Origin of the sequence: Microbacterium sp. MMO-113 (assembly GCF_037148555.1) — a bacterium.
Taxonomy (GTDB): domain Bacteria; phylum Actinomycetota; class Actinomycetes; order Actinomycetales; family Microbacteriaceae; genus Microbacterium.
Genome location: NZ_JBBCTD010000002.1, coordinates 281,768 through 337,008 on the forward strand (window position 1 = coordinate 281,768; position 55,241 = coordinate 337,008).

52 protein-coding genes (2 of these 52 running past the window's edge) are annotated in these 55,241 nt (G+C 71.0%); 31 read left to right on the forward strand and 21 right to left on the reverse strand.

Annotated features, from left to right (window positions below; all coding sequences use genetic code 11):
• The 3 genes in view from WFJ36_RS08235 to WFJ36_RS08245 are tightly spaced (at most 24 nt apart) and all read left to right on the forward strand, a layout consistent with a single transcriptional unit that may run on beyond the window.
• Positions 1–7, forward strand: the 3' portion of a protein-coding gene (locus tag WFJ36_RS08235; protein WP_336643103.1) for an ABC transporter ATP-binding protein. Its footprint begins 833 nt before the window's first position; 7 of the gene's 840 nt are visible here — the last part of the coding sequence; the start codon falls outside the window, past its left edge; it ends in the stop codon at positions 5–7.
• Between the two features lie 24 nt (positions 8–31).
• The gene (locus WFJ36_RS08240; RefSeq protein WP_336643104.1) at positions 32–1,063 is read left to right on the forward strand and encodes an iron-siderophore ABC transporter substrate-binding protein; all 1,032 of its coding nucleotides are present in this window, start codon (positions 32–34) and stop codon (positions 1,061–1,063) included.
• Positions 1,060–3,138: an iron ABC transporter permease gene (locus tag WFJ36_RS08245; protein WP_336643105.1), complete on the forward strand. Its 2,079-nt coding sequence runs from the start codon at positions 1,060–1,062 to the stop codon at positions 3,136–3,138. The genes WFJ36_RS08240 and WFJ36_RS08245 overlap by 4 nt, the downstream gene beginning before the upstream one ends.
• A gap of 69 nt (positions 3,139–3,207) precedes the next feature.
• Here WFJ36_RS08245 and WFJ36_RS08250 read toward each other — a convergent pair whose 3' ends face one another.
• Positions 3,208–4,050 (reverse strand): alpha/beta fold hydrolase, encoded by an 843-nt coding sequence (locus WFJ36_RS08250; RefSeq protein WP_292790322.1) that lies wholly within the window; start codon positions 4,048–4,050, stop codon positions 3,208–3,210.
• A 95-nt stretch (positions 4,051–4,145) separates the two neighbouring features.
• On the opposite strand from WFJ36_RS08250, the gene WFJ36_RS08255 reads away from it, so the two are divergent.
• Positions 4,146–4,712, forward strand: a complete 567-nt coding sequence (locus WFJ36_RS08255) for a TetR/AcrR family transcriptional regulator (protein ID WP_336643106.1) — start codon at positions 4,146–4,148, stop codon at positions 4,710–4,712.
• 87 nt (positions 4,713–4,799) lie between these two features.
• Complete coding sequence (locus WFJ36_RS08260; protein WP_336643107.1) at positions 4,800–5,615, forward strand: tryptophan-rich sensory protein; 816 nt, start codon at positions 4,800–4,802, stop codon at positions 5,613–5,615.
• Here the strand turns inward: WFJ36_RS08260 and WFJ36_RS08265 are convergent.
• Genes WFJ36_RS08265 through WFJ36_RS08290 form a run of 6 tightly spaced genes read right to left on the reverse strand, consistent with a single transcriptional unit; the run spans position 5,612 to position 13,397 of the window.
• Positions 5,612–6,283 carry a response regulator gene (locus tag WFJ36_RS08265; RefSeq protein WP_071327843.1) on the reverse strand — a complete coding sequence of 224 codons (672 nt, stop codon included), beginning with the start codon at positions 6,281–6,283 and terminating at the stop codon, positions 5,612–5,614. The genes WFJ36_RS08260 and WFJ36_RS08265 overlap by 4 nt on opposite strands.
• On the reverse strand, positions 6,280–8,838 hold the full coding sequence (locus WFJ36_RS08270; RefSeq protein WP_071327842.1) for an ATP-binding protein: 2,559 nt from the start codon (positions 8,836–8,838) through the stop codon (positions 6,280–6,282). The genes WFJ36_RS08265 and WFJ36_RS08270 overlap by 4 nt, the downstream gene beginning before the upstream one ends.
• A complete protein-coding gene (kdpC, locus tag WFJ36_RS08275) occupies positions 8,835–9,440 on the reverse strand; it encodes a potassium-transporting ATPase subunit KdpC (RefSeq protein ID WP_336643108.1) in 606 nt (201 codons plus the stop codon). The genes WFJ36_RS08270 and kdpC overlap by 4 nt, the downstream gene beginning before the upstream one ends.
• 20 nt (positions 9,441–9,460) lie before the next feature.
• The gene (gene kdpB, locus WFJ36_RS08280) at positions 9,461–11,629 is read right to left on the reverse strand and encodes a potassium-transporting ATPase subunit KdpB (RefSeq protein WP_292790332.1); all 2,169 of its coding nucleotides are present in this window, start codon (positions 11,627–11,629) and stop codon (positions 9,461–9,463) included.
• Between the two features lie 2 nt (positions 11,630–11,631).
• On the reverse strand, positions 11,632–13,308 hold the full coding sequence (kdpA, locus tag WFJ36_RS08285) for a potassium-transporting ATPase subunit KdpA (RefSeq protein ID WP_336643109.1): 1,677 nt from the start codon (positions 13,306–13,308) through the stop codon (positions 11,632–11,634).
• The gene (locus WFJ36_RS08290; protein ID WP_036292752.1) at positions 13,308–13,397 is read right to left on the reverse strand and encodes a potassium-transporting ATPase subunit F; all 90 of its coding nucleotides are present in this window, start codon (positions 13,395–13,397) and stop codon (positions 13,308–13,310) included. The genes kdpA and WFJ36_RS08290 overlap by 1 nt, the downstream gene beginning before the upstream one ends.
• A 281-nt stretch (positions 13,398–13,678) precedes the next feature.
• Between WFJ36_RS08290 and WFJ36_RS08295 the strand changes: the two genes are divergently transcribed.
• Positions 13,679–14,827, forward strand: coding sequence for an SLC13 family permease (locus tag WFJ36_RS08295; protein WP_071327838.1), 1,149 nt, complete (start codon positions 13,679–13,681; stop codon positions 14,825–14,827).
• A gap of 71 nt (positions 14,828–14,898) precedes the next feature.
• Here WFJ36_RS08295 and WFJ36_RS08300 read toward each other — a convergent pair whose 3' ends face one another.
• Positions 14,899–15,324 carry an FMN-binding negative transcriptional regulator gene (locus WFJ36_RS08300; RefSeq protein WP_292790337.1) on the reverse strand — a complete coding sequence of 142 codons (426 nt, stop codon included), beginning with the start codon at positions 15,322–15,324 and terminating at the stop codon, positions 14,899–14,901.
• Positions 15,297–16,271 carry a DMT family transporter gene (locus WFJ36_RS08305; protein WP_292790339.1) on the reverse strand — a complete coding sequence of 325 codons (975 nt, stop codon included), beginning with the start codon at positions 16,269–16,271 and terminating at the stop codon, positions 15,297–15,299. Before WFJ36_RS08305 ends, WFJ36_RS08300 begins: the two co-directional genes overlap by 28 nt.
• On the opposite strand from WFJ36_RS08305, the gene WFJ36_RS08310 reads away from it, so the two are divergent.
• Positions 16,270–17,676, forward strand: coding sequence for an aminotransferase-like domain-containing protein (locus WFJ36_RS08310; RefSeq protein WP_292790342.1), 1,407 nt, complete (start codon positions 16,270–16,272; stop codon positions 17,674–17,676). The two genes, WFJ36_RS08305 and WFJ36_RS08310, sit on opposite strands and share 2 nt — an antisense overlap.
• 9 nt (positions 17,677–17,685) lie before the next feature.
• Here the strand turns inward: WFJ36_RS08310 and WFJ36_RS08315 are convergent, their stop codons facing one another.
• Entirely contained in the window at positions 17,686–19,635 is a 1,950-nt protein-coding gene (locus tag WFJ36_RS08315) for an APC family permease (RefSeq protein ID WP_396654736.1), read from the reverse strand.
• Between the two features lie 224 nt (positions 19,636–19,859).
• On the opposite strand from WFJ36_RS08315, the gene WFJ36_RS08320 reads away from it, so the two are divergent.
• The 4 genes from WFJ36_RS08320 to WFJ36_RS08335 are packed head-to-tail and all read left to right on the forward strand — an operon-like array spanning position 19,860 to position 22,234.
• On the forward strand, positions 19,860–20,921 hold the full coding sequence (locus WFJ36_RS08320; RefSeq protein WP_292790345.1) for a VanZ family protein: 1,062 nt from the start codon (positions 19,860–19,862) through the stop codon (positions 20,919–20,921).
• Positions 20,922–20,955: 34 nt separating this feature from the next.
• A complete protein-coding gene (locus WFJ36_RS08325; RefSeq protein ID WP_071327833.1) occupies positions 20,956–21,216 on the forward strand; it encodes a type II toxin-antitoxin system prevent-host-death family antitoxin in 261 nt (86 codons plus the stop codon).
• Entirely contained in the window at positions 21,213–21,476 is a 264-nt protein-coding gene (locus tag WFJ36_RS08330; protein WP_071327832.1) for a type II toxin-antitoxin system RelE family toxin, read from the forward strand. The genes WFJ36_RS08325 and WFJ36_RS08330 overlap by 4 nt, the downstream gene beginning before the upstream one ends.
• A 53-nt stretch (positions 21,477–21,529) precedes the next feature.
• Positions 21,530–22,234 (forward strand): GTP pyrophosphokinase, encoded by a 705-nt coding sequence (locus WFJ36_RS08335; protein WP_025104005.1) that lies wholly within the window; start codon positions 21,530–21,532, stop codon positions 22,232–22,234.
• Positions 22,235–22,249: 15 nt separating this feature from the next.
• Here the strand turns inward: WFJ36_RS08335 and WFJ36_RS08340 are convergent, their stop codons facing one another.
• Positions 22,250–23,464: an amidohydrolase gene (locus tag WFJ36_RS08340; protein ID WP_071327831.1), complete on the reverse strand. Its 1,215-nt coding sequence runs from the start codon at positions 23,462–23,464 to the stop codon at positions 22,250–22,252.
• Positions 23,465–23,573: 109 nt separating this feature from the next.
• Complete coding sequence (locus tag WFJ36_RS08345) at positions 23,574–24,215, reverse strand: TetR/AcrR family transcriptional regulator (protein WP_292790354.1); 642 nt, start codon at positions 24,213–24,215, stop codon at positions 23,574–23,576.
• Positions 24,216–24,368: 153 nt separating this feature from the next.
• Here WFJ36_RS08345 and WFJ36_RS08350 point away from each other — a divergent pair, with 153 nt between their 5' ends.
• From WFJ36_RS08350 to WFJ36_RS08395, 10 genes are all read left to right on the forward strand, one after another.
• Complete coding sequence (locus tag WFJ36_RS08350) at positions 24,369–26,036, forward strand: ABC transporter substrate-binding protein (protein ID WP_336643110.1); 1,668 nt, start codon at positions 24,369–24,371, stop codon at positions 26,034–26,036.
• Positions 26,037–26,107: 71 nt separating this feature from the next.
• Positions 26,108–26,932, forward strand: coding sequence for an ABC transporter ATP-binding protein (locus WFJ36_RS08355; protein ID WP_292790356.1), 825 nt, complete (start codon positions 26,108–26,110; stop codon positions 26,930–26,932).
• Positions 26,929–27,735 carry an ABC transporter ATP-binding protein gene (locus tag WFJ36_RS08360; RefSeq protein ID WP_071327827.1) on the forward strand — a complete coding sequence of 269 codons (807 nt, stop codon included), beginning with the start codon at positions 26,929–26,931 and terminating at the stop codon, positions 27,733–27,735. The genes WFJ36_RS08355 and WFJ36_RS08360 overlap by 4 nt, the downstream gene beginning before the upstream one ends.
• Positions 27,732–28,820 carry an ABC transporter permease gene (locus tag WFJ36_RS08365; protein ID WP_071327826.1) on the forward strand — a complete coding sequence of 363 codons (1,089 nt, stop codon included), beginning with the start codon at positions 27,732–27,734 and terminating at the stop codon, positions 28,818–28,820. Before WFJ36_RS08360 ends, WFJ36_RS08365 begins: the two co-directional genes overlap by 4 nt.
• A gap of 1 nt (position 28,821) precedes the next feature.
• On the forward strand, positions 28,822–29,970 hold the full coding sequence (locus WFJ36_RS08370; RefSeq protein ID WP_071327825.1) for an ABC transporter permease: 1,149 nt from the start codon (positions 28,822–28,824) through the stop codon (positions 29,968–29,970).
• Entirely contained in the window at positions 29,970–32,222 is a 2,253-nt protein-coding gene (locus tag WFJ36_RS08375) for a glycoside hydrolase family 3 N-terminal domain-containing protein (protein ID WP_336643111.1), read from the forward strand. The genes WFJ36_RS08370 and WFJ36_RS08375 overlap by 1 nt, the downstream gene beginning before the upstream one ends.
• Before the next feature lie 169 nt (positions 32,223–32,391).
• A complete protein-coding gene (gene fdxA / locus WFJ36_RS08380) occupies positions 32,392–32,718 on the forward strand; it encodes a ferredoxin (RefSeq protein WP_025103996.1) in 327 nt (108 codons plus the stop codon).
• Positions 32,715–34,064, forward strand: a complete 1,350-nt coding sequence (locus WFJ36_RS08385) for an FAD-dependent oxidoreductase (RefSeq protein WP_336643112.1) — start codon at positions 32,715–32,717, stop codon at positions 34,062–34,064. Before fdxA ends, WFJ36_RS08385 begins: the two co-directional genes overlap by 4 nt.
• Entirely contained in the window at positions 34,061–34,597 is a 537-nt protein-coding gene (locus WFJ36_RS08390) for a flavin reductase family protein (protein WP_174521465.1), read from the forward strand. Before WFJ36_RS08385 ends, WFJ36_RS08390 begins: the two co-directional genes overlap by 4 nt.
• Positions 34,598–34,619: 22 nt before the next feature.
• Entirely contained in the window at positions 34,620–35,246 is a 627-nt protein-coding gene (locus WFJ36_RS08395) for a superoxide dismutase (RefSeq protein ID WP_071327822.1), read from the forward strand.
• Positions 35,247–35,359: 113 nt separating this feature from the next.
• Here WFJ36_RS08395 and WFJ36_RS08400 read toward each other — a convergent pair whose 3' ends face one another.
• Positions 35,360–35,626 (reverse strand): metal-sensitive transcriptional regulator, encoded by a 267-nt coding sequence (locus WFJ36_RS08400; RefSeq protein ID WP_025103992.1) that lies wholly within the window; start codon positions 35,624–35,626, stop codon positions 35,360–35,362.
• Between the two features lie 254 nt (positions 35,627–35,880).
• Here WFJ36_RS08400 and WFJ36_RS08405 point away from each other — a divergent pair, with 254 nt between their 5' ends.
• Positions 35,881–37,512, forward strand: coding sequence for an FAD-dependent oxidoreductase (locus WFJ36_RS08405; RefSeq protein WP_336643113.1), 1,632 nt, complete (start codon positions 35,881–35,883; stop codon positions 37,510–37,512).
• Between the two features lie 12 nt (positions 37,513–37,524).
• Here the strand turns inward: WFJ36_RS08405 and WFJ36_RS08410 are convergent, their stop codons facing one another.
• The 3 genes from WFJ36_RS08410 to WFJ36_RS08420 all read right to left on the reverse strand — a co-directional run bounded on the left by WFJ36_RS08410 (position 37,525) and on the right by WFJ36_RS08420 (position 41,339).
• On the reverse strand, positions 37,525–38,532 hold the full coding sequence (locus WFJ36_RS08410; RefSeq protein ID WP_292787941.1) for a LacI family DNA-binding transcriptional regulator: 1,008 nt from the start codon (positions 38,530–38,532) through the stop codon (positions 37,525–37,527).
• 68 nt (positions 38,533–38,600) lie between these two features.
• Positions 38,601–40,262 (reverse strand): glycoside hydrolase family 13 protein, encoded by a 1,662-nt coding sequence (locus tag WFJ36_RS08415; protein ID WP_071327819.1) that lies wholly within the window; start codon positions 40,260–40,262, stop codon positions 38,601–38,603.
• Between the two features lie 180 nt (positions 40,263–40,442).
• Complete coding sequence (locus WFJ36_RS08420; RefSeq protein ID WP_060923499.1) at positions 40,443–41,339, reverse strand: SDR family oxidoreductase; 897 nt, start codon at positions 41,337–41,339, stop codon at positions 40,443–40,445.
• Between the two features lie 214 nt (positions 41,340–41,553).
• Between WFJ36_RS08420 and WFJ36_RS08425 the strand changes: the two genes are divergently transcribed.
• Positions 41,554–42,810 (forward strand): hypothetical protein, encoded by a 1,257-nt coding sequence (locus tag WFJ36_RS08425; RefSeq protein WP_071327818.1) that lies wholly within the window; start codon positions 41,554–41,556, stop codon positions 42,808–42,810.
• Positions 42,811–42,907: 97 nt separating this feature from the next.
• Here WFJ36_RS08425 and purQ read toward each other — a convergent pair whose 3' ends face one another.
• The 3 genes from purQ to WFJ36_RS08440 form a co-directional block, all read right to left on the reverse strand.
• Positions 42,908–43,615 carry a phosphoribosylformylglycinamidine synthase subunit PurQ gene (gene purQ / locus WFJ36_RS08430; RefSeq protein ID WP_071327817.1) on the reverse strand — a complete coding sequence of 236 codons (708 nt, stop codon included), beginning with the start codon at positions 43,613–43,615 and terminating at the stop codon, positions 42,908–42,910.
• Positions 43,612–43,860, reverse strand: coding sequence for a phosphoribosylformylglycinamidine synthase subunit PurS (gene purS, locus WFJ36_RS08435; protein ID WP_025103985.1), 249 nt, complete (start codon positions 43,858–43,860; stop codon positions 43,612–43,614). Before purS ends, purQ begins: the two co-directional genes overlap by 4 nt.
• Before the next feature lie 142 nt (positions 43,861–44,002).
• Complete coding sequence (locus WFJ36_RS08440) at positions 44,003–44,533, reverse strand: adenine phosphoribosyltransferase (RefSeq protein WP_292787932.1); 531 nt, start codon at positions 44,531–44,533, stop codon at positions 44,003–44,005.
• A 154-nt stretch (positions 44,534–44,687) separates the two neighbouring features.
• Between WFJ36_RS08440 and WFJ36_RS08445 the strand changes: the two genes are divergently transcribed.
• The 5 genes from WFJ36_RS08445 to WFJ36_RS08465 all read left to right on the forward strand — a co-directional run bounded on the left by WFJ36_RS08445 (position 44,688) and on the right by WFJ36_RS08465 (position 50,568).
• Positions 44,688–46,004, forward strand: a complete 1,317-nt coding sequence (locus tag WFJ36_RS08445; RefSeq protein WP_060922864.1) for an ABC transporter substrate-binding protein — start codon at positions 44,688–44,690, stop codon at positions 46,002–46,004.
• A 76-nt stretch (positions 46,005–46,080) separates the two neighbouring features.
• Entirely contained in the window at positions 46,081–47,121 is a 1,041-nt protein-coding gene (locus WFJ36_RS08450; protein WP_336643114.1) for a carbohydrate ABC transporter permease, read from the forward strand.
• Positions 47,118–48,008 carry a carbohydrate ABC transporter permease gene (locus WFJ36_RS08455; protein ID WP_071327813.1) on the forward strand — a complete coding sequence of 297 codons (891 nt, stop codon included), beginning with the start codon at positions 47,118–47,120 and terminating at the stop codon, positions 48,006–48,008. Before WFJ36_RS08450 ends, WFJ36_RS08455 begins: the two co-directional genes overlap by 4 nt.
• A 5-nt stretch (positions 48,009–48,013) precedes the next feature.
• Positions 48,014–49,444, forward strand: coding sequence for a GH1 family beta-glucosidase (locus WFJ36_RS08460; protein WP_336643115.1), 1,431 nt, complete (start codon positions 48,014–48,016; stop codon positions 49,442–49,444).
• Between the two features lie 128 nt (positions 49,445–49,572).
• Positions 49,573–50,568, forward strand: a complete 996-nt coding sequence (locus WFJ36_RS08465; RefSeq protein ID WP_071327811.1) for a LacI family DNA-binding transcriptional regulator — start codon at positions 49,573–49,575, stop codon at positions 50,566–50,568.
• Between the two features lie 82 nt (positions 50,569–50,650).
• On the opposite strand, the gene WFJ36_RS08470 is transcribed toward WFJ36_RS08465, so the two are convergent.
• On the reverse strand, positions 50,651–51,460 hold the full coding sequence (locus WFJ36_RS08470; protein ID WP_071327810.1) for a M57 family metalloprotease: 810 nt from the start codon (positions 51,458–51,460) through the stop codon (positions 50,651–50,653).
• 475 nt (positions 51,461–51,935) lie between these two features.
• Here WFJ36_RS08470 and WFJ36_RS08475 point away from each other — a divergent pair, with 475 nt between their 5' ends.
• Entirely contained in the window at positions 51,936–52,604 is a 669-nt protein-coding gene (locus WFJ36_RS08475) for a TetR/AcrR family transcriptional regulator (RefSeq protein WP_292787924.1), read from the forward strand.
• A 10-nt stretch (positions 52,605–52,614) separates the two neighbouring features.
• On the opposite strand, the gene WFJ36_RS08480 is transcribed toward WFJ36_RS08475, so the two are convergent.
• Positions 52,615–53,271, reverse strand: coding sequence for a GntR family transcriptional regulator (locus tag WFJ36_RS08480; protein WP_071328070.1), 657 nt, complete (start codon positions 53,269–53,271; stop codon positions 52,615–52,617).
• A 160-nt stretch (positions 53,272–53,431) separates the two neighbouring features.
• Between WFJ36_RS08480 and WFJ36_RS08485 the strand changes: the two genes are divergently transcribed.
• Together WFJ36_RS08485 and WFJ36_RS08490 are read left to right on the forward strand one after the other, a co-directional pair.
• A complete protein-coding gene (locus WFJ36_RS08485; protein WP_071327808.1) occupies positions 53,432–54,709 on the forward strand; it encodes an NRAMP family divalent metal transporter in 1,278 nt (425 codons plus the stop codon).
• 1 nt (position 54,710) lies between these two features.
• Positions 54,711–55,241 carry the 5' portion of a LamB/YcsF family protein gene (locus WFJ36_RS08490; RefSeq protein WP_071327807.1) on the forward strand. 234 nt of this gene lie beyond the right edge of the window, so the window shows 531 of its 765 coding nt (coding positions 1–531); the start codon lies at positions 54,711–54,713; its stop codon lies off the right edge, out of view.

Sequence of the window (55,241 nt, forward strand, 5' to 3'; positions counted from 1 at the left end):
CTCCTGATCCCGACCCCTGAAGGACACACCGATGAAGAAGACCCCCCTCGCCGTGCTCGCCCTCGGCGGCGCCCTCACCCTCGCGCTCGCCGGGTGCGGCACCACGCAGACGCCGTCCGCCGAGGGGTCCGACGCCCCGACCTCGACGAGCGCGGGCTGCACGGACGACGCCACGAGCACCTCGACCGGGGCGGTCTCCGTCACCGACGACCTCGGCCGCACGGTCGAGCTCGACAAGCCGGCGGAGCGCATCGCGGTGCTCGAGTGGCAGCAGATCGAGGACGCGCTGTCGCTGTGCGTGACGCCGGTCGCGGTGGCCGACGCCGAGGGCTACAGCACCTGGGTCACCGCGGAGGAGCTGCCGGAGGGCGTCGTGGACGTGGGCACTCGTCAGGAGCCGAACCTGGAGACGCTGTTCGGCACCGACCCGGACCTCGTGATCGTCGAGGTGAGGGCCGCGGACGACCCCATCGTCGCGCAGCTGGAGGCCTACGACGTGCCCGTGCTCGCGACGATCGGCGCCGATGCGAAGGACCCGATCGCCAAGATGCTGAACACCTTCGACCTCATCGCGCAGGTCACCGGTCGCGAGGAGCGCGCCGAGGTCGTCACCGAGGAGTTCCAGGAGCACCTCGACACCGCGAAGGCCGAGCTCGCCGACCGCGACCTCGCCACGACCGACTTCGTGTTCTTCGACGGCTGGGTCGACGGCGGCAACGTGGCGCTGCGTCCGTTCGGCCAGGGCTCGCTCGTCGGCGAGGTGGGCGAGGAGCTCGGGCTGACGAACGCCTGGACCGGCGAGGTCGACCCCGTGTACGGCCTCGGGCAGACCGATGTCGAGGGCATGACCACGGTCGGCGACGCGAACCTCTTCTACACCGGCACCGCGGATCCGGATTCGGAGAGCTTCGTCGACGCCCTCGCGGACAACCCCGCCTGGACCTCGCTCCCCGCGGTGGCGGAGGACCGCCTGACCGCGTTCCCGGCCGGTATCTGGACCTTCGGCGGCCCGCGCTCGACCGCGCAGATCGTCGACGGCTACCTGGAGGTGCTCTCGAAGTGACGGAGGCCCTCCGCCTCGACGACACGGCGGCGACCGCGGAGCCCGACGCCCCGGCGTCCGCCGTCCGCGTGAGGGCGGAGGGTCGGAAACCGGCGGTGTGGACGGGCGTCGGCGTGCTCGTCGCGCTCGCCGTCGTGCTGGTCGCGGTCGCCTGCTGGCACCTCACCCAGGGCACGAGCGGCGCGGTGTTCGCCGACGCCGACGTCCTCTGGGGGTCGCGGGTGCCGCGGCTCGCTGCCGGTGTCGCGGTGGGCATCGCCCTCGGGGTCGCCGGCATCCTGCTGCAGTCCCTCGCCCGCAACGCCCTCGCGTCGCCGGACACGCTCGGCGTGACCGCCGGGGCCTATCTCGCCGTCACGGCGCTCGCCGCGTTCGGGATCGCTGTGCCGGTGTGGGCCTCCGGGGCGGTGGCGTTCGCGGGCGGCATCGTCGCCGCGGGCATCGTGCTCGGACTCGCCGGAGGAGCGGGGTCGTCCACGACCCGCCTCATCCTCGCTGGCACCGCGCTCGCGCTCGCCTTCCAGGCCGCGACCTCGACACTCCTCATCCTGTTCGACGAGGAGACCAAGGGACTGCTCGCCTGGGGAAGCGGGAGCCTGTCGCAGCTCGGACTCACCGCGTTCCTCCAGGCGGCTCCGGTCGTCGTGGTCGTCACGGTGCTGGCCATCGTGCTCGCGCGGCGCCTCGACATCCTGTCCCTGGGGGACGACACCGCCTCGTCGCTCGGCGTGCCGATCCGGTCGACCAGGACCATCGGGATCCTCCTCGCGGTCACCCTCACGGCGGTCGCGGTGACGCTCGCCGGGCCGATGGGCTTCGTCGGCCTGTGCGCGCCGGTGCTCGCGCGGCTGCTGACGCGGGTGGTGCCGAGCCTGAACCGCCATGTGCTCCTGATCCCCGCGTCGGGGCTCCTCGGCGCCCTCGTCGTCATCCTCTCCGACGCCCTCCTGCGCGCGCTGATCGGCGCGGAGGCCGCGATCCTCATCCCGACGGGCGTCGCGACGACGCTGCTCGGCGCGATCGTGCTCGTGCTCATGGCCCGACGCCTCCGCGACGCCGGACCCACGCGCGAGCCTCCGCGAGTGCGCTTCGGGGTGCGCAGCCGCCTGCGCTTCCGGATCACCCTCGCCCTCGTCGCCCTCGGCGTGGTCGGGGTGCTGCTGCTCGGGCTGCTCGCCGGGCACACCTGGCTGCTGACCGGCGACATCGCGCTGTGGCTGCAGGGGCAGGCTCCCGCGCCCATCGCCTTCGCCCTCGACGAGCGGGCGCCGCGGATCGTGGCCGCCGTGGTCGCCGGCGCCGCGCTCGCCCTCTCCGGCGCCGTGATCCAGGGGGTGAGCCGCAACCCGCTCGCCGATCCGGGCATCCTCGGCGTCACCGGTGGCGGCGGTCTCGGCGCGGTGCTGGTGATCACGAGCATCACGTCGTCGGCAGGCGGGATGATCGTGGGGGCCGTCACGGGCTCGCTGCTCGCCTTCGCCCTCGTCTACCTGCTGTCGTGGCGGGGCGGCCTGAACGCGGACCGGTTCCTGCTGATCGGCATCGGGGTCTCGTACTTCACGGTCTCCCTTACGACCTTCCTCCTGCTGCGGTCGAACCCGTGGGACACCCCGAAGATCTACACCTGGCTCTCCGGGACGACTTACGGCCGGGTGTGGGAACAGGTCATCCCGCTGGCCATCGTCCTCGTGATCGCGGTGCCGTTCGTGGTGATGAGCCGTCGGGAGCTCGACGTGCTGTCGCTCGACGAGGACACGCCGCGACTGGTCGGCATCCGGCTGGAACCCGTCCGGTTGACGCTGCTGCTGGTGGCGGCCGTCCTCGCGGCGCTGAGCGTGACGGCGATCGGGGTCATCGGCTTCGTGGGGCTGGTGGCGCCGCACGCCGCGCGGGCGCTGGTGGGCGCACGGCACTCGCGGGTGATCCCGACGGCGGTGCTCCTCGGCGGGCTGCTCGTCGGCATCGCGGACACGATCGGCCGGACGGTGATCGCCCCCGCGCAGCTTCCGGCGGGTCTCGTGGTCGCGCTGATCGGCGCCCCGTACTTCGTCTGGCTGCTCTGGCGCTCCCGCTGACCTGCTTCGAATCGCCCGATTGGCCCCATCTCCGGGGGAAATGGGGCCATTCAGGCGATTCGAACGGGGTTACCGGGCCAGGAACTGCGTCAGCGCGGCGTTGACCTCGTCGGCGTGGGTCCAGAGGAGGCCGTGCGGGGCGCCCTCGACCTCGACGTACTCGGCCTCGGGGACGGCCTGACGGAAGCGGCGGGCGGTCGCGTCGATCGGCAGGATGTTGTCCTTCGTGCCGTGCAGGATCAGGGTGGGCTTGGCGGCGGCGGCCACGGCCTTCACGTCGTCGCGGAAGTCCTCGATCCAGGTCGGGACCACGGCGTACGCGGCGACCGGCGCGCTGGTGACCGAGAGGTTCCAGTTCGCGTCGACGACCTGCTGGCTGATGCGCGTGCCGAGGTTCTCGTCGAGGTTGTAGAAGTCCTTGTAGAACTGGGTGAACCAGGCGTAGCGGTCGTCCTTGGCTGCAGCTTCGATCCCGTCGAAGACCTCCTGCGGCACACCCTCGGGGTTGTCGTCGCGCTGCACGAGGAAGGGCTCGAGCGACGCGAGGAAGGCGAGCTTCGCGACGCGCTCGTGGCCGTAGCGGCCGACGTAGCGGGCGAGCTCGCCGGTGCCCATGGAGAAGCCGACGAGCACGACGTCGCGGAGGTCGAGGGTCTCGAGCACCGTGTTCAGGTCGGCGGCGAACGTGTCGTAGTCGTAGCCGGAGCCGACCTTGGAGGACTGCCCGAAGCCGCGGCGGTCGTAGGTGATGACGCGGTACCCCTGGGCGAGGAGTTCGCGGGTCTGGCGCTCCCAGCTGTGCCCGTTGAGCGGATAGCCGTGGATCAGGACGACGGGCTGGCCGCTGCCCTGGTCTTCGTAGTAGAGCTCGATCGGGGTGGTGTTCTCGGTGCCGACGGTGATGTAACCCATGATGTGTTCCTTTCGGTGCCGGTGAGAACGATCGTTCTCGCCTGATGTGATCAATCTAGAGAACGTTCGTTCTCGTGTCAAGTAGACTTCTGGACATGACCGAAGACGAGGCCCGCGAACGCATCCTCTCCGCCGCGGAGGAGCTCTACTACCGCAAGGGCTACGCGGCGGTCGGCATGGACGAGCTCCGGTCCGCCGCCGGCGTGTCGCTGCGGCGCGTGTACTCGCTGTTCCCGGCGAAGACCGACATCGTCGCGGCGGTGCTGGCCCGGAAGCACGCCGAGTGGGAGCAGGGGCTCACGGCGGCGGTGGCACAGAGCGGCGACGACCCGCGGGCCCGCCTTCTCGCGGTCTACGGCTACCTGGAGGACTGGTTCTGCAGCGACGGGTTCCGGGGCTGCGCCTTCATCAACGCGTTCGGCGAGCTCGGGGGGACGAGCCCCGAGGTTGCCGCGATCGTCCGCGCGCACAAGGCCTCGTTCCAGCAGTACATGGCGGAGCTCGTCGCGGCCACCGGTGCCCCGGCGGGGCTGGCCGCCCAGCTCTCTCTCCTCGCGGAGGGCGCGCAGAGCACGGCGGCGATCGGGGCTGATCCGGAGGCCGCCGTGCACGCACGCCGCGCCGCCGAGGTCCTGATCGACGCCGCCCTCACTGCGGCCTGACAGGCCCTTTCGCTAACCTGGTTAGCGAAACGGTGGGACCCTGTCAAGGCCACTGCCTTCCGAGCTCACCCCGCGTAGGGTGCGGGCATGGAGACCTCGACGAAGGGCATCGCCCGCCAGAGCCTTGTGATCGCCGCCGCCGTGTTCATGCTGATCGCCGCGGCCATCGGCGCGGGCGCGTTCGGGGGTGACTCCGTCGACGAGTTGCAGAACGGTGCGCTCTCGGCCCAGGGGTCGTACCTCGCCCCCGCGGGACCGGCGTTCTCGATCTGGTCGCTCATCTACCTCGGACTCCTCGCCTACACCGTGTGGCAGGCTCTCCCCGCGCAGCGACAGGACGAGCGTCAGCAGGCGGTCGGCGGCTGGATCGCCCTCTCGATGGTCCTCAACGGCCTCTGGCTGGTGACGGCGCGGTACCTGACGCTGTGGCTCACCGTGCTCGTGATCGGGCTGCTGCTCGCGACGCTCGCGCGCATCATCGTGCTCCTCGGCCGGTTCCCCACGGGCACCCTCGCCGACCGCCTCCTCACCGACGGGGCGAATGGCCTGCACTTCGGCTGGGTCACGATCGCGACGGTCGCCAACACCGCCGCCTGGCTCACGCAGACCGTCCCGGAGATCGGCGCGGGCGCTCCCGACGCCTGGGCCGTCGCCGTGCTCGTGGTCGTGCTGGTGATCGGTGCCGCGTCGGCCTGGTTCACCGGCCGCCTCGCTCCCGCGCTCGCGACCGCCTGGGGCCTGAGCTGGCTCGCGGTCGGGCGGCTCACCGGTGAGCCGGAGAGCACGCCCACCGCCGTCACCGCGATCTTCGTCGCGGTCGTGCTCGTCGTCGTCGGCGTCGTGGCGGTCCTCCGGCGGCGTCGCCGCGCCGGCACGCGCGACCGCGCCCCACTCGGTCGCTAGAGGACCAGACGGTACCCCATGCCCGACTCGGTGAGCAGGTGCACGGGCGTCGAGGGCTCCTGCTCCAGCTTCTTGCGGAGCTGCGACATGTACAGCCGGAGGTAGCCGGAGTCGGACACCTGCGCGCTGCCCCAGATCTCCTTGAGGAGATCCTGCCGGGTCACCAGCGCGCCCGGGTGCCGCGCGAGGTGCTCCAGCATCCGCCACTCGGTCGGCGTGAGGTGCACGCGGGTGCCGGCACGGGTCACGGTCTTCGTCGCGAGGTCGACGACGACGTCCCCGAACGCGACCACGGACTCCCCGTTCGCGGCGATCGCGCGGCGGGAGAGCGCCCGCAGCCGGGCCAGGAGCTCGTCGACCTGGAAGGGCTTCGTGACGAAGTCGTCCGCCCCGGCGTCCAGCGCCTCCACCTTGTCGGCCGAGCCCGTCCGCCCCGATACGACGATGATGGGCACGTTCGTCCAGCCGCGGAGGGCCTGGATCACCTCGATGCCGTCGAGCCGGGGCATGCCGAGGTCGAGCATGATGAGGTCGGGATGGGTCTGCGCCGCGGCGGCGATCGCGGCGGCGCCGTCGGCGGCCACGACGACCTCGTAGCCGTGCGCCGCGAGGGTGATCCGCAGCGCCCGCACCATCTGGGGGTCGTCGTCGGCGATGAGGAGCTTCACTCCGTGCCCTCCGTGTCGGCGGTCCCTGCGAGCGGCAGGGAGATGACCATGGTGAGTCCGCCCCCGGGGGTGTCCTCCGGTGTCAGGCTACCGCCCATGCCCTCGGTGAATCCGCGCGACAGGGCGAGCCCGAGCCCCAGACCCGTCGTGTTGTCGGTGTCGCCGAAGCGCTGGAACGGCTGGAAGATCGCATCCCGTCGTTCGGGCGCGATGCCCTCGCCGCGGTCGACGATCCGGAGCTCTGCCCGATCGCCCAGCCGACTGCTCGACACGAGCACACGGCTGCCCTCGGGGGCGTGCCGGTGGGCGTTGGCGAGCACGTTCACGAGCACCCGCTGCAGCAGCACCGGGTCGGCGTGGAGCGGCGGGAGGTCGGGGTCGAGCGTGAGCTCGACGTCGGCGGGGCCGAGGCCGAGCTCGTCCACGGCGGCGAGCACGGGGCCGGCCGCGTCGATCCGCTGAGCCGAGACCGCGAGCACCCCCGCCTCCACGCGGCTCACGTCGAGGAGGTCGGTGACGAGGGTGGAGAGGGTCGCGAGACTCTCGTCCGCGGTCTCCAGCAGCTCCGCGCGGTCCTCGGCGGACAGGCCGTGCGCGCCCCGGAGCCCGCCGATCGCCGCGACCGCCGAGGCGAGCGGCCGCCGCAGATCGTGACTGACGGCGGAGAGCAGGGCGCTGCGCACCTGATCGGTCTCGGCGAGGGCCTCCGCCTCCCGCGCCGTGGCTCGCAGGTCGGTGTGCTCGATGGCGGCGGCGAGCTGGGCGACGATCGCGTCGAGCAGGCGGCGCTCCGGACCGGCGATCGGCTCGCCGTTGAGCTCCAGCACGGCCCGCGGGCCCCCACCGGACGCGACCCCGACCGGGATGGTCGTGGCGCGGCCGTCCGGCACCGGCTCGCCGTCGCTCGCCAGCACGTCCCCGGACGGGGTGAGCAGCCGCACCCCGCTCAGCCCGAACGCCTCCCGGGTGCGGCTGACGAGGGCGAGCACGGCGTTGTCGCCGCGGAGCACGTTCCCGGCCACGGCCGCGAGAAGCTCCGCCTCGGCGGTCGCCCGTTGCGCGGTCCGCGCTCGGCGGGCGGCCTGGTCGACGATGAGGCTCACGAGGATCGCGATGATGACGTAGAGGGTGAGGGCGAGCACGTGCAGCGGGTGCGCGATCGTGATCGTGAACAGCGGGGCGACGAAGAGGAAGTCGAGGGTGATGCCGGAGAGCACGGCGGCGAAGACGGCGGGGCGGATGCCGCCGATGAGGGCGACGACCACGACGAGCAGCTGGTAGGCGAGCACCTCGGCCGTGATCGACTCCGGGCTGCGGAACGTGAACATCAGCCACGACAGCAGCGGGCCGAACACGAGGGCCACACCGAAGCCGAGGGCCTGACGCCGCCAGCCGAGCGCACCGCCGGTGATGCGGGGAAGGGCGAGACGGCCGCCCGCCGCGGCGTGGGTCACGATGTGCACGTCGATGTCGCCCGAGCGGCGGATGACCTCGGCACCGATCCCCGGTCCGGTGAGTGCGGCGGCGAGGCGGCCGCGGCGGCTCACGCCGATCACGAGCTGCGTGGCGTCGGCGCCCTGGGCGAACTCCACCAGCGTCGCCGGGATGTCGTCGCCGACCACCTGATGGTAGGTACCGCCGAGCGACTCGACGAGGGAGCGCTGCGCGGCGAGGGCGCCGGGGGTCTCGTCACGCAGCCCGTCCTGGGCGGTCACGTGCACGGCCAGCAGCTCCCCGCCGGCGGAACGGGCGGCGATGCGGGCGCCGCGGCGCAGCAGCGTCTCGCCCTCCGGGCCGCCGGTGAGGGCGACGACCACGCGTTCGCGTGCCTGCCACGCTCCGGCGATGCCCTGTTCGGCGCGATAGGTGCGGAGCGCGCTGTCGACCTCGTCGGCGAGCCACAGCAGGGCGAGCTCCCGCAGCGCGGTGAGGTTGCCGAGCCGGAAGTAGTGCGAGAGCGCGGCGTCGATGCGCTCCGCGGGGTAGACGAGGCCGGCGGCGAGGCGGTCGCGGAGCGTCTGCGGTGCGAGGTCGACGACCTCGATCTCGTCGGCGGCGCGGACGACCGCGTCCGGGATGGTCTCGCGCTGGGCGATGCCGGTGATCTTCTCCACGACCGCGTTCAGCGACTCGATGTGCTGCACGTTCACGGTGGTGACGACGTCGATCCCCGCGTCCAGCAGCTCCTCGACGTCCTGCCAGCGCTTCGGGTTCCGCGAGCCGGGGGCGTTCGTGTGCGCGAACTCGTCCACCAGCGCGATCTCCGGGCTGAGAGCGAGCACCGCGTCGAGGTCGAGTTCGGAGAGGACGACCCCGCGGTGGGCGTCCTCCCGGCGCGGCACCTCGGGCAGTCCGGAGGTCAGGGCGGCCGTGGCCGCACGACCATGGGTCTCGACGATCGCGATGACGACGTCGCGGCCCTCGTCGCGGAGCCTCCGGCCCTCGGCGAGCATCTCGAACGTCTTCCCGACCCCCGGCGCGGCACCGAGGAGGACGCGCAGTCGCCCGCGGCGGTTCCGGTCCGTCGCGGGGCGCGGCGGCCGCTCTGCGCTCATGCACCCTCCCGGTCGTCGAGTGCGAGATTCAGCTCCGCGACGTTGATGCGCTCCTCGCCGAGGAACCCCAGGTCCCGCCCTTGAATCCTAGACTCCACCAGCGCCCGGACCTCGTCCTCCGGCAGGTCGCGGGCGGCGGCCACCCGCGGCACCTGGAGCAGGGCGTACGCGACGCTGATGTGCGGGTCGAGACCGGAACCGGATGCAGTCACGGCGTCCGCGGGCACCGCGGACGGATCGACCCCCTCCCTCGCGGCGATCTCGGCCTTCCGTTCGGCGATCGCGGCGACGAGGTCGGGATTCTCCGGCCCGAGGTTGCTGCCGCCCGACGACGCCCCGTCGTACCCGTCGCCGGCTGCCGAGGGGCGGGACTGGAAGTACTCCGGCAGGGCCTCGCCCTCGGCATCCGTGAAGGACTGCCCGATGAGAGCGCTGCCCCGGTCGCCGGCGAGCATCGAGCCGTTCGCCTGGGCGGGGAGGAGGAGCTGGCCGATGCCGGTGACGAGCAGCGTGTACCCGACGCCGAGGACGAGGGTGAGGACGAGCATCGCGCGGACGGCGACACCGGCGGTGCGCATCGTGGTGCGGGTGGTGGACGACATGGCGTTCCTTTCGAGCCCGGTCAGAAGCCGGGGAGGAGGCTGACGAGGAGGTCGATGAGCTTGATGCCCACGAACGGGGCGATGACGCCGCCGAGGCCGTAGACGAGCAGGTTCCGCTGCAGGATCTGCGAGGCGCTCGCCGGCCGGTAGGTCACGCCGCGGAGCGCGAGCGGGATGAGGAACACGATCACGATGGCGTTGAAGATGATCGCGCTCGTGACCGCCGAGGCCGGCGAGTGCAGCTGCATGATGTTCAGTGCCGCGAGTCCGGGGAACACGCCCATGAACATCGCCGGGATGATGGCGAAGTACTTCGCGATGTCGTTCGCGAGCGAGAACGTCGTCAGCGCGCCGCGGGTGATGAGCAGCTGCTTGCCGATGCGGACGATGTCGATGAGCTTGGTCGGGTCGGAGTCGAGGTCGACCATGTTGCCCGCCTCCTTGGCCGCCGAGGTGCCCGTGTTCATCGCGACGCCGACGTCGGCCTGGGCGAGTGCGGGGGCGTCGTTCGTGCCGTCCCCGGTCATCGCGACGAGGCGCCCGCCCTCCTGTTCGCGGCGGATGAGGTCGAGCTTGTCCTCCGGCGTGGCCTCGGCGAGGTAGTCGTCGACGCCGGCCTCGGCCGCGATGGCCTTCGCGGTGAGGGGGTTGTCTCCGGTGATCATGACCGTGCGGATGCCCATGCTGCGCAGCTCGTCGAACCGTTCGCGCAGGCCGTCCTTGACGATGTCCTTGAGGTGCACGACCCCGAGGATCCTCGCTTCCACAGGATGGGTCCCTGAGCCTGTCGAAGGGCCTGAGCTTGTCGAAGGGCCCTGCACCGCGACGACGAGGGGCGTGCCGCCGCCCGAGGCGACGTCGTCGGTGAGGGTCGTGAGCTCGTCATCGGGGGTCTGCCCCAGCCAGGCCGCCACGGCCGAGGCGGCACCCTTCCGGATCTGCGTGCCGTCGGCGAGGTCGAGACCGCTCATGCGCGTCTGCGCCGTGAACGGGACGACGACGGCGTCCGCCGGGGCCTCGACCCGGATCCCGCGGGCGGCGGCGAGCTCGACGATCGACGCGCCCTCCGGCGTCGGATCGGCGAGGGAGGAGAGGGCGGCGGTGCGCAGCAGCTCGGCGGCGTCCACTCCGGTGAGCGGCAGCACGGTGTGGGCGCGGCGGTTGCCGTGGGTGATGGTGCCGGTCTTGTCCAGCAGCAGTGTGGTGACGTCGCCCGCGGCCTCCACCGCCCGCCCCGACATCGCCAGCACGTTGCGCTGCACGAGTCGGTCCATGCCCGCGATGCCGATCGCGGAGAGGAGCGCGCCGATCGTGGTCGGGATGAGGCAGACCAGCAGGGCGATGAGGACGGGGATGCTCACCGGCGACGCCGCGTACGACGCGATCGGGTTCAGCGCGAGGACCACCACGACGAACACGATCGACAGGCTCGCGAGGAGGATGTTCAGGGCGATCTCGTTCGGGGTGCGCTGCCGGCTCGCCCCTTCGACGAGGGCGATCATGCGGTCGACGAACGTCTCGCCGGGCTTCGACGTGATGCGCACGACGATCCGGTCGGACAGCACCCGGGTGCCGCCGGTGACGGCGCTGCGGTCGCCGCCGGATTCGCGGACGACGGGGGCGCTCTCGCCGGTGATGGCCGACTCGTCCACGGTGGCGATGCCCGCGACGATGTCGCCGTCGCCCGGGATCAGCTCGCCTGCGGTGACGATCACGAGGTCGTCGCGCTGCAGCTCCGCCGACGACACCGTCTCCGTCTCGGGCTCCTGGGTCTCTGAGCCTGTCGAAGGGCCCACCACCCGCCGCGCCATCGTCTGGGTGCGGGTGTTCCGCAGGCTCGCGGCCTGCGCCTTGCCGCGCCCCTCGGCGACCGACTCCGCGACGTTCGCGAAGAACACGGTCAGCCAGAGCCAGATCGCGATGCCCCAGGTGAACGCCGCCGGGACGGGAGTGCCGCCGGAGGGGGCGGGTCCGCCGAGGAAGGGCTCCGCGATCGCGAGGACGGTCGTGAACGCGGCGCCGACCCAGACGAGGAGCATCACGGGGTTGCGCACGAGCGTCGCGGGGTTCAATTTCCGGAGCGCGCCGGGGAGCGCCTGCGCGAGCTGGGCGCCGCTGAAGGAGCGCGGCGGGCGGGCCGGGACGGCGGGGGCGTCTTGCTGTTCGGGAGGGGTGGTCAGGAGGGTCATGGTCAGAGTCCTTCGGCGAGCGGTCCCAGTGCGAGCACGGGGAAGTAGGTGAGGGCCGTCACGACGACGGTCACGGTGAGGAGCAGGCCGACGAACTGCGGCCGGTGGGTGGGGAGCGTGCCGGTCGTGGCCGGCACCCGCTCCTGCGCGGCGAACGACCCGGCGAGGGCCAGCACGAGCACGATCGGCAGGAAGCGCCCGAGCAGCATCGCGACGCCCAGGGCGGTGTTGAACCACGGGGTGTTCGCAGTGAGTCCGGCGAACGCGGAGCCGTTGTTGTTCGCGGCGGAGGTGAACGCGTAGAGCACCTCGCTCATGCCGTGCACACCGGGGTTGAGGATGCTCGTGGACTCCACGTCCTCGCGGATCCCGGGGATCGCGAAGCTCAGGGCCGTGCCGCCGAGGACGAGCGCCGGCACCACGAGGATGTAGAGGCTCGCGAGGGTCATCTCCCGCGGGCCGATGCGCTTCCCGAGCCACTCCGGAGTGCGGCCGACGAGCAGCCCGCCGACGAAGACCGCGACGATCGCGAGCACGAGCATCCCGTACAGACCGGAGCCGACGCCGCCCGGAGCGACCTCGCCGAGCATCATGTTCAGCATCGGCATCATGCCGCCGAGCGCGGTGTACGAGTCGTGCATCGAGTTCACGGCCCCGGTCGAGGTGAGGGTGCTCGCGCTGCCGAACAGGGTCGAGCCGAGGATGCCGAAGCGCTGCTCCTTGCCTTCCATCGCCGCCCCGGCGAGTTCAGGCGCGGCGCCGCGTCCCGCCAGCTCCAGGGCCGAGAGTGCGGCGAGCGAGGCGAGGAACAGGGTGCCCATGACCGCGACGATCGCGTACCCCTGGCGGTGGTCGCCGACCAGTCGGCCGAACGTGCGGGGGAGGGCGAACGGGATCACCAGGATCAGCAGCACCTCGAGGAGGTTGGTCCACCCGGTCGGGTTCTCGAAGGGGTGGGCGGAGTTGGCGTTGAAGAAGCCGCCGCCGTTGGTGCCGAGCAGCTTGATGGCCTCCTGCGACGCGACCGGACCGCCGGGGATCGTCTGCGTGCCGCCGGAGACCGTGGCGACGTCGGTGAAGCCGTTCACGTTCTGGATCACGCCGCCCGCGAGCAGGGCCACCGCGCCGATCAGGGCGAGCGGGAGGAGCAGCCGCCCCAGGCCGCGGGTGAGGTCGACCCAGAAGTTGCCGATCGTCGCGGAGCCGCGGCGCGCGAGCCCGCGGATGAGGGCGATGGCGATGGTGAGGCCGACGGCGGCGGAGACGAAGTTCTGCACCGTGAGGCCCGCGAGCTGCACCGTGTAGCCCATGGTCTGCTCGGGCGAGTACGACTGCCAGTTGGTGTTCGCGACGAAGGAGGCGGCGGTGTTGAACGCGAGTCCCTCGGGCACGGCGGGCAGGCCGAGCGCGGCGGGGAGGAAGGCCTGGAGCCGCTGCAGCCCGTAGACGAGCAGGAGGCCGACGAGCGAGAACAGCAGCACGCTGCGGGCGTAGGCGCGCCAGGTCTGCTCGGAGCGGGGGTCGACGCCGATCACCCGGTAGAGCCCGCGCTCGACGCGCAGGTCGCGGCCGGAGGTGTAGACGTGCGCGATGTAGTCGCCGAGGGGACGGTAGAGGAGCACGAGCACGACCACGACGGCCGTGATCTGGAGGACGCCGTACAGGAGGGCCGCGTCCATCAGAAGCGCTCCGGGGCGACGAGCGCCACGACCAGATAGACGACCGCGGCGACGGCGAGGACGGCGGCGAGGATCTCGAAGACGATCATGCGCGGTCCACCGCCTTGGCGATGAGGGACACGAGGGCGAACAGCGCCAGGGTCAGCGCGAGGTAGATGATGTCGAGCACGTCCTCGATCCAACTGCGCCGTCCCGCCGCATCCGCCGATCCTCACGGTTCCCCTACGCCCACCCCCCCGGATGCATGCGGGTTGCTCACGGAGACGGCCTTCGAATCGCGCACCTGGTCCCCAACCCGCCGCCGATGCAGCCAGGTGCGCGATTCGAAAGGGGGTGCCGGCCCTATGCTCACGAGGTGGGAATCAGACGGATGCGGATCGGGACGGGGACGGGGATCGTCGCCGGGCTCGTGGTGGTCGCGCTCGGGTGCGTGCTCACCGGGTTCCTGCCGCGGACGGACGCCGGTGCGCTCGGGGAACGGATCGCGCCCGTGCTGGGGTTCGTCGTCGCGATCACGATCGTCGCCGAGCTCGCCCGCGATGCAGCGGTGTTCGACGTCGTCTCCCAGCGCCTCGCGCGCTGGGGTCGAGGCCGCGTGGTGGTGCTGTGGGCGCTGGTGGTCGTGCTCGCGGTGGTGAGCACCGTGTTCCTCTCGCTCGACACGACCGCCGTGATCGTCACCCCGGTGGTGGTCGTGCTGGCGCAGAGCATCGGCGTCTCCCCGCTGCCGTTCGCCCTGGCCACCGTCTGGCTCGCCAACACCGCGTCCCTCGCGCTGCCGGTCTCGAACCTCACGAACCTGCTTGCCGCGCCCGCGATGGGGGAAGGCCCAGGGGCGTTCATCGCGCTGAGCTGGGCGCCCACGCTCGTGGGGATTCTGGTGCCCGTCGCGATCCTCACCGTCCTGCATCGACGCACGGTCTTCGGCGCATACGAGACGCCCGAGCCCCGACGCCCCGCCGACCCGACGCTGTTCTGGAGCGCCACCGGCGTCCTCGTCGTGCTGATGCCGCTGCTCGCGCTGACCCCCGACGTGTGGATCCCGGCGACGGTCGCAGCACTCGCGTTGATCGTGCTGTTCGCCGTCCGTCGCCGCCACGCCCTGCGGCTCTCGCTCGTCCCGTGGCAGGCGCTCGCGCTCGCCGCGTCGCTGTTCGTGCTGGTCGAGACCGCGCACGCGCAGGGGCTGCTCGACTTCCTGACGTCCCCGACCGCGAACGGCGACTCTCTCGGCGACCTGTTCCGGCTCGCGGCGCTCGGGGCCGTGAGCGCGAACGCGATCAACAACCTCCCGGCCTACCTCGTGCTCGAACCCGCGGCAGGGGACCCGGTCGCCCTGATGGCCCTGCTGATCGGCGTGAACCTCGGTCCGCTCATCACACCGTGGGCCTCGCTCGCGACACTCCTCTGGCACCATCGCGTGACGGCGCTCGGGGTCGAGATCCGCTGGGGTCGCTTCGCGCTCTGGGGGGCCGTCGCCGCGGTGCCCACCGTCGTCCTCGCCACGCTCGTCCTCTGACCCCGTTTCGAATCGCTTACTTTGCGGCAAATCCGGCCGCGATGGAGCAAAGTGGGCGATTCGAACGGGGGTCAGACGCGACGCATCTCGGCGGCCAGGGCGGGGTGGACGGCGTCGAACCGGGCGACCCGAAGCCGCAGGCCCACCGTGCCCTTCGCCGCCCGCCGGGTGCCGGGCTCGTCCTCCGCGAGGCTCCGCCCGTGCGGCCGCACACCCTCGAAGTGGTCGGTGAGCCGGGTCAGCATGGCGTCGTTCTCCTCCGCGGTGACGATCTCGGGGGTGCCGGAGAGGGGCGCGCTGACGTGGTTCCACGTCGGCACGAGGTCCCCCTGGCTCACGAGCACGATGTCGTCCTCGTCCTCGTCGAGCAGCGCCGGGTAGTGCGAGGCAACGAGGCCGGCGGAGACCGGTGAGACGAACGCCGCCCGCGGGTGGGCGCGGATGAGGCGCTTCACCTCGTCGGGGTCGGTCATGAGGTAGCGGGGGGTGTGACGCACGGCGCCTCCTGTCGGGTGGGGGTGGGGGTGGGACGAGAGCTGCGGGTGCGGACGGCGAGCCCGGCGCACACGACGACGGCGAGGCCCCCGAGCACCGTGGCGATGCCGACGTCCTCATGGAAGAGGAAGGAGGCCCAGGTGATGCCCATGACGGGCTGCACGAGCTGGATCTGACTCACCTGCGCCATCGGGCCGATGGCGAGGCCGCGGTACCAGGCGAAGAATCCGAGGAACATGCTGACCGCGGCCAGGTAGGCGAACGCGAGCCACGCGGTGGGGCTGGCGACGGGCGGGGCGGCGACCCCGGCGACCACGGCCACCGCGAGCATCACGGGGGCAGCGAGGACCAGTGCCCACGAGATCGTCTGCCAGGCGCCGAGTTCGCGGGCGAGCAGGCCACCCTCCGCGTAGCCGACGGCCGCGGCGATCACGGCGCCGAACAGCTGGAGGTCGGCGGGGCGGAGGGCGCCGGGCGTGCCGTTCTGCACCGTCGCGAAGACGAGGGCCGCCGCGGACCCGAGAAGCGCGAACACCCAGAACGAGGCGGACGGGCGCTCGCGGGTGCGCAGCACGACGGCCACGGCGGTCGCGGCGGGGAGGAGACCGATCACGACCGCCCCGTGACTCGCCGGCGTCGTGGTCATCGCGAACGAGGTCAGCAGCGGGAAGCCCGCGACCACACCGAGCGCGACGATCGCGAGTCGTGCCCACTGGACCGGGCTCGGCGGCTGTTGACGCGTGACGAGGAGGACGACCGCGGCGAGCACGGCGGCGACGACCGCACGGGCGGAGCCGATGAACAGCGGCGAGAGTCCGCCGCCGAGCGCGATCCGCGTGAACGGGAGCGTGAACGAGAAGGCGACGACGCCCAGCAGTCCCCACCCGGGACCGGCAGCGCGGGATAGCAGTGTTCCGTTCGGACGGATAACGCTACTGTGTTCTTTCATGAGTCAGGATAGCACCGCGCGCATCGTGGCCGGCCTCCGAGCCTGGATCGCCACCGCCGCACCCGGCGCCCGCCTCCCCTCCAACCGGGCGCTCACGGCCGAGTACGCCGCGAGCCCCGTGACCGTGCAGAAGGCCGTGCAGCAGCTCGTCCGCCTCGGGCTCGTGGACGCGCGACCCGGCGTCGGCACCTTCGTCCGCGCCGCGCGCACCGTCCTACCGGCGGACTACGGCTGGCAGTCCGGAGCGCTGGGGGCAGCCGCCGTACGCCTGGACGGCCTCTCCTCGGCGCAGCGCCCGACCTCGCCGGACGCGATCGGGCTGCACTCCGGCTATCCGGCTCCGGATCTCCTCCCCGAGCGGCTGGTGCGCCAGGCCCTCGTGCGCGCCTCCCGGACCGCGTCCGCCCTCACCCGCTCGCCCGCAGCCGGCGAGCCCGGGCTGCAGGAGTGGTTCGCGGCGGAGCTGGCCGCGGCGGCCCCGGCGGGGATCACGGTGCCGACCGCCCGCGACGCCGTCGTCATCTCCGGGAGCCAGAGCGGGCTGAGCTCGATCTTCCGGGCGGTCGTCGGCGTCGGCCGGCCGCTGCTCATCGAGTCGCCGACCTACTGGGGGGCGCTGCTGGCGGCAGAGCAGGCGGGGGTCGTGCTCGTTCCCGTCCCTTCGGGGCCGCATGGACCGGACCCGGATGCGGTCGACAGGGCGCTCGCCGAGACCGGGGCCCGGGCGTTCTACGCGCAGCCCACGTTCGCGAACCCCACCGGCGCGCAGTGGCCGGCGGCGACCGGGGAGGCCGTGCTCGACGCGGTGCGTCGCCACGGCGCCTTCCTCATCGAGGACGACTGGGCGCACGACCTCGGCATCGACGCCGACCCCCGCCCCGTGGCCGCCTCCGACCACGACGGCCATGTGGTGTACCTGCGCTCACTGACGAAGAGCGTGTCGCCGTCCCTGCGGGTGGCGGCGGTGATCGCGCGCGGCCCCGCCAGGGATCGCATCCTCGCCGATCGTGCGGCGGAGTCGATGTACGTCAGCGGCCTCCTCCAGGCCGCGGCCCTCGACGTGGTGACGCAGCCGGCGTGGCGCACACACCTCCGCGGCTTCCGGGAGCAGTTGCGCTCGCGGCGCGACCTGCTGCTGTCGTGCCTGGCCGCGCAGGCGCCCACCGCGCTGGTGGAGGCCGTGCCGGTCGGCGGGCTGAACCTCTGGCTGCGTCTGCCCGACGGCACCGACGCCGCAGCCGTCGTCCGGGAGTGCGCGGCCCGCGGCCTCGTCATCGCGCCGGGGAGCGAGTGGTTCCCCGCGGAGCCGTCCGGTTCCTACGTGCGGCTCAACTACGCGAGCGCCGACCCGTCCCGTTTCCCCGAGGCCGCGACGATCCTCGGTGCGGTCCTCTCCGGAAGCTGAGCGCCGCCGTCAGGACTCGGACGGCGGCCCGGCGGGGCGGTGCGCCCGGCGCCCGGCCACCACGACGGGCCGTCCCGCCCGCTCCTGACCGGGCAGCGGACGCGAGCGCCGGCCGTAGATGAGCTCGGACGAATCGAGCAGCCACGGCACCAGGGTGATCGACACCCCGTGCACGAGCATGAGCTGGTTCGCGAGGCGGCGGGCGCGCCGGTTGTGCAGGAAGTTCTCCCACCAGTGCCCCACGATGTACTGCGGCAGGTAGACCGTGACGACGGAGGAGCCGTGCTTCTCGCGGTACTGCCGGATGAACTGCGTCACGGGCTGCGCGAACGAGCGGTACGGCGACTCGACGATCACGAGCGGCACCGGCACGAGGTGGTCCGCCCACTCCTGCTGCAGGCGGGCGGCATCGTCCTGCGACACGGCCACGTGCACGGCGAGGGTCTTGTCGTGCTTGGCGGCGATGGCATAGTCGATGGCCTTCATGACCGGCTTCTGCAGATGGTTCACGAGGACGATGGCGACGTCGCCGGAGGCGCCGAAGCGGGTGGTGTCGTCGATGGCGATCTCGTGCTCGACGTCCCGGTAGTACCGCTTGACGCCGATCATGAGGAACGCGAGCACCGGGATGGCGAAGAACACGAGGTAGGCGCCGTGCGTGAACTTCGTGATCGTCACGATGACCAGCACGAGCACGGTCAGCGTCGCCCCGGCGGAGTTGATGAGCAGCCCCACGCGCGCGGAACGCCGGTCCGCGGCGCCGTCGCCGTCCGGTGGAACGGGCGCGCGCAGCGCCCGCCGCCAGTGCCGCACCATGCCGATCTGGCCGAGGGAGAAGGAGACGAAGACGCCGATGATGTAGAGCTGGATCAGCGTCGTCAGCCGGGCCTGGAACACCACGAGCACGGCGATCGCGGCGATCCCGAGGAGGATCATGCCGTTGGAGAACACGAGCCGGTCGCCGCGGGTGTTCAGCGACTTCGGGGCGTAGCCGTCGCGGGCGAGCACGGCGCCGAGCAGGGGAAACCCGTTGAAGGCGGTGTTCGCCGCGAGGAGCAGCACGCAGGCCGTGGCCGCCTGCACGATGAAGAACGGGATGCTGCCGCCGCCGAACGTCGCCGCGGCGATCTGCGCCATGAGGCTCGGCTGCGGGGTCGTGCAGTCGAAGCCGATGAGGTCGCAGGGGTTCTCGGCGTAGTGCACGCCGGCGATGAGGGCGAGCGCGGTGAGTCCGGAGAACAGGCAGATCGCGATGGTCCCCATGAGCACGAGGGTCGACTGGGCGTTGCGCACCTTCGGGGCCCGGAACGCGGGGACGCCGTTCGACACGGCCTCGACCCCGGTCAGCGCGGAGCAGCCGCTGGAGAACGCCCGGAGGATGAGCAGCAGCACGGCCGCCTGGCTGAGGCTCTCGGCCTGCACGGCGAACTCCGCGCTGGACGCGATCGGGGCGTCGCCGAGTGCCGTACGGAGGAGCCCGGTGACGATCATGATGCCGACCGAGCCGATGAACACGTAGGTGGGGATGGCGAACACGAGCGACGCCTCCCGAACCCCGCGGAGGTTCACGATGATGATGAGCACGACGAAGCCGACCGCGAGCTCCACGCGGAGCGGGTCGAGCGCCGGCACTGCCGAGATGATGTTGTCCACTCCGGACGCGACCGACACGGCCACCGTGAGCACGTAGTCGACGAGGAGGGCCGCGGCCACGATCACCCCGGGGATCTCGCCGAGGTTCTTCGACGCGACCTCGTAGTCGCCGCCGCCGGAGGGGTACGCCTTGATGAGCTGCCGGTAGCTGAGCACCACCACGAGCAGCAGCACGACGACCGCTGCTGCGACGAGCGGGGTGAACGACAGGAAGGTGAGGCCGCCGATGAGCAGGATCATCACGAGCTCTTGCGGGGCGTAGGCCACCGAGCTCAGCGCGTCCGAGGCGAAGATCGGCAGCGCCATGCGCTTGGGGAGGAGCTGCTCGTCCACCTGGGCGCTCGTCAGCGGGTCGCCGAGCAGGATGCGCTTGGCGCGCGGCGGCGCGTCCGGAGTCGGCCTCGTTTGTTCTGACACGTCCGGCGACACTACGCCGACCGGGGACGCCCTCACGCGATCCTCACGGAATCCCTACGGCCCGGTGGCGCTCCCTCACGGAATCCTCACGGCCTGCCGGTAACCTTGCGTCAGTGGGGGATCAGGTGGTTCTGGGGGTCATCGCCGTGGCGATCGGCCTGGCCGCGGGCGTCGTCCTCTTCGTGCCCTTCGTCGCGATCAGCTACCGCCGTCGCGGACGCCTCTCGCTCGGCCGCACGCTGCTCTGGCTCGCGGCGCTCGTCTACTTCTGGGCCATCTGGACGTACACGCTGCTCCCGCTGCCCGACCCGGACGCCATCCGCTGCGTGGGGGCGATCACCGACCCGATGTCCGTGGTGCGCGACGTGCAGAAGGCGTTCGCGGCGCCGGGCAACCCGCTGCGCCAGCCGGCCCTGCTCCAGCTCGTGTTCAACGTGCTGCTGTTCGTCCCGCTCGGGGCGTTCCTCCGCGTGCTGGGCGGACGCGGCCTCCCGACCGCGCTCCTCGCCGGCTTCGGGCTCTCGCTGCTCGTGGAGACCACGCAGCTCACCGGCGTCTGGGGTCTGTACCCGTGCGCCTACCGCTTCTTCGACGTGGGCGACCTGATGACGAACACGACCGGAGCCGTGCTCGGTTCGGTGCTCGCTCTCGTGGTGCCCCGGTCGCTGCGCGGCTTGCAGGCGCGGGCGGATGCCGATGAGCCGCGCCCGGTCACCCGGGGTCGCCGCGCGCTGGCGATGCTGTGCGACGGGCTCGCGAACGGCTTCGTCGTGCTCGCCGGGGGCGTCGGGGTGCAGCTCTGGCTCGAGTACGTCGTGCAGGACCGTCAGGCCGTTCTCGACGGCACCCTCGCCGGCACGGTGAGCACGGCGGCCGCCTGTGCGCTGTGGCTCGTGGTCATCCTGGTCACCGGCCGCTCGGTGGGAGACCTCGCCGTGCAGTTGCGCTACACCGGGTCGCGACTGCCGGCCGCGCTCGCCCGGCTGCTGCGCTGGGCGGGCGGCATCGGCGGACTCACGGCTCTCGGGATGCTCGGCGGGGTGTTCGACGCGCTCTCCTCGGTGCTGATCCTCGTCGCGATCGTGCTGCTGTTCACCACCCGCCAGGGGCGCGGCCTCCCCGGTCTGCTCTCCGGCCAGCACCTCGAGGACGCCCGCGTCACTGCGAAGAGGTGAGCCCCATTATGTACATAAGAGGTATTCTGTACGCATGAACACTCTCAGCCGCAGCGTGCCGTCGAAGGACCTGCGCGATCAGCTCGCCGACGTTCTCGGTGGTGTCGCGTACGGGGCGGAGCGGGTGGGGGTGACGCGTCACGGCAAGCTCACCGCGGTCGTGATCGGCGTCGACGACCTGGAGCTCCTGGAAGAGCTCGAGGCTGCGCGGGATGCGGCGGAGTTCGGAGCGGCGAAGGCGGCAGACGACGGGGGTCGAGTCTCGCTCGGTGACCTCCGTGCGGAACTCCCGTGACGCGGTACCGCGTCGAGTTCACCACCGCAGCGGCGAAGGAGGTCCGCAAGCTGGATCCTCAGCTCCGTCGGCGCATCCTCGCCGGGATCTCCGACCTCGAAAGGGATCCTCGTCCGCACGGCGTCCGCAAGCTCGCCGGGTTCGACAACGCCTGGCGCGTGCGGATCGGCGACTACCGTGTGCTCTACGAGGTCGAGGACGAGCGGGTGCTCGTCACCGTGGTCCGCGTCGCCCACCGCCGGGACGTCTACGACCTCTGACGGCATTCCGAATCCACAGGGGTTTCCGATCACGGATCGATAACGTCGTCCCCATGAGCGTGATCCCCGTCGACGAGCACCTGATCTCCGAGGCGAAGGAGCTCCGCGACCAGCTGCAGCGCTTCCTCCGCGAGTACGAGTTCGGGATGCGCGAGGTGGAGACGAAGATCTCGATCCTCCGCGACGAGTTCACCCACGACCACGCGTACAACCCCATCGAGCACGTGAAGAGCCGGCTGAAGTCGCCGGACAGCATCGTCGAGAAGATCGCCAGGAAGGGTATCGACGACCCGGACTTCGACCGCATCCGTGCCGAGATCACCGACATCGCCGGAGTGCGGGTGACCTGCAGCTTCGTCGCCGACGTCTACCGGCTGTTCGATCTGCTGACCGCGCAGGACGACGTGACCGTCCGCACGGTGAAGGACTACATCGCGAACCCGAAGCCGAACGGGTACAAGAGCCTGCACGCCATCATCGAGGTCCCCGTCTTCCTCTCGACGGGCGCGCTGTCCGTGCCGGTCGAGGTGCAGTTCCGGACCATCGCGATGGACTTCTGGGCGAGCCTGGAGCACAAGATCTACTACAAGTTCTCCAACCAGGTGCCGGCGCACCTCGTCGACAGCCTCAGCGATGCCGCCGACGCCGCCGCCGAGCTCGACACCCGCATGGAGCGGCTGCACCGCGAGGCCCATGGCGTGCCGCAGCGGCAGCTCGCGCCGCCGCCTCCGCCCGCGCCGGGGATCGTCGAGGTCTGAGCAGCCCGACCCGGCTCAGGCGAGGAACTCGCGGGCGGCCGCGGACATCGCCGTGACGCCGACCTCGATCGTCGGATGGATCTCCGGCGCGAAGAACGGCGAGTGGTTCGTGGGGATGTCCTTCTCCACGGTCCCCGCCGCGACGGCCTCGGCGAACCGGGCGGGGTCGACGCCGCCCCAGAACCAGAACACGAGCGGCACCTCGGCGTCGCGGGCGAACCAGGAGACGTCCTCGCTGCCGGTGAACATGCCGGGGTCGACGACGGCTGACTCCCCGAGCGCCCGACGCAGCGCCGACGAGACCCGCGCCGTCGCCTCCTCGTCGTTGATCGTGGCGGGGAGCGTGTGCTGCGTGTGGATCTCCGGCTCGCGCTCCGCCCCCGACGCCATCGCCTCGGCGCGCACGATCCGCTCGACGCTCGCCAGCACCTTCTCCCGCACGTCCTCGTTCGGGTAGCGGAGGCTGAGCTCCAGCTTCGCCTCGGCCGGGATGATGTTGTTCTTGAGTCCGGCGTGGATCGAGCCGACCGTCACCACGGCCACCCCCTGCGGGTCGATCTCGCGCGAGGTGATCGTCTGCAGGCGCATCACGGTCGCAGCCGCCATCACGACCGGGTCGATCGTGGCGTGCGGGCGGGAGCCGTGCCCGCCGCGGCCGTGCAGGGTGACGGTGAGACCGTCCGACGCGGCCATCTGGGTGCCGCTGCGCACGCCGATGATCCCGGCGGGGAGCGGGGTGACGTGCTGACCGAGCACCACGTCGGGCTTCGGGTAGCGGGCGAGCAGGCCGTCGTCGAGCATGGCCCTGGCGCCGGCGCCGTACTCCTCGGCAGGCTGGATGAGCACGACGAGGGTGCCCGACCATGCGGAGCGCTCGGCGACGAGCTTCTCGACCGCGCCGATCATCGCGGTGACGTGCATGTCGTGGCCGCACGCGTGCATGACGGGAACAGTCGTGCCTGCGGGGTCGACGCCTCTCGCGGTGCTCGCATAGGCGAGGCCCGTCTGCTCCTCGACCGGGAGCGCGTCCATGTCGGCGCGCACCCACACGACCGGACCCTCGCCGTTGCGGAGAACCCCGACCACGCCGGTCACCCCGACGCCTTCTTCGACCTCGAGGCCCAGGTCGCGCAGGTGCTGGGCGGCGATGCCGGCGGTGCGCGTCTCCTGGAACGAGAGCTCGGGGTGCTGATGCAGGTCGATGTAGAGCGCTTCGAGGTCGATCGTCATGGCCAGAGCCTAGCCGGGTGTGCGCCGAGACCCCGGCGTTCCGCCGAGACCCCGGCTTCGCCGCGCCGGGAGCGCGGGGTCTCGACGGGAACGCGGGGTCTCGGCAGGGTCAGTGCACGTAGGACTCCAGGGCCGGTCCCGGACGCAGCACGGCGTTCACGATCGCCTGGATCGCGAACTCGCTCGTCTCGCCGAGTCCGATCACCTCGGGATGCAGGAGCCACTGGAGCTGCAGGCCGTCCATCACGGCGAGGATGGCGGCCGAGGCGGCGGCGACGGTCGCGGGTTCGGTCACGCCCTCCTGGGCGCAGAGCTCTCCGAACGCCGCCGCGACCTCCCGTCGCAGGGTCGTGTAGCGCTCCTCGAAGTACTCGCGGCCGGGGTGGTCGTCGGTGACCGACTCGGAGGAGAGGACCGTGTAGGCCTGCACGATGCCCGGCCGCCTCTCGTTGGCGAACGCCGTGCGGACGAGGTGGAGGAACAGCTCCGGCCCGTCGGGGATGTGCTTCTCGGCGAGGTCGGCCACGTCGGCCTGGTCGCGGTAGGCGAGCACCTCGAGGAGGAGCTTCTGCTTCGACCCGAAGTGGTGCAGCACGCCCGCGTGCGTGATGCCGACCTGCTCGGCGACATCGGCGAGCGTGCCGTTCGTGGAGCCCTTGTTGCCGAAGATCTCGACCGCCGCCTTGAGGATCTGCTCGCGCTTCTCCCGCGTCGCCGGGCGCACCCGTACCGTGTGCACGTCGTCCGTCATGAGCCCACCTCCCGTCGTCCCGCTCTGCTTGCCAACCAACTTACTCCTCGGTAACCTCTCCACAGCTTACTTTCTCGACAGTAAGCAAAGCGGCGGCCGGTGGCGATCCCTCGGCCGCGACGCCGCACAAGGACCCGTGCCCAAGGAGAAGCAATGAAGCTCACGAAAACCCTGATCGCCGCCAGCGCGGTCGCCGTCCTCGGCGTCTCGGCGCTCGCCGGATGCTCGGCTGGCGGTGGATCCGGCGACGGCGACGGCGCCGGCTCCGCGTCCCTCACCATCGCGAAGCCGGACGGCGCGATCAGCACCGAGTCGAACAACCCGTTCGTCGGCGACTCCGCCGCGTCGAAGTACGGCTACGCCAAGGTCGTGTTCGAGACCCTGGCCCTGGTGAACCAGACGGGAGACCGCGGTACCACGCCATGGCTCGCCGAGAGCCTCGAGTGGAACGACGACTACACGCAGCTCACCGTCGTCCCCCGCGCCGACGTCACCTGGAGCGACGGCGAGCCGTTCACGGCCGACGACATCGTCTTCTCCTTCGAGACCGCCTCGATCCCCGCCCTCGACACCGCCGGCCTCAAGTTCGAGGGTGCCGAGGTCGACGGCGACAAGGTCGTGCTGAGCTTCGGCGACTCCAAGTACGTCAACCAGGCACGCGTGCTGCACGTGCCGATCGTCCCGAAGCACATCTGGGAGAACTTCGACGACCCGGCCACCGACCCCGTCACGGGCGACGACCTCGTCGGCACCGGCCCGTACGCGATGGCGAACTGGTCGACCGAGTCGGTCACGCTCGACGCACGCGACGACTACTGGGGTGGCGACCTCGCCGTGCCGGAGCTGCACTACGTCTCGTACGGCGACAACACCGCCCTCACCACGGCCCTCGCGAACGGCGACGCCGACTGGGCGCAGGCGTTCATCCCGCAGATCGAGGAGCAGTTCCTCTCGGCCGACCCCGAGCACAACAAGTTCCTCGCCTCCCCGACCACCGGTTCCGCCACGCTGTTCATGAACCTGCAGCAGAAGCCGTTTGACGACCCCGCCTTCCGTCAGGCGCTCGCCTGGGTGATCGACCGCGACGCCTACGTCGACATCGCGCGCGAGGGTGCCAGCGAGGCCGTCTGGTCGGTCACGGGCCTGTCGTCGATCCTCGAAGACGAGATCCAGCCCGAGTTCCAGGGCGTCGATTACAAGGTCGACGCCGAGAAGGCGCGTGACCTGCTGGAGACCGCCGGGTACACCTGGAAGGACGACGCCCTGATCGACCCCGACGGCACGCCCGTCTCGTTCACGCTCTCCGTCCCGTCCGGCTGGAGCGACTGGAACACCGCGCAGGAGCTCATCGCCGAGGACGTGAAGGACGGCATCGGTGCCGAGGTCAAGATCGACATGCCCGACTGGGGCGGCTGGGCCGACCCCCGCGACAACGGCACGTTCTCCGCGATCATCCACTGGCTGGAGGACAGCGGCACGGCGTACGGCCTGTACACCTCGACCATGGACCCGCGCTGGATCTCACCCGAGGGCAAGGCCGGCTTCAACTTCGGCCGCTTCGACGACCCGGAGGCGACCGCCGCGCTGAACACCTACGCCAACGCCTCGTCCGACGAGGAGCGCACAACCGCCATCGACACGCTGCAGACGATCTTCTCGGAGCAGGTGCCGGCCATCCCGCTGGGCGCCCACCCGCTGCTGGGTGAGTTCAACACGCGCAACTACGTTGGCTGGCCGTCGGAGACCGACACCTACGCGTCCGCCGACCCGACGCAGCCGAACATCGTGCAGATCCTCACGAAGCTGAAGCCCGCCGAGTAAGCACCACCCGAAGGGGAGCCCGGTCCGGTCACGCGGCTCGGGCTCCCCACCAGGTCGACGAAGGACACCCCATGCCAGACCCTCTGCTCACCGTGCGCGACTTCTCCGTCGTGTACGACGTCGATCCGCCCGTCGAGGCGGTGAAGAACGTGACCCTCGAACTGCAGCGCGGCGAGATCCTCGGCCTCGCCGGGGAGAGCGGATGCGGCAAGACCACGCTCGCCTACGGGGTGCAGCGCCTGCTGCGCGCGCCGGCCGTCATCACCGGCGGCAGCGTGACGTTCCACGATGCGACCGGCATCGACATCGACATCAACGCGCTCGACGTCGACGCGATGCAGCGGTTCCGCTGGGACAAGGTGTCGATGGTGTTCCAGGGCGCGATGAACGCCCTCAACCCCGTGGCGACGATCGGGTCGCAGCTGGAGGACGTATTCGAGATCCACCGCCCCGACATGAACCGCAGGCAGCGGCGGGCCGAGGCTGAGGAGCTGCTCGAGATCGTCAAGGTCGGCCGTCAGCGGGTGCGCTCCTTCCCGCATGAGCTCTCCGGCGGCATGCGTCAGCGCGTCATGATCGCCATGGCCCTGGCGCTCCGTCCGCAGCTGATGGTCATGGACGAGCCGACGACTGCGCTCGACGTGCTGGTGCAGCGGGAGATCCTCACGCAGATCTCCCACCTGCGGCACGAGTTCGGCTTCTCGGTGATCTTCATCACCCACGACCTGCCGCTCCTGCTGGAGATCAGCGACCGGATCGCGATCATGCGCGAAGGCGAGATCATCGAGCTCGACACGGCAGAGCGCATCTGGACGCAGCCGGAGCACGAGTACACGAAGACGCTGCTGTCGTCGTTCCCCCGGCTCACCGGGGAGAGAGGGGTGCTGGTGCGATGACCACCCTCGAGTTCCGCCACGTCACGAAGGCGTACAACGTCCGAGGCGCAGGGCAGATCAAGGCCCTCGACGATGTGAGCTTCACTCTGACGTCCGGCCAGACGATCGGCCTGGTCGGACAGTCCGGCAGCGGCAAGTCCACGATCGCGAAGATCCTCACCCAGCTCGAGACCCCGACCAGCGGTGAGGTGCTGCTCGACGGCACGCCGATCCCGCGCCGCGGTAAGGGCCTGCGACGGTATCGCCAGCAGCTGCGGATGGTGTTCCAGGACCCGTTCGCCTCGCTCAACCCGTACCACTCGATCCGCTACCACCTGGAGCGTCCGATCCGTCTCGACGACGTGGTGCCCAAGAAGGACACCGAGAACGAGGTGCGTCGGCTCCTCGACCGGGTGCGCCTCGATGCGGACGCGGTGATCGACCGCCGCCCCCACGAGCTGTCGGGCGGTCAGCGACAGCGTGTGGCCATCGCCCGTGCCCTGGCCTCGCGGCCGTCGCTCCTCGTCGCCGACGAGCCGGTGTCGATGCTCGACGTCTCCATCCGGCTCGGCGTGCTGAACCTGCTCGCCGACCTGCAGCGCGAGGAGGGGCTCGGCGTGCTCTACATCACGCACGACCTGGCCACGGCCCGTCATTTCAGCGACGAGATCATGGTCCTCAACCAGGGGCGCGTGGTCGAGTACGGCACCGCCGACGATGTGATCCTCAACCCGCAGGACCCCTACACCCGCGAGCTGCGCGCGGCTTCCCCCGATCCGGAGAAGCACTTCGCCGCAGCGGCATCGAACGGAGGCGCGCAGTGAGCTCCGCTCTCCCCCAGCTCGACGACAACGACCTCGTCGCCCGCGATGCCCTCGAGGTCGGCACCACGGCGACCAGGGCAGAGCGCACCAGGCGACCGGTGCCGTGGCGCTTCTTCGCCGGTCGCGCGGCGTTCTACCTGTTCACGCTGTGGGCGGCGATCACGATCAACTTCTTCCTGCCCCGCCTCATGAAGGGCGACGCGGTCAGCTCGTACCTCGCGCGCAACCGCACCGTGAGCCCCGAGGCGGCGGAGGCCCTGCGCGTGCTGCTCGGCATCGACACCGACAAGTCCATCTGGCAGCAGTACCTCGAGTACTGGGGAATGCTGCTGCGCGGCGACCTCGGCATCTCGACCCTGCACGGTCTGCGGCCGGTCGCCGAGGTGCTCGCCGCCGCCCTGCCCTGGACGCTCGGACTGGTCGGCATCGCGACCGTCATCTCGTTCGCGATCGGCACGCTGCTCGGAGCCGTCGTGGGGTGGAAGCGCGGCAGCAAGCTCGACGCGATCATCCCGGTGACGACGTTCTTCAACACGATCCCGTACTTCTGGCTGGGACTCATCGCCATCGCGATCTTCTCCTCGACCCTGAAGTGGTTCCCCTCGTCGCACGCCTACGACAAGGGACAGTCGCCGGAATGGAGCCTCGACTTCATCGGCCAGGTGATCATGCACGGCACGCTCCCTGCGCTGACCATCGTGGTCGCCTCACTCGGCGGGTGGGTGCTCGGCATGCGCAACATGATGCTGACGGTGCTGGACGACGACTACATCACGGTCGCGCAGGCGAAGGGCATGCCCAACAAGCGGGTGCTCTGGGGCTACGCCGCCCGCAACGCGGTGCTGCCGCAGATCCAGAGCTTCGCGCTGTCGATCGGCTTCATCGTCGGCGGCACGATCGTGATGGAGATGGTCTTCAGCTATCCGGGTGTCGGCAAGCTGCTGCTCGATGCGACCAACGCCAAGGACTTCGCCCTCATGCAGGGCGTGTTCCTCGTGATCACGTTGTCGGTGCTAGTGGCCAACATCCTCGCCGATGTCGTCTACGCCTACCTCGACCCGCGCACGCGCCAGATGGAGTCCTGACATGACCGTTCCCACCACCGCAGCGAACACGGCGCCGGACGGATCGGCCGTCGTGTCCGGCATGCCCGAGACCGCCACGCTGCGCACCCCGCCGGCGGGAACGCCACCGCGCAAGACCTTCTGGTCGCAGCTCGCGCAGGCGTTCGCGATGTTCCGCAACCCCAAGTCGATCGCCGGGCTCCTCATCCTCGGGGCGTTCGTGCTCATCGCGATCTTCGCCCCGTGGATCGCCCCGTACGGACCGACCCAGAAGGACCGCACGGCACTGCGTCAGCCACCCTCCTGGGAGCACTGGCTGGGCACGACGCACATGGGCGAAGACGTCCTGAGCCAGATCATCTACGGCACCCGCGGGGTGATCGTCGTCGGCTTCCTCGCGGCGTTCATCGCCACGATCATCGCGATCACGATCGGTGTGATCGCGGGTTACGTGCGCGGCTGGAAGAGCGAGTCGCTCTCGGCGCTGACCAACGTGTTCCTGGTGATCCCCGGCATCCCGCTCATCATCATCATCGCCTCGCAGTTCGAGAACCCGCCGCTGATCGTGATCGCCGCGGTGCTCGGGATAACGGGATGGGCGTGGGGCGCCCGCGTGCTCCGCGCGCAGACCATGTCGCTGCGCAACCGCGACTTCATCCAGGCCGCGCGGGCGAACGGCGAGCCGCTGCGCCGCATCATCACGGTCGAGATGCTCCCGAACCTCATGGCGCTCATCGCGTCGAGCTTCGTCGGCACCGTGACCGCGGCCATCCTCGGTCTCACGACCCTGGCCTTCATCGGCGTGATCCCCGTCAGCAACCTGAACTGGGGGACCATCCTGTTCTGGGCGCAGCAGAACGGCGCCTTCCCGCGGCTGTGGTGGTGGTACGTGCCCGCCGGGCTGTGCATCGCGATCATCGGCGTCGCGCTCTCGCTCATCAATTTCGGCATCGACGAGTACGTCAACCCGCGACTGCGCTCGGCGGGCGAGCGGGCCAGGGCGATGAAGAAGAAGGGGCTGAACGTGAACGACGCCGTCACGGCCGTCCGCAGCGTGCCCCTGCCGACGAAGGCCCCCGATCCCGTATCGTCGGCGACTTCGCCGGGCGCTTCCGAGACGACCGACTCCTCGAACACCGCGACACCGCACACGAACCAGAACACGAAGTGATGACCTCTCAGACTCTGACCACGCAGCTCCCCTACCAGGACCCCGCTCTCTCGATCCCCGAACGCGTGGCCGACCTCCTCGACCGGATGACGGTGGAGGAGAAGGTCGGGCAGATGCTCCAGCTCGACGCCCGCGACGACATCGACGACCACGTGCTCCGGCGGCACGCGGGGTCGATCCTGCACGCCTCGGACGAGCGTCTGCGGCGGGCCGCCGCCCTGGTCGCGCAGACCCGACTCGGCATCCCGCTGCTCGTGGGCGAGGACTGCATCCACGGCCACTCGTTCTGGCCCGGAGGCACGATCTACCCCACGCAGCTCGGCATGGCAGCCTCCTGGGATCCGGCACTCGTCGAGCGCGTGGCGCGGGCGACGGCCGAGGAGGTCGCCGTGACCGGCATCCACTGGACGTTCTCACCGGTGCTGTGCATCGCCCGCGACCTGCGCTGGGGGCGGGTCGGGGAGACGTTCGGGGAGGACCCGTTCCTGATCGGCGAGCTGGCCTCGGCCATGGTGCGGGGCTATCAGGGTGACGGGCTCGACGACCCCACGGCCATCCTCGCCACAGCCAAGCACTTCGCCGGCTACTCGGAGACGCAGGGCGGACGCGACGCCAGCGAGGCCGACATCTCCCCGCGCAAGCTGCGCTCCTGGTTCCTGCCGCCGTTCGAGCGGGTCGCCCGCGAGGGCTGCCGGACGTTCATGCTCGGGTATCAGACGACCGACGGGGTGCCGATCACGCTGAACGAGTGGCTGCTCAGCGACGTGCTCCGCGGCGAGTGGGGCTACACCGGCACCCTCATCACCGACTGGGACAACGTGGGCCGGATGGTGTGGGAGCAGCGGGTGCAGCCCGACCTCACCCATGCCGCGGCCGCGGCCGTGCGCGCCGGGAACGACATGGTGATGACCACGCCGGGGTTCTTCGAGGGGGCGCTGGACGCGGTCGCTCGGGGACTCCTGCCGGAGGACGCGTTCGACGACGCGGTCTCCCGCATCCTCACGCTCAAGTTCGAGCTCGGGCTCTTCGAGGACCCGCGGCTGCCCCGCGACGACGTGTCCGCCGTGGTCGGCAGCGCCGCGCACGCAGACCTCAACCTCGAGATCACCCGCCGTTCGCTCGTGCTCCTCGAGAACGACGGACTGCTGCCGCTGGACGCCGCGGCACCGCTGCGGGTGGCGGTGACCGGGCCCCTCGCGGACGACGCTCAGACGCAGCTCGGTGACTGGGCCGGCGGCTCGGGCCAGGCGGGCTGGCTCGACGGACAGCCCCGCGAGATGATCACGACCGTGCTCGACGGCCTCCGTGCAGTGGACGCGTGGACGGTCACGCATGCACGCGGCGCCGACATCCTCACGCTCGCCGACGACCCCCGCGGCACGCACTTCCCGGACAACCAGCCGCGTCCTCGCGTGGTGCAGCCGTGCCCGCCGGATCCTGCGCTGATCGCGGAGGCGGTGGCCGCCGCCGAGGCCGCGGACGTCGTGGTCGCGGTGGTCGGCGATCGTATCGAGCTCGTGGGTGAGGGGCGGTCCACGGCCACGCTGGAGCTCATCGGCGGCCAGAACGCCCTGCTCGACGCGCTCATCGAGACCGGGAAGCCCGTCGTCGTGGTGCTGCTGGCGTCCAAGCCCCTCGTGCTCCCGCCCTCGGTGCAGCGGGCGGCGGCGGTGGTCTGGGCGGCCAGTCCCGGCATGCAGGGCGGGCGGGCGCTCGCCGACATCGTCACGGGTGCCGTGGAGCCCTCGGGCCGGCTGCCGATCTCGTTCGCACGGCACGTCGGGCAGCAGCCCACCTACTACAACCAGATCCGCGGTCAGCACGGCGACCGCTACGCCGACCTCACCCAGGCGCCCGCGTGGGCCTTCGGCGAGGGCCGGTCGTACACGACCGTGGCGTACGCGGAGCTGGAGCTGGAGCAGACGGAGCTGCTCCTCGGCGACACCGTGGTGGGGCACGTGACCGTGACGAACACGGGGGACCGGCCCGTCCGCGAGACCGTGCAGGCCTACGTGCGGGACGAGGTGACGAGCGTGAGCTGGACCGACCGCGAGCTCAAGGCCTTCCGGCAGGTCGACCTCGCGCCGGGGGAGAGTGCGCGCGTGCGGATCGAGCTCCCCGTCGCGGACTGCACGATCGTGACCGCCGCCGGCGTCCGGACCGTGGAGCCCGGTGCCTTCACGCTCCTCGTCGGCCCCAGCTCCCGCGAGGATCACCTCCTTTCCGCCCCCTTCGAGATCTCCCCGTCCTGATTCCTGACCCCTGATTCCCCGAGACCCCGCTTTCCCGCCGAGACCCCGTCGTGTCCGCGCGGCGGAGGCGGGGTCTCGGCGAGAGGTCGGGGTCTCGGTCTCGATTTGACCTCAAGTGCGCTTGAGGTTTTACGGTGGAGGGCGTGAGTGGGACAGAGAAGAAGTCGCGATGACGTACGTGATCGCGTTGCCGTGCGTCGACCTCAAGGACAAGGCCTGCATCGACGAATGCCCCGTCGACTGCATCTATGAGGGGGAGCGGTCGCTCTACATCCACCCCGACGAGTGCGTGGATTGCGGAGCGTGCGAGCCGGTGTGCCCCGTCGAGGCGATCTACTATGAGGACGATCTGCCCGACGAGTGGCAGGACTACTACAAGGCCAACGTCGAGTTCTTCGACGAGATCGGCTCGCCCGGCGGCGCCGCCCGCACCGGACTCATCCGTCACGACCACCCGCTCATCGCCGCGCTCCCGCCGCAGGAGGTGCACGAGTGACCCCGCGCATCGCCATCGTCGGCGCGGGCCCCGCGGGCATCTACGCCGCCGACCTGCTCCGGGCGCAGGTGCCGGAGGCGGCCATCGACCTGTACGAGAAGCTCCCCGCACCTTACGGGCTCGTCCGCTACGGCGTCGCCCCCGACCACCCGCGCATCCGCAAGATCATCGACGCGCTGCACGACGTGCTCCTCCAGCCCGGCATCCGGCTGCGCGGCAACGTCGAGGTCGGTGTCGATGTGACGGTCGACGAGCTCCGCCGGGCGTACGACGGCGTCGTCATCGCGACCGGAGCCGACCGCGACGTGGCGTTCGACGTGCCGGGAGCGGAGCTTCCCGGATCGTTCGGCGCCGCGGAGTTCGTGGCCTGGTACGACGCGCACCCCGACGTCGCGCAGGGTTGGGGCCTGGAGGCGGAGTCCGTGGCCGTGATCGGGGCGGGCAACGTCGCCCTCGACGTCACACGCATCCTCGCGAAGCACGCCGCGGCGCTGGAGTCGACCGACACTCCCGACCACATCCTCCACGCGCTCACCGCGAGCCGGGTCCGCGACGTGCACCTGTTCGCCCGTCGTGGCCCCGCCGATGTGCGCTTCTCGGCCCTGGAGCTGCGCGAGCTCGGGGAGCAGCACGACGTGGAGGTGATCGTCGATCCCGTCGACCTCGAGCTCGACGACCATGCCTCGCGCATGCTGGAGCAGTTCTCGCAGCGCCGCATCATCGTGCGCACGCTCACGGACTGGGCGCAGCGTCCGTCCGCCGGGGCCTCCCGGCGCATCCACCTGCACTTCCGGCATCGCCCGGTCCGCGTCGTCGGCACGGACCGCGTGGAGGGCATCGAGTTCGAGCGCACGGCCTCCGATCCGCTCGGCCGCATGGTCGGGACCGGCGAGCTCGTGCGGTACGAGGTCGGCGCCGTCTACCGGGCGATCGGCTACCTCTCCTCGCCCGTGCCCGGCGTGCCGTTCGACGCGGCACGGGGCGTCGTGCCGAACGCGGAGGGGCGGGTGCTCGATGCCGACGGCACGCCCGTGCCGGGCCTCTACGCGACCGGCTGGATCAAGCGCGGGCCGATCGGGCTCATCGGCTCGACCAAGTCCGATGCCGCGCAGACCGTGCAGCATCTCGTGGAGGACCTCGCCGCGACGCCGTCCGCCCGTATCGACCCGCACCCGCCCCTGGATCTCCCCGGCGTGGTGGACTGGGAGGGTTGGTTGCGCATCGACGAGGCAGAGCGCCGCGCCGGAGCCGTCCGCGGCCGGGAGCGCACGAAGCTCGTCGATCGCGCGGCCATGCGCGCCCACGCGACCCCCACCCCCATCCCTCTCGAGGAGAGCACCCGATGACCCCCGACCCGCACACCACCCCGCACCCCGCCGCTCCGGTGCCCACGCCGGTCGGGGAGGGGCTCAAGGCGGCGTTCCGCACCCATCCCGCCGGTGTCGCCATCATCACGGCGCAGGGTCCGGACGGCCCCGTCGGTCTCACGGCGTCGAGCGTGTCGTCGGTCGCCGTCGATCCGGCGGCGATCGTGTTCTCGGTGACCAGGGCGACCGGCAGCGCCGGGGCCATCCTCGGCGCCGAGACCTTCGTCGTGCACCTCATCGACGACGAGCACTCCGCGCTCGCCCAGAGCTTCGCGGTGAGCGGTTCCGAGCGCTTCACGCCCGAGCAGGGCTGGACGACGCTGCCGACCGGCGAGCCGCACCTGGCGGAGGCCCGTGTCGCCCTGCGCTGCCGGGCGATCCAGACCGTGCCCGTCGGCTCGTCGACCGTGGTGATCGCCGAGGTGCTCGAGGTGCTCACCGGCCGCCCCGCCCGCCCGCTCGTCTACATCGACCGCCGCTTCCACGCCCTGTCCCACGACACCGCCCTCTGACCCCGTCACGAAAGGAACCACCATGTCCACTCCGTACACGCTCCCCGAGCTGCCCTACGACTACTCGGCACTGGAGCCGCACATCTCCGGCAAGATCATGGAGCTGCACCACTCCAAGCACCACCAGGCCTACGTGACCGGCGCGAACACGGCGCTGGAGCAGCTCGCGGCGGCCCGCGACAGCGGCGACCTCGGAGCGGTGAACAAGCTCGAGAAGGACCTCGCGTTCAACCTCGGCGGCCACATCAACCACTCCGTGTTCTGGCAGAACCTCTCGCCCGAGGGCGGCGGGGCTCCGGAGGGCGAGCTCTCGGCGGCGCTGGCGGACTCGTTCGGGTCCATCGACGGCTTCCGCGCGCACTTCACCGCGACGGCCCTCGGTGTGCAGGGGTCCGGCTGGGCCGTGCTCGCCTGGGACTCGGTGGGCGCCCGTCCGGTGATCTTCCAGCTCTTCGACCAGCAGGGCAACGCGCCGCTCGGCGTCATCCCGCTGCTGCAGCTCGACGTGTGGGAGCACGCCTACTACCTCGACTACCTCAACGTGCGGGCGGACTACGTCAAGGCGTTCTGGAACCTCGTGAACTGGCCCGACGTGCAGCGCCGCTTCGAGACGGCCCGCGCCGCCACCGCGGGTCTCCTCGTCCCCTGACCCCACCCCACCCCACCCCACCCCACCTTCGTCGACCCGGCCCCTTGCGTGCGCCCCGGCCCCTTGCGATCGTCCGCAACGGGCCGGGGTGGCCGCAAGGGGCCGGGTCGCGTTCAGGCGAGGGTGAGGAAGAGCTTCTCCAGGTCGGGGAGGGGGACGGCGTCGTCCTGCGCGGGGTCTTCCAGGCAGGTCTTCATGGCGGAGGCGATGATCTGGAACCCGGCCTTGTCCAGCGCCGAGGTCACGGCGGCGAGCTGCGTGACGACGGCCCGGCAGTCGCCGCCGCTCTCGACCGCGGCGATCACGGCGCCGAGCTGTCCCTGGGCGCGCTTGAGGCGGTTGGCGATCTTGCGCTGCGTGTCGGTGTCGACGGTGGTCATGGTCACTCCCTGAAGGCCGGCTGTGTGCTCCACTATACCCCCGGGGGTATAGTGGGTGGATACCCACCGGGGTATCGAGTAAGGAGAGAACACATGTGTCGAGCAGTCCGTTGCCGTACCTGCGGGAAGACCACCTGGGCGGGGTGCGGCCAGCACGTCGATGCCGTCCGTCGCACCGTGCCGGCGTCGGACTGGTGCACGGGCCATCCGAAGGACGAGGCCAAGGGCGGTCTCCTGTCCCGGCTGTTCGGGCGATGAGCGCGCCGCTCCGCGTCGTCATCGTCGGCGGTGTCGCCGGCGGCATGTCGGCGGCGACCCGGCTCCGGCGGCTCGATGAGTCCGCGGACATCGTCATCTTCGAGCGCGGGCCCGAGGTCTCCTACGCCAACTGCGGCCTGCCCTACTACGTGGGCGGTGTGATCGAGGGGCGTGACGCCCTCCTGCTGCAGACCCCGGAGTCGCTGCACCGCCGCTTCCGGCTGGACGTCCGCGTCCGTCACGACGTCGTCGGCATCGACACCGTGCGGAAGACGGTCGAGGTCGTCGATCTCGACAGCGGCCGCCGCAGCACCCACCCGTACGACCGCCTCGTGCTCGCCACCGGGGCCCGGCCGCGCGGCGATGAGCCGACCGGTGCCCTCCCGACGCGGAGCCTGCGGACTGTGGCCGATGCCGATGCGATCGACGCCGCCCTCCGCCCCGGACTGCCGGTGGTCGTCGTGGGCGGCGGATACACAGGACTGGAAGCCGTGGAGAACCTCGTCGCCCGAGGTGCCGCGGTGACCCTGGTGCAACGCGGTGCGCAGCTGCTCGCCCCGCTGGATCCGGAGATGGCCGCCCCTCTGGCGGCCGAGGTCCGGCGCCGCGGAGTCGACGTGCGGCTCGGCGTCGAGGTCGTGGCCACGGCCGCGGGTTCCGTGACCCTGAGCGACGGTGCCACCGTCCCCGCGGAGTTCCTCGTCGACGCCTCCGGGGTCGTGCCCGAGGCCGGACTCGCCCGCGCCGCGGGGATCCGTCTCGGCGAGACCGGCGGGATAGCCGTCGACGAGGCCTGCCGCACCAGTGCGCCCGACGTCTTCGCGGTGGGCGACGGGGTCGAGAAGGCCGACCTCATCGGCGGCGGTGCGGCGCTGGTGACCATGGCCGGTCTCGCCAACCGCCACGGCCGCATGGTGGCCGACGTCATCGCGGGGCGGGAGGAGTCGGCGCGCCCCGCCCTCGGCACCGGCATCGTGCAGGTGTTCGGCCTGGCCGCCGCGAAGACCGGGTGGAGCGAGAAGCAGCTCCGTGCCGCGGGTCGCGAGTTCTTCGCCGTCCACGTGCATCCGGCGTCGCACGCCGGCTACTACCCGGGCGCGGAGACCCTGTCGATGAAGCTCCTCGCCGACCCCGCCACCGACCGCATCCTGGGTGCGCAGGTCGTCGGTCGTGACGGCGCGGACAAGCGGATCGACGTCATCGCGACGGCGCTGCAGGCGGGCGTCACCGCTTCCGGGCTTGCGCACCTGGAGCTCGCGTATGCTCCGCAGTTCGGCTCCGCAAAGGATGCCGTGAACATCCTGGGCTATGTGGCCGAGAACACCCGCAGCGGCACCACGCCGACCCTCCAGTGGCATGAGCTCGACGACGCCGTGCACGCGGGAGCCGCCCTCATCGACGTCCGCTCCGCGGCCGAGCATGCGAACGGCGCCATCCCCGGCGCGCGGAACATCCCGCTGGACGAGCTGCGCGACCGCCTCGACGAACTGCCCGAGGGGCCTCTGGTGGTGCACTGTCAGGTCGGCCTGCGCGGGCACATCGCCACCCGACTGCTGCGGCAGCACGGGCGCGCGGTGCGCAATCTCGACGGCGGCTACCGGACCTGGCAGGACGCGACGGCGGGCTGATCGCCGGACGGATCAGACGAGTCGCGCCGTCGTGCCGCGCACGTTGAGCTCGTACGGCAGCGCGGCGGGCGGCCGCACGGCGTCGGGGTCGGTGAGCTTCGCGAGGACCGCATCGGCCGCCCGCTCGCCCTGCCCGAGCGGGAACTGGTCGACCGTGGTGAGGCGGAAGAACTCGCCGAGCTCATGGCCGTCGATGCCCACGATGGACAGGTCGCCCGGCACCGCGAAGCCGAGGTCGCGGGCAGCGAGGAGCGCCCCGATCGCCATCTCGTCCGAGGCGGCGAACACCGCAGTGGGGCGAGGCCCCGGACGCCCGAGGAGCTGCTTCGCGGCGCGGTAGCCGCCCTCGACCGTGAAGTCCGCCGGCTCCAGGAACGCGGGGTTCAGCGGGATCCCGGCCGTGGCCAGCGCTCGTTCGAAGCCCAGCCGGCGGTTCGTGGGGATGTGGAAGTCGAGGTCGAACTCGGGGTTCGCGCCGATGTGGGCGATCTCCGTGTGCCCGAGCCCGAGCAGGTGCTCCGTCGCGAGCTGCGCCACGGCGACGTCGTCGACCGTGAGGGTGTCGAGCTTCGGGTTGGGCCCGCCGATCGCGATCACGGGGAGCCCGAGGTCGAGGAGCTGCTGGGTCTCGTCCTCGTCCAGCTCGATGGACACGGCGATCACGGCGTCCACGCGCTGGCGGCGCAGGAACGTGTCGAAGACGTGGCGGCGCACGTCCTTGTCGGCGGTGATGTTGTAGAGCGTGATGTCGTAGCCGGCCCGCATGAGCGCGGCGGACACCCCCGACAGCACCGTGCTGAAGAACCAGCGGTCGAGGAACGGCACGACGACCCCGATGTTGCGCGTGCGCCCCGACGCCAGGCTCGAGGCGCGGGAGGACACCACGTACCCGAGGGAGGCGGCGGCCGCCTGCACGCGCTCCCGCGCGGACTCGGAGACATGCCCCCGGCCGCTCAGCGCACGGGAGACCGTCGCGGTGGAGACGCCGGCGAGCCGGGCGACCTCGTCGATGCTCGCCATCGTCTGTCCTTCGGATCGGAGACGCCCGTGGCACGCCCCGGGGGAGCGCGCCACGGGCGCAGCGGGTGTCAGGCCTTGGTGTACCAGACGGCGGTGTCGACGGGGATCTCGGGGCCGTCGAACGGCTGGCTGCGGAGCAGGATGACCGCGCCCTCCGGAAGGTCGAGCGGAGCCGCGCCGAGGTTCGCCAGCACGTGCACCTCGCCGCGGCGGAAGGCGACGGCATCGGGACCGGCGTCCTCCCACACCAGCGACCCGGTGCCGAATCCGAACTCGCGACGGCCGGCGAGCAGACGCTTGTACAGGGCGAGGGTCGACGCCGGGTCGACCTCCTCGACATCCCGGGCGTAGGCCGCCCAGTCCGCGGGCTGCGGGAGCCAGGAGAGGCCGGCGTCGTTGAAGCCGAAGGCGGGAGCCTCCGCCTCCCACGGCAGCGGCACGCGGCAGCCGTCGCGGCCGTAGCGCTCGCCGTTCGTGCGGAACCACGTCGGGTCCTGGCGGTATTCGTCCGGGATCTCCATGGCCTCGGGCAGCCCGAGCTCCTCGCCCTGGTACAGGTAGGCCGAGCCCGGGAGCGCGAGCATCAGCGTGGTGGCCGCGCGGGCGCGGGCGAGGCCGATGGCGGTGTCGGGCTTGTCCGGAGTGTTCGGGCCGATGCCCTCGCCCTGCGGGTTGTCGATCGTGAGCGCGAGGCGCGTGGCATGCCGGACGACGTCGTGGTTGGAGAGCACCCAGGTGCTGGGGGCGCCGACCGCGCCGAACGCGTCCAGCGACTCGCGGATCACGTCGCCGAGCGCCTTCGCGTCCCACGCCGTCATCAGGTAGGGGAAGTTGAAGGTCTGATGCATCTCGTCCGGACGCACCCAGAGCGCGGTCTCCTTCAGCGTCGGCATCCAGGCCTCGCCGCACAGGGCGCGGTCGCCGTCGTACTCGGCGAGCACCTTGTGCCAGTCCCGGTAGATCTCGTGCACGCCGTCCTGGCCCCAGTACGGCACGTTCGACTCGCCGCCGCCCATGGAGTCGGCGTCCGTCGGCGGCGTGTAGTCGGGCAGGCCCTCGGTCTTGATCATGCCGTGGGCCACGTCGACCCGGAAGCCGTCGACGCCGCGGTCGAGCCAGAAGCGCAGGATCGAGCGGAACTCCTCCTGCACCTCCTCGTTGTTCCAGTCGAAGTCCGGCTGCGTCGCGTCGAAGATGTGCAGGTACCACTGGCCGGGGGTGCCGTCGGCCTCGGTGACGCGCTGCCACATGCCGCCGCCGAACACCGACTCCCAGTTGTTCGGAGGCAGCTCGCCGTTCTCGCCGCGGCCGTCGCGGAAGATGTAGCGCGCGCGCTCCGGGCTGCCCGGCGCCGCCTTGAGCGCCTCCTGGAACCACGGGTGCTGGTCGGAGGAGTGGTTGGGGACGAGGTCGACGATCACCCGGATGCCGCGGGCGTGCGCGGATTCCAGCATCGCGTCGAAGTCGGCGAGCGTGCCGAACAGCGGGTCGACGTCGCGGTAGTCGGCCACGTCGTAGCCGGCGTCGCGCTGCGGGCTCGTCATGAAGGGGCTGAGCCAGATCGCGTCGACGCCGAGCTCCTGCAGGGCATCGAGGCGGCTCGTGATGCCCGGCAGGTCGCCGATGCCGTCGCCCGACGCGTCCGCGAAGGAGCGGGGGTAGATCTGGTAGATGACGGCGCTGCGCCACCACTCGGAACCGGGGGCTGCGATCTGTTCGAGCTGTGCCATGCGATCAGGCTACTGCAAACGCTTACAGTCCCGCCACCACAGGTATCGAAACGGTTCGGCACCCTCTCTCTCCCCTCCCGCCGACCCACCCCTTTCCGTTCGACCCACCCCCTTGCGGACGGCCGTAAGGGGCCGGGAGGAGCAGAAGGGGGTGGGTCGACGGGGATGAGGGGATGAAGGTCAGGGCGTGGGCATGCCGCCGTTGACGTTCAGGGTCTCGCCGAGCACGTAGCTCGACTCCGGGGAGGCGAGGAAGACGTAGGCGGGAGCGAGCTCGGCTGGCTGACCCATCCGGCCGAGCGGGGTGTCCTGGCCGAACTGGGCGATCTTCTCCTGCGGCTGCCCGTCGCTCGGCTGCAGCGGGGTCCAGATCGGTCCCGGAGCCACGGCGTTCACGCGGATGCCCTTCGGCGCGAGCTGCTGGGCGAGGCCCTTCGTGAACGCGTTGATGGTCGACTTCGTCGAGGCGTAGTCGACGAGGATGTCGGACGGCGAGTAGGCCTGGATCGAGGTCGTGTTGATGATCGTCGAGCCGGCGGGGAGGTGCGGGAGGGCGGCCTTCGTGATCCAGAACATCGCGTACACGTTGGTCTTGAAGGTGTCGTCGAACTGCTCGTCGGTCACATCGGTGAGGGACTCCTGGAACACCTGCTTGCCGCCGTTGTTGACGAGGATGTCGAGTCCGCCGAGCGCCGCGACGGCCTCCGCCACCAGAGTGCGGCAGTACTCCGGGTCGCGCAGGTCGCCGGGGATCGTGGCGACGGTCGCTCCCGCCTCGCGGAGGATGCCGGCGATGCGGCTCGCGTCCTCCTCCTCTTCCGGGAGGTAGGAGATCGCGACGTCGGCGCCCTCGCGAGCGAACGCGATCGCGGTGGCCGCGCCGATGCCCGAGTCGCCGCCGGTGATGAGCGCCTTGCGGCCGGTCAGCCGTCCGGTGCCGCGGTACGACTCCTCGCCGAGGTCGGCCTTCGGGGTGAGGTCGGCGTCGAGACCGGGCTCGCGCATGTGCTGCTTCTGCGGCTGGATGTCGGCGTAGAGCTCGACCGGGTTGGTGAAGGTGTACTGGTCGCGGGACATGGGTGTCCTTTCCGGGAGGTCGGGGACGGGAGGACCATCGTGCGCGCCGCCCTCCGGGTCCGGCAAACGCCTTGCACGCATCCGGTCGCTTTGGTAGACGCGCATGTGGCCGAAAGACACTTCCCCCGGTGCCTCCTGTCATGACAAGGTGGCGAGCATCCCCCCGTGTCGCTCGCGGCATATCCCCCGGGGGTCCTGTCGTCGAGAGGTCGTGATGTCCGCTTCCGCCCGCCGATCCGCGCCCTGGGCGGTCGTCGCCGCACTCGTCGTCGGTGCCGTGCTCGCCGGCGCCGCCCCTGCCGTGTCGGACGCGTTCGGCGCCCGTGCCCAGCCCCCGGCGGATCCGGTGAACGACCCCGCCGCCTCGGTGGCGCTCGCGTACGAGTTCCTCGACTCCCGGGTCGACGAGTTCTGCGACGGTGAGGGCCGCTGCCTGCCGCGCAGCTACCAGGGCGGGTTCTTCACCACGCCGTCGTGGGACTTCACCCCCTCCTTCGTGTACGACGACGCCCTCGTCGTGATCGCCTACACGGCCCGCGGTCTGCCGGACGACCTGCGTCGCGCCCGGTCCGTCGCCGACACCCTCCTCTTCGTGCAGGAGAACGACCCCGTCGGCGACGGCCGCGTCCGCACGTCCTACGAGCCGCACGGCATCCGGCAGGGGCGCATGGAGATCACCGGACCCGGCACGTTCACCGGCAACCAGGCCTGGGTGGGCATGGCGCTCGCCCGCCTCTTCCACGCCACCGGCGAGAAGGCCTACCTCGACGGCGCGGTGCGCATCGCGGAGTGGATCCAGGACAACACCGCCGACATGACGCGGGCGCCGTTCGGCTACACCGGCGGGCAGACCGATGCCGGGGTGCCGCTGGAGTGGAAGTCCACCGAGCACAACAGCGACATCGCCGGCTTCTTCACGCAGCTCGGCCAGCTCACGGGCGACGGGGTGTGGGCGGAGCGGGCGGCGGTGGCGGCCGGATTCGTCGCGGCGATGCAGAGCGCCGACGGGCACGTGGACACCGGGACGCTGCTCGACGGCAGCACGATCAACACCCGTCCCGTCCCGCTCGACGCCCAGACGTGGAGCCTGCTCGGCACCGGGGACGCCCGATACGGCTCGGCCGTCGACTGGACGCTCGCGCACCTCGTGGCCCAGGACGGTCCGTACCGCGGTCCGTCGATCAGCGACGCGGACGTGTCCAAGGTCTGGTTCGAGGGCAGCGGACACCTCGCGCTGGCGCTGCAGGACCGTGCGGCCGCCGGCGACCAGGCTCGTGCGGAGGAGTTGCTGGCCGACATCCGCCTGGTGCAGCGGGACGCACCGAACGGCGACGGCAAGGGGATCGTGGCGACCTCGACCGACGGACTCGACTCCGGCTTCGGCGACCTCTACTACGCGAGCCTGCACACCGGCACGACGGCCTGGTACCTGCTCGCGGCCGTGGGTGACAACCCGTTCCGTCTGCCCTGACCTCGCCTGTCGACCCGGCCTCTTGCGGTCGACCCGGCCCCTTCCGCGCGCCCGCAACGGGGTGGGACGCGCGCAGAGGGGTGGGTCGAGGGAGGCGTCAGGCGGCGACGCGGGCGACGGCGGCGATCGCGCTCGTGAAGAAGTCGAGGCCGTCCACGCCGCTGCGCATCGCGACCGCGGTGTCCGGACCGAAGCCGGGCTCCGTGGCGTGCTCGGGGTGCGGCATGAGCCCCACGACGTTGCCCGCCTCGTTCGTCAGCCCCGCGATGTCGCGCAGCGAGCCGTTCGGGTTCACGCCGGCGTAGCGGAACGCCACGAGACCCTCGCCCTCGACGCGGTCGAGCGTCTGCTCGTCGGCGATGTAGCCGCCGTCCGCGTTCTTCAACGGGATCACGATCTCCTGGCCGGTGCGGAAGGCGTTGGTCCAGGCGGTGTCGGAGTTCTCGACCGTGAGCTTCTGGTCGCGGCGCACGAAGTGCTGGTGGTTGTTGCGGATGAGTCCGCCGGGCAGCAGGTGCGCCTCGACGAGCATCTGGAAGCCGTTGCAGATGCCGAGGACGGGCATGCCCTTCGCGGCGGCGTCCTTGACCTCGCTCATGATGGGCGAGAGGGCGGCGATGGCTCCGGCGCGGAGGTAGTCGCCGTAGCTGAACCCGCCGGGGAGGACGAGGGCGTCGACGCCCTCGAGGTCGTGCGAGCCGTGCCACAGGGCGACCGGCTCGGCTCCGGCGATGCGGACGGCGCGCTGCGCGTCGACGTCGTCCAGCGAGCCGGGGAAGGTGACGACGCCGATGCGGACGGTCACTCCGCCACCTCGACGCCCACGACGTCCTCGATCACGGCGTTCGACAGGACCTCGTCGGCGATGCGGCGGGCCTCGGCGAGGACCTCGTCGGTGACCTCGCCCTCGACGGTGAGCTCGAAGCGCTTGCCGATGCGGACGTCGGTGAAGCCCTCGACGCCCAGGCGGGCGAAGGCGCCGGAGACGGCCTTCCCCTGCGGGTCGAGCAGTTCGGGCTTGGGCATGACGTCGACGACGATGGTGGGCATGACGGCTCCAAGAGTCGCGGGCGGACGGGCGGGTTCAGTCTACCGCTCGTCGATGCTCCGCTGAGACCCCGGGCTCGCGCCCACACCCCGTCCTGCGCGCGCCGCCACGCCGGGGCGTCGGCGGGAACCCGGGGTCTCAGGGTCAGGAGTGGAAGACGGTGTGGAGGTCGCCGATCGCCTCGCGGCCGCCGAGGCCGTCGATCTCGAAGAGCACCGAGATGCCGGCCACGTGGCTGCCGAGACGCTCCACGAGCTGGCGACCGGCGGCCAGGGTTCCTCCGGTGGCGAGCACGTCGTCGATGAGGAGGACGCGGGAGCCCGCGGGCAGGTCGTCGTGCATCTCGATGGTCGCCGTGCCGTACTCGAGGGCGTAGTCGACGGCGGCGGCGGGGCGGGGAAGCTTGCCGGCCTTGCGGATCGGGATCAACCCGACCCCTGCGGCGATGGCGGCGGCCCCGGCGAGGATGAAGCCCCGCGCCTCGATGCCGGCCACAACGTCGAACTGCCCCGCGAAGGGCTCGATGATCGCCTCGGTCGTCACGCGGAGGGCCTCGGCGTCGGCGAGGAGTGGCGTGATGTCGCGGAAGATGATGCCGGGCTCCGGGTAGTCCGGGATGCTGCGGATCAGGGATTCGGCGCGGGTGAGGGCAGGGGAGAGCGTGGCTTCGGGCACCGGACAAGGGTACGCCGGTTGCGCGGGAGGGGCCTGCAGAGACGGCTCTCTTGACATCGTGGGAGCGCTCCCATAGAGTTCACGACAACCTTGTGGGAGCGCTCCCACAGGCCCCCACGCACCACCACCCGCACGACCCACAAAGGAGTGAACCGTGAACTCACGTGCCCGCACCCGGATCCTGGCGACAGCCGCCGTGGCATCCGTCTCCGCTCTCGCCCTGGCCGGCTGCTCCGGCAGCACCGGCGGCGACGGCGACTCCGGCGCCAGCGCCGACGAGAAGGTCACACTGACCGTCACCACCTTCGGCACCTTCGGCTACGACGACCTCTACAAGGAGTACGAGAAGGCGCATCCGAACGTGACGATCGAGGCGACCAACATCGACACCGGCGGCAACGCCCGCACCGACGCCTTCACCAAGATCGCCGCCGGCTCCGGCCTCAGCGACATCGTCGCGATCGAGGAGGGCTGGCTCGGCGCCATCATGGACGTCTCGGACACCTTCGTCGACCTGCGCGACTACGGCATCGAGGATCGCAAGGACGACTGGGTCGACTGGAAGTACGGCCAGGCGACCGACGCCGAGGGCCGCGTCATCGGCTACGGCACCGACATCGGCCCGAGCGGCATCTGCTACAACGGCGCCGCGTTCGAGGCCGCGGGCCTGCCCAGCGACCGCGAGTCCGTCGCCGAGCTGCTCAACGGCGACTGGGAGAACTACTTCCAGGTCGGCGCCGACTACACGGCGAAGACCGGCAAGGCGTGGTATGACCACTCCGGCTTCGTCTGGAACGCCATGGTCAACCAGCTCGACGAGGGCTACTACACCGCCGACGGCGAGCTGAACGTCGAGGGCAACGACGAGCTCCAGGAGCGCTTCGAGCTCCTCGGAGCCGCGACCGAGGGCGGCCAGTCCGCGGCGCAGACCGCATGGGACTGGAACGGCGGCAAGTCGTTCGTCGACGGCACCTTCGCCACCTTCGTCTGCCCGGGCTGGATGCTCGGCGTCGTGCAGGGCCAGGTCGAGGCCGGCGGCGGCGACGCGTCGACGGGCTGGGACTTCGCCGACGTCTTCCCCGGCGGTGCGGCCAACTGGGGCGGCGCCTTCCTCTCCATCCCCGAGTCGTCGGAGCACAAGGAGGCCGCGGCAGAGCTGGCCGACTGGCTGACGCAGCCCGAGCAGCAGGTGAAGCAGTCCGCCGCCGCGGGCAACTTCCCCTCGACCATCAAGGCACAGGAGTCCCTCGCCGAGGAGGCCACGCCCAACGAGTTCTTCAACGACGCGCCGACCGGTGCCATCCTCGCCGAGCGTGCCAAGGGCGTCGTCGCGCAGTTCAAGGGCGCCGATGACTCGGTGATCCAGGAGAACGTGTTCGGCCCGGCGCTGAGCGCGCTCGACCGTGGCGAGACCGACACGCAGGGCGCCTGGGACCAGGCGATCGGCCTCCTGAACGACCTCGTCGGCTGATGATCTCGCTTCGACAGGCTCAGCGACCCAGAGAGTGGGTGGCTGAGCCTGTCGAAGCCCGGCTAAGGACACGCCCATGACCCTCACCGCCCCGCCGGCGGAGCCGCAGGCCGCTGCCCCCGCCGCGACCGACGCGCCGCCGCGACGCTCCTGGCGCACCCGCGTCTCCCGTTTCGACCACCGCGCCTCGCCGTATTTCTACATCTCCCCGTTCTTCCTCCTCTTCGGGCTCATCGGCCTCTTTCCCCTCCTGTACACGGTGTGGGTCGCGCTGCACGAGTGGGATCTGCTGAAGGGCGAGGGGCCGTTCGTCGGCTTCGGCAACTTCGCGGCGATCCTCGGCGACGTCATGTTCTGGAACTCCATCCGGAACACGCTGAGCATCTTCCTGCTCTCCGCCATCCCGCAGCTCGCCGTCGCCCTGGTGATCGCGTACCTGCTGGACCGCGGACTGCGGACGCCGACGTTCTGGCGGATGAGCGTCCTCATCCCGTTCGTGGTCACGCCGGTGGCCGTGGCGATCATCTTCTCCAGCATCTTCAACGAAGCGGACGGACTGGCCAACAACCTCCTCAACCTCGTCGGCATCGCCGATCAGCAGTGGAAGCACGACACGGTCCTGTCGCACATCGCGATCGCCGTCATGGTGAACTTCCGCTGGACCGGCTACAACGCCCTCATCCTCCTTGCCGCGATGCAGGCCGTGCCGCGCGACCTCTACGAATCGGCCGCGCTCGACGGTGCCGGAGCGGTGCGGCGGTTCTTCGCCATCACGATCCCCACCATCCGTCCCACGCTGATCTTCGTCATCATCACGGCGACCATCGGCGGCCTGCAGATCTTCGCCGAACCGCGGCTGTTCGACGTCTCCACCGCGGGCGGCATCGGCGGCAGCGACCGGCAGTTCCAGACCACCGTGCTGTTCCTCTGGGAGCTGGCGTTCTTCCGCCGGAACCTGGGTGAGGCGTCGGCCGTCGCGATCCTGCTCTTCCTGCTCATCGTCGCCATCGGCCTGATCAACTTCCTCCTCTCCCGGCGCATCGCCACGGGAGACGCCCCGAAGACCCGCGCGGCCCGACGCCGCATCCGCCCGACCGGGAAGGAGGAGGCGCGATGACCGCCACCCAGGCCCTCAGCGTGCCGGAGCGCATCCGCCGCCGGCGCGGTGCCGCGAGCGGGAGTGCCGGCCTCGGCAGCCGGCCCGGGTTCCTCACCTACGGACTCCTCGCCGCCTTCATCATCGGCGGCGCCTACCCGCTGTGGTGGTCGTTCGTCGTCGCGAGCGGGACCAACGCGACCCGCGGTGAGACCCTGCCCCTCATCCCCGGCGGCAACTTCCTCGCGAACGCGGCGAAGGTGTTCGACGCGATCCCGTTCTGGCTCGCGCTCGGCAACTCGTTCCTCATCTCGGCGATCATCACGATCTCCGTCGTGACGTTCTCGACCCTCGCCGGCTACGCGTTCGCGAAGCTGCGGTTCCGCGGACGGGACGGCCTCATGGTGTTCGTGATCGCGACCATGGCCATCCCCACGCAGCTCGGCATCATCCCGCTGTTCATGCTGATGCGCGAACTCGGCTGGACCGGCACGATCGGTGCGGTCATCGTGCCGACCCTCGTCACCGCGTTCGGGGTGTTCTTCATGCGGCAGTACCTCGTGGACGTGATCCCGGACGAGCTCATCGAGGCGGCCAGGGTCGACGGCGCGAACCAGTTCCGCACCTTCCTCACCGTCGGAGTGCCCGCGGCGCGGCCGGCCATGGCGATCCTCGGACTGTTCACGTTCATGACCGCCTGGACCGACTACCTCTGGCCCCTGATCGTGCTCTCCCCCCAGAACCCGACGCTGCAGACGGCGCTCAGCCAGCTGCAGTCCGGCTATTACATCGACTACTCGATCGTGCTCACCGGCGCAGTGCTCGCGACCCTTCCGCTCCTCGTGCTCTTCGTGATCGCGGGGCGGCAGCTGGTCAGTGGCATCATGGCGGGCGCGGTGAAAGGATGACCCCTATGACGCGTGCCTTCCCCTCGGATTTCCTCTTCGGCGCGGCGACCGCGGCCTACCAGATCGAGGGCGCCGCCTTTGAGGACGGACGGACGGCGTCGATCTGGGACGCGTTCTGCCGGGTGCCGGGGGCCGTGGTCGGCGGCGACGACGGGGATGTGGCGTGCGACCACTACCACCGGTATCCGCAGGACGTGGCGCTGATGAAGGAGCTCGGACTCCAGACCTACCGCTTCTCCACCTCGTGGTCGCGGGTGCGCCCCGACGGCGGCGCGGTCAACCAGGCCGGGGTCGACTTCTACAGCCGCCTCGTCGACGAGCTCCTCGCGGCCGACATCCTGCCCTGGCTCACGCTGTACCACTGGGACATGCCGCAGGCCCTGCAGGAGGTCGGTGGGTGGACGAACCGTGACACCGTCGACCGCTTCCTGGAGTACGCGGGCACCATGCACGACGCCCTCGGCGACCGCGTGAACGTGTGGACGACGCTCAACGAGCCGTGGTGCTCGTCCTTCCTCTCCTACACCGGTGGCGAGCACGCGCCAGGGCACACGAGCGTCGCCGAGGGGTTGCTGGCCTCACACCACCTGCTGCTCGCGCATGGTGCGACGGTGCGGGAGCTCCGCGGCCGCGACGCCTCCCTCAACCTGGGCATCACGCTGAACCACACGGTGGCCGACCCCGCCGACCCGCAGAGCCCCGCGGATGTCGATGCCGCCCGGCGGCTGGACGGCCAGTTCAACCGGTGGTTCCTCGACCCCATCTACCGCGGCGCCTACCCCGCAGACACCGTGGAGGACATCCGCGCGGTGGACCCCGAGGCCGTGGCGCGGTTCGAGGCGGCGGTGCACGAGGGCGACCTCGACACCATCGCCCAGCGCATCGACACACAGGGCGTGAACTACTACCACGGTGACCTCGTGTCCGGCACGGGTCCCGACGACGCGGCGGTGTCCAGCGGCCCGGAGACGGCGCACGTGACGCGGAGCCCGTATCCCTCGCACGAGGGCATCCATGCGGTCGAGCGCGGACTGCCGCGGACCGCCCAGGGGTGGGAGGTTCAGCCGGAGGGACTCACGCGACTCCTGCAGCGGCTCTGGACCGAGTACGCCGAGCCTGCGGGCGTGGTGCTCTCGGTGACCGAGAACGGCGCGGCCTACGACGACACCGTCGTGGTGGAGGACGGGGAGACCCGGGTGCCCGACGCCGACCGCACCGCGTTCCTGCGCGCGCACCTCGACGCCGTGCTGGACGCCAGGGACAGCGGCGTGGACGTCCGCGGCTACTTCTACTGGTCCCTCTTCGACAACTTCGAGTGGGCCTGGGGGTACGACAAGCGCTTCGGGATCGTCCGCGTGGACTACGACACCCAGGAGCGGACGGTCAAGGACTCCGGCCGCGAGTACGCCCGCATCATCGCCGCCCGGTCCCTCTGACCCGTTCGAATCGCCTGAATGGCTCCATCTGCGGCCGAGATGGGACCAATCAGGCGATTCGAAGCGGGGATTTTCACGGCCTGGCTCCGGGTGGATGAGAATGGGGCGATGGAAGAGAGCATGCGGTGATGTCGCCTCGGGCGACCATCGAGGAGGTCGCGGCCGCCGCCGGCGTGTCCCGGTCGACCGTGTCGCGGGTCGTCAACGGGTCGACAGCGGTCAGCCCGGAAGCGCTCGCCGCCGTGCGCGCCGCGATCGACGAGCTCAATTACGTGCCGAACCGCGCCGCGCGCTCGCTCGCCTCCCGGCAGACGCACGCGATCGCCCTCATCGTCCCCGAGGACACGACGCGCTTCTTCGGCGACCCGTTCTTCGCGGCGATCGTGGCCGGGATCACCGGCGCCCTCCGCAGCTCCGACTACCTGCTGAACCTCCTGATCGCCAGCGACGACCCCGGCGACAAGATGACGAGCTTCGTGCGCAACGGCGGCGTCGACGGCGCGCTGATCGTGTCGCACCACACGAGCGACGCGTTCGTCGATCGAATCGCCGATGCCGTCCCCGTCGTCTACGGCGGCCGTCCGGTGCGCCGGGCCGAGGGCGACTACGTGGTCGACGTCGACAACGTCGCCGGAGCGCGCGCGGCCACGCAGCGCCTCGTCGACATCGGACGCACCCGCATCGCCACGATCACAGGACCCCTCACGATGCCGTCGTCGACCGACCGCGTGCAGGGGTTCCGCGCCGCGCTGACCGCGGCCGGCCTGGCACCCGTCGCCGAGGAGGAAGGCGACTACAGCGAGGCGAGCGGGGCCGACGCCGCCCGCCGCCTGCTCGCGGGAGGGCGGCCCGACGCGATCTTCGTCGCCAGCGACCTCATGGCCCGCGGAGCGCTCACGGCGCTGCGGGGTGCCGGGGTGCGGGTGCCCGAGGACATCGCGCTCGTGGGGTTCGACGACTCGTCGGTGGCTCTCACCACCGATCCGCCCCTGACGACGATGCGCCAGCCGATGTACGCCCAGGGTGAGGCGATGACCCAGGTGCTCCTCTCCCGGCTCGCGGGGGAGGACCCGCCGCGCACCACCATCCTGCCGACGGAGCTCGTCGTCCGCGGATCCGCCTGAGCCGCTCCGACGGCGGGCACGGGTGAGGCCCGATCGCGGACGACCGGGCCTCGGGGGGTGACGCACCTCTGGGACGAGAGCGTCAGTTCCCGTAGAGCGAGACGACGCCGCTGCGGTCGACGCTGGTCATCGACAGATCGGCCGAGCTGCCGTTGCACTGCGGGTAGTGCATGATCGACGACGAGTCGTACGGCGTGAGCGGACGCCAGTTGTTGTCCTCGAAGCAGGTGCCCGCCTCCGGGCGGGTGTGCTCGTGGCGGAAGCCGAGCACGTGGCCGAGCTCATGGCCGAGCACGTTCGTCGGCGTCCACGCTCCGGCGCTCCAGATCGAGTCGTCGATGAGGACGTTCTGCTGCCGGGCCGGCGTGCTGGGGAAGAACGCGCGGGCGATGTACTGCGTCGTGGCCACGGGTTCGACGGAGAAGACGACGGCGTTGTTCCGCGTGGTGCAGTTGGCGTCGGCGCTGCTCACGTAGCGGAAGTCGACCTTCGACGACGCGGACTCCCAGAGTGCCGCCCCACCCTGCATCGCCCGGACGACGTCGGCGTGCCGGCTGCCGAACTTCGTGCTCACGCAGTAGGTGAGATTGGCCACCTGCGAGGCCGACCACTTGTCGTCGATGTTGTTGACCGTGTTCACGATGAGGCCGTCGTTGAGGGTCTCGGGGCCGACCAGCCGGTCGTAGAACGCGCGCAGCTCCTTCTTGTTCGAGATGACCTCATCGCCGTTGACGACGTAGGCGCCGTCGACGTCCCGATAGGTCGATGCCGCGAACTCCTGGTACGAGGGCGCGGAGTCGTCGGGGGACGCGGCCGTGGCGGGGATGACCGCGCTGAGGCTGAGCGCGACCGCCGCGGTGGCGGCGAGCGCGAGTTTTCTGGTGAATCGCATGGAAGATCCTCTTCGATCTGAGCGGTGCCGCGCGCCCGGTGAGCGAGCGGACTCCGGCCGGAACGGTGAGCATCGCTGCCACCGCGGGGCCGAAGCCCGCTCACGCTAACCGCGCAATTTCCACGGGGTCAAGGCGCGACACGGCCCGTCGCCTGCTTTCTGCACTCAGGTCAGGAATCGGCCGAATCCGTCGCCGCCGAAGGTGCCGCCGCGGTTCGGTCGGACGTCGGCACCGGCGGTCGACGGGCGGGCCTGGTCGTCGGTCCCTCGTCGTAGGCCGGAGGTCGAGGATGACCACGGACGCGTCTCCGCCACCCCCTCCATCGGCAGAAGACGCACCCGTGGCCCGCTGCGGCGAACCCCCGCGCCGCGAGTGCTCGCACCCTCCATAGGTTGAACGAGCATTCAGTGATTAATCTATCCCGAGACGGCCCGTGAGGGAATTCCGCCGGACGACCCGGGAGGTGGACACCGCATGGCGCGATCGGATGCGCAGAATCGTCTGGCGCGCGAGCGTGCCAAGGAGACCATTCTCCAGGCGGCGATCGAGGTGTTCAGCGAACGCGGCGTCGCCGGGGCGGGCATCGCCGAGATCACGCGTCGCGCCGGTGTCGCCCAGGGGCTGGTGAACTACCACTTCGGCGGCAAGGATCAGCTCATCGGCGCCGTGATCGACCGGTGGTTCGAGACGGTGCTGGGGTTCGCGCAGGTGCAGGGGACGCCCGACGAGGTGCTCGCCGCGATCATCGACGGGGCGATCGGGGCGACGGCCTTCGCGATGCCGCTGCAGCGGGCGGTGCTCGCCATGCAGCAGCAGCCGCTCACCCATCGGCTGTTCGCGGAATCGGAGCAGCGCTACGCCGACGGTGCGACGGCGGCGGAGGATGCCGTGCGCGCCGTCTTCCGCGCCCGAGGCGCCGAAGACCCGGCCCTGGAGGAGGTCATGCTCCGCAGCACCCTGGAGGGGGTGTTCGTGAAGTACTGCGTCTTCGGCGACACGTATCCGCTCGAGGACGCGCGGCGCTGGCTGCACCGGCGGTACGGCCTGCCGGAGCCGACCGCCGCCCTGCCAGGTGTGCCGACACCGCACGAGGGCGAACCCCGGCCGCGGGCGACGGCGGCGCTGCGGACCGACGCGTCCTGAGCCGCTGCGCTCAGTCGAGCTGCATCCGCGCGAACGCGCCGAGCACGACCCGCTCCGACTGCACGAGGTACCGCTCCAGCTCCGCCGCGCCGGCCTCCGCGCCGCGGGTGAGGAAGGTGTCGAGGACGGCGCGGTTCTTCCGGACGAACGGCTCGTGCAGGGCGCGGGGGTCGTCGATCTTGAGGAACGCGAGCCGCAGCTCCGCCGCGACGTTCCGGTAGGTGCGGGCGAGACGCGGGCTGTCGGCGAGATCGACGAGGGCGACGTGGAACGCCATGTTCGCGCTGCCGACCGCGCGCCACGCGGAGGCGTCGTCTGTCGAGACACCGGCGACGGCGGCCTCGGCCGCGGCGACCGCGTCGGTCATGCGCTGCACGGCCGGGTGCTCGGGCTCGGACTGCCGGAGGGCCGTGCACTCGATGACGCGGCGAGCGCGGTAGATGTCGATGACGTCGGCGATCGAGGGAGAGGCCACCGAGACGCCGCGGTGCGGGATGTGCGCGACGAGCCCCTGTTCCGCGAGCACCCGGAACGCCTCGCGCAGGGTGTTGCGCGACACGTCGAAGCTCTCGGCGAGCGACGACTCCGACAGCCGTGAGCCCGGGGCGACGTCGCCGTCGATGATGCGCTGACGGAGCACGTCGGCGAGCGGGCCCTGCTGGTTCATGCCTTCATCGTAGGGGCGGTCGGTGCGGGAGATCGTGCCGATGATCACACGAAAGCAACCGCGCTGTAGCACGACGGAAACATGATTGTTGAACAATCAGGTTCTGTCCGTTCTACACTGGGGGTCACCCGACACCCACCAACGACGATGGGACCCCCCTATGTCCGAGCAGTCCGCCCCCGCCCTCACCCCCGAGGACGAAGCCCGCGCCGCCCACGCGAAAAAGCGCGCCGGCCGCAGCGCCGTCATCGGTGCCATCTTCCTCATGGCGACGAGCGCCATCGGCCCCGGCTTCATCACCCAGACCGCGACGTTCACCGCCCAGATGGGGGCCGCGTTCGCGTTCGCGATCCTCGTGTCGATCCTCGTCGACATCGCGGTCCAGCTGAACATCTGGCGGATGATCACCTCGTCCGGCAAGCGCGCCGGCGAGCTCGCCAACAGCGCCATCCCCTTCTCCGGCCACGTCATCGCCGTCCTCGTCGTCATCGGCGGGCTCGCGTTCAACATCGGCAACATCGCCGGCGGCGGCCTGGGCCTGAACGCCCTCCTCGGCATCGACCCGAAGCTCGGCGGCGCGCTCACGGCGGCCCTCGCGATCATCATCTTCCTCGTGAAGAAGGCCGGCAAGGTGATGGACGTCGTCCTCATCGTCCTCGGCGTCGGCATGATCGTGATGACCCTCGTCGTCGCCCTCATCGCCCAGCCGCCCATCGGCGACGCGCTGCGGCAGACCTTCGTGCCCGACCAGCTCAACTTCGCCACCATCACGACGATCGTCGGCGGCACGGTCGGCGGCTACATCACCTACTCCGGCGCCCACCGCTACCTCGACTCCGGTCACGTGGGCCCGCAGTACGCGAAGCCCGTCATGCGCGCCGCCGCCAACGGCATCCTCGTGACCGGCATCATGCGCTACGTGCTGTTCCTCGCGATCCTCGGCGTGGTGGCCTCCGGCGTGGCGCTCGACCTCTCCTCGCAGGCCGCCAACCCGGCCGGGCAGGCGTTCGGTGCGGTCCTCGGCGACGCCGGTCTGCGGATCTTCGGCGCGATCTTCTGGGCCGCCGCGATCAGCTCGGTCATCGGTGCCGCGTACACGTCGGCGACCTTCCTCTCGACGTTCACCGCCAAGCTCCGCGGGGGCTGGCCGCTGCAGCTCGCCACCGTCGCGTTCATCGTCGTGTCGCTGGCGGTCTACCTGGCGATCGGCACGGCCCCGGCCGCGATCCTCGTCTTCGTCGGCGGTTTCAACGGCCTGATCCTCCCCATCGGGCTGACGGTGTTCATGTACATCGGCTGGTTCCGCCGCGACCTGCTCGGCGACCGGAAGTACCCGATGTGGCTGCTCATCGCGGGCACCGTCGTGACCGCGCTCACCTGGTACATGGGCGCCGTCTCGATCGGCCCCATCTTCGCCTTCCTCGGAATCGGAGCGTGACATGGCGACCATCGACCTGAACTCGGACCTCGGCGAGAACGTCCCCGACCGGATCGTCAGCGACGACGCGAGCATGCTCGAGATCGTCACGAGCGCGAACGTGTCGTGCGGGTTCCACGCGGGCAGCCCGGAGGGGATCCGGGAGACCCTGGCCGCGGCCGTCGCCGGCGGCGTCGTGATCGGCGCCCACCCCGGGTACCGCGACTACGAGAACTTCGGGCGCACGAAGGTCGACATCGACTCGGCCACGCTGCAGGCGCACGTGGAGTACCAGCTCGGTGCGCTCCTCGGGCTCACCGCGGCGGTCGGCGGGCGGGTCTCCTACGTCAAGCCGCACGGGGCGCTCTACAACACCATCGCCCGCGATGAGCGGCAGTCGAAGGACGTCGTGGCGGCCATCAAGGCGATCGACCCCTCGCTCGTGCTGCTCGGTCTCGCCGGCGGCGTCGTGCTCGACGTCGCCGAGCGGGCAGGGCTCGCGGTCGCCGCGGAGGCCTTCGCCGATCGGGCCTATCAGCCGGACGGTCAGCTC

What these genes read in the sequence shown, in the direction of transcription:
- WFJ36_RS08240 (WP_336643104.1), top strand. Translation starts at nt 32, where the DNA reads ATGAAGAAGACCCCCCTCGCCGTGCTCGCCCTCGGCGGCGCCCTCACC.
- WFJ36_RS08250 (WP_292790322.1), bottom strand. Translation starts at nt 4,050, where the DNA reads ATGGGTTACATCACCGTCGGCACCGAGAACACCACCCCGATCGAGCTC.
- WFJ36_RS08255 (WP_336643106.1), top strand. Translation starts at nt 4,146, where the DNA reads ATGACCGAAGACGAGGCCCGCGAACGCATCCTCTCCGCCGCGGAGGAG.
- WFJ36_RS08260 (WP_336643107.1), top strand. Translation starts at nt 4,800, where the DNA reads ATGGAGACCTCGACGAAGGGCATCGCCCGCCAGAGCCTTGTGATCGCC.
- WFJ36_RS08270 (WP_071327842.1), bottom strand. Translation starts at nt 8,838, where the DNA reads ATGAGCGCAGAGCGGCCGCCGCGCCCCGCGACGGACCGGAACCGCCGC.
- kdpC (WP_336643108.1), bottom strand. Translation starts at nt 9,440, where the DNA reads ATGTCGTCCACCACCCGCACCACGATGCGCACCGCCGGTGTCGCCGTC.
- kdpB (WP_292790332.1), bottom strand. Translation starts at nt 11,629, where the DNA reads ATGACCCTCCTGACCACCCCTCCCGAACAGCAAGACGCCCCCGCCGTC.
- kdpA (WP_336643109.1), bottom strand. Translation starts at nt 13,308, where the DNA reads ATGGACGCGGCCCTCCTGTACGGCGTCCTCCAGATCACGGCCGTCGTG.
- WFJ36_RS08290 (WP_036292752.1), bottom strand. Translation starts at nt 13,397, where the DNA reads ATGATCGTCTTCGAGATCCTCGCCGCCGTCCTCGCCGTCGCCGCGGTC.
- WFJ36_RS08295 (WP_071327838.1), top strand. Translation starts at nt 13,679, where the DNA reads ATGCGGATCGGGACGGGGACGGGGATCGTCGCCGGGCTCGTGGTGGTC.
- WFJ36_RS08310 (WP_292790342.1), top strand. Translation starts at nt 16,270, where the DNA reads ATGAGTCAGGATAGCACCGCGCGCATCGTGGCCGGCCTCCGAGCCTGG.
- WFJ36_RS08305 (WP_292790339.1), bottom strand. Translation starts at nt 16,271, where the DNA reads ATGAAAGAACACAGTAGCGTTATCCGTCCGAACGGAACACTGCTATCC.
- WFJ36_RS08315 (WP_396654736.1), bottom strand. Translation starts at nt 19,635, where the DNA reads ATGGCGCTGCCGATCTTCGCCTCGGACGCGCTGAGCTCGGTGGCCTAC.
- WFJ36_RS08325 (WP_071327833.1), top strand. Translation starts at nt 20,956, where the DNA reads ATGAACACTCTCAGCCGCAGCGTGCCGTCGAAGGACCTGCGCGATCAG.
- WFJ36_RS08335 (WP_025104005.1), top strand. Translation starts at nt 21,530, where the DNA reads ATGAGCGTGATCCCCGTCGACGAGCACCTGATCTCCGAGGCGAAGGAG.
- WFJ36_RS08340 (WP_071327831.1), bottom strand. Translation starts at nt 23,464, where the DNA reads ATGACGATCGACCTCGAAGCGCTCTACATCGACCTGCATCAGCACCCC.
- WFJ36_RS08345 (WP_292790354.1), bottom strand. Translation starts at nt 24,215, where the DNA reads ATGACGGACGACGTGCACACGGTACGGGTGCGCCCGGCGACGCGGGAG.
- WFJ36_RS08350 (WP_336643110.1), top strand. Translation starts at nt 24,369, where the DNA reads ATGAAGCTCACGAAAACCCTGATCGCCGCCAGCGCGGTCGCCGTCCTC.
- WFJ36_RS08355 (WP_292790356.1), top strand. Translation starts at nt 26,108, where the DNA reads ATGCCAGACCCTCTGCTCACCGTGCGCGACTTCTCCGTCGTGTACGAC.
- WFJ36_RS08360 (WP_071327827.1), top strand. Translation starts at nt 26,929, where the DNA reads ATGACCACCCTCGAGTTCCGCCACGTCACGAAGGCGTACAACGTCCGA.
- WFJ36_RS08370 (WP_071327825.1), top strand. Translation starts at nt 28,822, where the DNA reads ATGACCGTTCCCACCACCGCAGCGAACACGGCGCCGGACGGATCGGCC.
- WFJ36_RS08375 (WP_336643111.1), top strand. Translation starts at nt 29,970, where the DNA reads ATGACCTCTCAGACTCTGACCACGCAGCTCCCCTACCAGGACCCCGCT.
- fdxA (WP_025103996.1), top strand. Translation starts at nt 32,392, where the DNA reads ATGACGTACGTGATCGCGTTGCCGTGCGTCGACCTCAAGGACAAGGCC.
- WFJ36_RS08390 (WP_174521465.1), top strand. Translation starts at nt 34,061, where the DNA reads ATGACCCCCGACCCGCACACCACCCCGCACCCCGCCGCTCCGGTGCCC.
- WFJ36_RS08395 (WP_071327822.1), top strand. Translation starts at nt 34,620, where the DNA reads ATGTCCACTCCGTACACGCTCCCCGAGCTGCCCTACGACTACTCGGCA.
- WFJ36_RS08400 (WP_025103992.1), bottom strand. Translation starts at nt 35,626, where the DNA reads ATGACCACCGTCGACACCGACACGCAGCGCAAGATCGCCAACCGCCTC.
- WFJ36_RS08405 (WP_336643113.1), top strand. Translation starts at nt 35,881, where the DNA reads ATGAGCGCGCCGCTCCGCGTCGTCATCGTCGGCGGTGTCGCCGGCGGC.
- WFJ36_RS08410 (WP_292787941.1), bottom strand. Translation starts at nt 38,532, where the DNA reads ATGGCGAGCATCGACGAGGTCGCCCGGCTCGCCGGCGTCTCCACCGCG.
- WFJ36_RS08415 (WP_071327819.1), bottom strand. Translation starts at nt 40,262, where the DNA reads ATGGCACAGCTCGAACAGATCGCAGCCCCCGGTTCCGAGTGGTGGCGC.
- WFJ36_RS08420 (WP_060923499.1), bottom strand. Translation starts at nt 41,339, where the DNA reads ATGTCCCGCGACCAGTACACCTTCACCAACCCGGTCGAGCTCTACGCC.
- WFJ36_RS08425 (WP_071327818.1), top strand. Translation starts at nt 41,554, where the DNA reads ATGTCCGCTTCCGCCCGCCGATCCGCGCCCTGGGCGGTCGTCGCCGCA.
- purS (WP_025103985.1), bottom strand. Translation starts at nt 43,860, where the DNA reads ATGCCCACCATCGTCGTCGACGTCATGCCCAAGCCCGAACTGCTCGAC.
- WFJ36_RS08450 (WP_336643114.1), top strand. Translation starts at nt 46,081, where the DNA reads ATGACCCTCACCGCCCCGCCGGCGGAGCCGCAGGCCGCTGCCCCCGCC.
- WFJ36_RS08455 (WP_071327813.1), top strand. Translation starts at nt 47,118, where the DNA reads ATGACCGCCACCCAGGCCCTCAGCGTGCCGGAGCGCATCCGCCGCCGG.
- WFJ36_RS08460 (WP_336643115.1), top strand. Translation starts at nt 48,014, where the DNA reads ATGACGCGTGCCTTCCCCTCGGATTTCCTCTTCGGCGCGGCGACCGCG.
- WFJ36_RS08465 (WP_071327811.1), top strand. Translation starts at nt 49,573, where the DNA reads ATGTCGCCTCGGGCGACCATCGAGGAGGTCGCGGCCGCCGCCGGCGTG.
- WFJ36_RS08470 (WP_071327810.1), bottom strand. Translation starts at nt 51,460, where the DNA reads ATGCGATTCACCAGAAAACTCGCGCTCGCCGCCACCGCGGCGGTCGCG.
- WFJ36_RS08475 (WP_292787924.1), top strand. Translation starts at nt 51,936, where the DNA reads ATGGCGCGATCGGATGCGCAGAATCGTCTGGCGCGCGAGCGTGCCAAG.
- WFJ36_RS08480 (WP_071328070.1), bottom strand. Translation starts at nt 53,271, where the DNA reads ATGAACCAGCAGGGCCCGCTCGCCGACGTGCTCCGTCAGCGCATCATC.
- WFJ36_RS08485 (WP_071327808.1), top strand. Translation starts at nt 53,432, where the DNA reads ATGTCCGAGCAGTCCGCCCCCGCCCTCACCCCCGAGGACGAAGCCCGC.